Source organism: Acidihalobacter sp. (assembly GCF_037381185.1).
Taxonomy (GTDB): Bacteria; Pseudomonadota; Gammaproteobacteria; order DSM-5130; family Acidihalobacteraceae; genus Acidihalobacter_A.
Map to the genome: position 1 here is coordinate 1 of NZ_JARRQY010000008.1, position 55,611 is coordinate 55,611.

56 protein-coding genes, 1 other RNA gene and 2 pseudogenes (1 of these 59 only partly in view) are annotated in these 55,611 nt (G+C 64.6%); 31 read left to right on the forward strand and 28 right to left on the reverse strand.

Going from position 1 to position 55,611, the window contains the following annotated elements; all coding sequences use genetic code 11:
• The 5 genes from P8014_RS03875 to P8014_RS03895 form a co-directional block, all read right to left on the reverse strand.
• Nucleotides 1–659: ABC transporter ATP-binding protein (locus tag P8014_RS03875; protein WP_337815991.1), on the reverse strand; the 659-nt coding region annotated here is incomplete at its 3' end.
• Nucleotides 656–1,408, reverse strand: a complete 753-nt coding sequence (locus P8014_RS03880) for an ABC transporter ATP-binding protein (protein ID WP_337815992.1) — start codon at nt 1,406–1,408, stop codon at nt 656–658. The genes P8014_RS03875 and P8014_RS03880, both read right to left, overlap by 4 nt.
• Nucleotides 1,405–2,412, reverse strand: a complete 1,008-nt coding sequence (locus P8014_RS03885) for a branched-chain amino acid ABC transporter permease (RefSeq protein ID WP_337815993.1) — start codon at nt 2,410–2,412, stop codon at nt 1,405–1,407. Before P8014_RS03885 ends, P8014_RS03880 begins: the two co-directional genes overlap by 4 nt.
• Nucleotides 2,409–3,275: a branched-chain amino acid ABC transporter permease gene (locus P8014_RS03890; RefSeq protein ID WP_337815994.1), complete on the reverse strand. Its 867-nt coding sequence runs from the start codon at nt 3,273–3,275 to the stop codon at nt 2,409–2,411. The genes P8014_RS03885 and P8014_RS03890 overlap by 4 nt, the downstream gene beginning before the upstream one ends.
• 12 nt (nt 3,276–3,287) lie before the next feature.
• Nucleotides 3,288–4,574 (reverse strand): ABC transporter substrate-binding protein, encoded by a 1,287-nt coding sequence (locus P8014_RS03895; protein ID WP_337815995.1) that lies wholly within the window; start codon nt 4,572–4,574, stop codon nt 3,288–3,290.
• A 512-nt stretch (nt 4,575–5,086) separates the two neighbouring features.
• Here P8014_RS03895 and ffs point away from each other — a divergent pair.
• The 6 genes from ffs (at nt 5,087) to P8014_RS03925 (ending at nt 9,937) form a co-directional block, all read left to right on the forward strand.
• Nucleotides 5,087–5,183, forward strand: an RNA gene (ffs, locus tag P8014_RS03900) — signal recognition particle sRNA small type.
• 51 nt (nt 5,184–5,234) lie between these two features.
• Nucleotides 5,235–6,935 carry a DNA polymerase III subunit gamma/tau gene (dnaX, locus tag P8014_RS03905; protein WP_337815996.1) on the forward strand — a complete coding sequence of 567 codons (1,701 nt, stop codon included), beginning with the start codon at nt 5,235–5,237 and terminating at the stop codon, nt 6,933–6,935.
• A 9-nt stretch (nt 6,936–6,944) separates the two neighbouring features.
• Nucleotides 6,945–7,271, forward strand: coding sequence for a YbaB/EbfC family nucleoid-associated protein (locus P8014_RS03910; protein ID WP_337815997.1), 327 nt, complete (start codon nt 6,945–6,947; stop codon nt 7,269–7,271).
• A gap of 7 nt (nt 7,272–7,278) precedes the next feature.
• Entirely contained in the window at nt 7,279–7,875 is a 597-nt protein-coding gene (gene recR / locus P8014_RS03915) for a recombination mediator RecR (RefSeq protein WP_337815998.1), read from the forward strand.
• A 41-nt stretch (nt 7,876–7,916) separates the two neighbouring features.
• Nucleotides 7,917–8,261, forward strand: coding sequence for a histidine triad nucleotide-binding protein (locus P8014_RS03920; protein ID WP_337815999.1), 345 nt, complete (start codon nt 7,917–7,919; stop codon nt 8,259–8,261).
• Nucleotides 8,262–8,578: 317 nt separating this feature from the next.
• Nucleotides 8,579–9,937 carry a glycosyltransferase gene (locus P8014_RS03925; protein ID WP_337816000.1) on the forward strand — a complete coding sequence of 453 codons (1,359 nt, stop codon included), beginning with the start codon at nt 8,579–8,581 and terminating at the stop codon, nt 9,935–9,937.
• A gap of 4 nt (nt 9,938–9,941) precedes the next feature.
• On the opposite strand, the gene P8014_RS03930 is transcribed toward P8014_RS03925, so the two are convergent.
• The 5 genes from P8014_RS03930 to P8014_RS03950 form a co-directional block, all read right to left on the reverse strand.
• Nucleotides 9,942–10,196, reverse strand: coding sequence for a hypothetical protein (locus P8014_RS03930; protein ID WP_337816001.1), 255 nt, complete (start codon nt 10,194–10,196; stop codon nt 9,942–9,944).
• A gap of 27 nt (nt 10,197–10,223) precedes the next feature.
• Nucleotides 10,224–11,132 carry a ribosome small subunit-dependent GTPase A gene (gene rsgA / locus P8014_RS03935; protein ID WP_337816002.1) on the reverse strand — a complete coding sequence of 303 codons (909 nt, stop codon included), beginning with the start codon at nt 11,130–11,132 and terminating at the stop codon, nt 10,224–10,226.
• The gene (locus P8014_RS03940) at nt 11,129–11,458 is read right to left on the reverse strand and encodes a 4a-hydroxytetrahydrobiopterin dehydratase (protein ID WP_337816003.1); all 330 of its coding nucleotides are present in this window, start codon (nt 11,456–11,458) and stop codon (nt 11,129–11,131) included. Before P8014_RS03940 ends, rsgA begins: the two co-directional genes overlap by 4 nt.
• Before the next feature lie 587 nt (nt 11,459–12,045).
• On the reverse strand, nt 12,046–12,771 hold the full coding sequence (locus P8014_RS03945) for a hypothetical protein (RefSeq protein ID WP_337816004.1): 726 nt from the start codon (nt 12,769–12,771) through the stop codon (nt 12,046–12,048).
• Between the two features lie 345 nt (nt 12,772–13,116).
• Nucleotides 13,117–14,361: a M48 family metallopeptidase gene (locus P8014_RS03950; protein ID WP_337816005.1), complete on the reverse strand. Its 1,245-nt coding sequence runs from the start codon at nt 14,359–14,361 to the stop codon at nt 13,117–13,119.
• A 129-nt stretch (nt 14,362–14,490) separates the two neighbouring features.
• On the opposite strand from P8014_RS03950, the gene orn reads away from it, so the two are divergent.
• On the forward strand, nt 14,491–15,039 hold the full coding sequence (orn, locus tag P8014_RS03955) for an oligoribonuclease (RefSeq protein WP_337816006.1): 549 nt from the start codon (nt 14,491–14,493) through the stop codon (nt 15,037–15,039).
• Here the strand turns inward: orn and P8014_RS03960 are convergent, their stop codons facing one another.
• Together P8014_RS03960 and P8014_RS03965 are read right to left on the reverse strand one after the other, a co-directional pair.
• Nucleotides 15,040–15,336 carry a YciI family protein gene (locus P8014_RS03960; RefSeq protein ID WP_337816007.1) on the reverse strand — a complete coding sequence of 99 codons (297 nt, stop codon included), beginning with the start codon at nt 15,334–15,336 and terminating at the stop codon, nt 15,040–15,042.
• Nucleotides 15,336–15,965, reverse strand: coding sequence for a septation protein A (locus tag P8014_RS03965; RefSeq protein WP_337816008.1), 630 nt, complete (start codon nt 15,963–15,965; stop codon nt 15,336–15,338). The genes P8014_RS03960 and P8014_RS03965 overlap by 1 nt, the downstream gene beginning before the upstream one ends.
• A 122-nt stretch (nt 15,966–16,087) precedes the next feature.
• Here P8014_RS03965 and P8014_RS03970 point away from each other — a divergent pair, with 122 nt between their 5' ends.
• From P8014_RS03970 to P8014_RS03995, 6 genes are all read left to right on the forward strand, one after another.
• Nucleotides 16,088–16,711: an L-threonylcarbamoyladenylate synthase gene (locus tag P8014_RS03970; RefSeq protein WP_337816009.1), complete on the forward strand. Its 624-nt coding sequence runs from the start codon at nt 16,088–16,090 to the stop codon at nt 16,709–16,711.
• Between the two features lie 48 nt (nt 16,712–16,759).
• Nucleotides 16,760–17,425 (forward strand): site-2 protease family protein, encoded by a 666-nt coding sequence (locus P8014_RS03975; RefSeq protein ID WP_337816010.1) that lies wholly within the window; start codon nt 16,760–16,762, stop codon nt 17,423–17,425.
• Between the two features lie 274 nt (nt 17,426–17,699).
• A complete protein-coding gene (locus P8014_RS03980) occupies nt 17,700–18,917 on the forward strand; it encodes a tryptophan--tRNA ligase (protein WP_337816011.1) in 1,218 nt (405 codons plus the stop codon).
• 38 nt (nt 18,918–18,955) lie between these two features.
• Entirely contained in the window at nt 18,956–19,723 is a 768-nt protein-coding gene (locus tag P8014_RS03985) for a ScpA family protein (RefSeq protein ID WP_337816012.1), read from the forward strand.
• 11 nt (nt 19,724–19,734) lie between these two features.
• Complete coding sequence (gene scpB / locus P8014_RS03990) at nt 19,735–20,370, forward strand: SMC-Scp complex subunit ScpB (protein ID WP_337816013.1); 636 nt, start codon at nt 19,735–19,737, stop codon at nt 20,368–20,370.
• Nucleotides 20,363–20,806 (forward strand): GtrA family protein, encoded by a 444-nt coding sequence (locus P8014_RS03995; RefSeq protein WP_337816014.1) that lies wholly within the window; start codon nt 20,363–20,365, stop codon nt 20,804–20,806. The genes scpB and P8014_RS03995 overlap by 8 nt, the downstream gene beginning before the upstream one ends.
• Nucleotides 20,807–21,019: 213 nt before the next feature.
• On the opposite strand, the pseudogene P8014_RS04000 reads toward P8014_RS03995, so the two are convergent.
• Together P8014_RS04000 and moaB are read right to left on the reverse strand one after the other, a co-directional pair.
• Nucleotides 21,020–21,358, reverse strand: a pseudogene (locus P8014_RS04000) (tRNA-binding protein).
• A gap of 15 nt (nt 21,359–21,373) precedes the next feature.
• A complete protein-coding gene (gene moaB / locus P8014_RS04005) occupies nt 21,374–21,895 on the reverse strand; it encodes a molybdenum cofactor biosynthesis protein B (protein ID WP_337816015.1) in 522 nt (173 codons plus the stop codon).
• A gap of 107 nt (nt 21,896–22,002) precedes the next feature.
• Here moaB and rluB point away from each other — a divergent pair, with 107 nt between their 5' ends.
• A complete protein-coding gene (gene rluB, locus P8014_RS04010; RefSeq protein WP_337816016.1) occupies nt 22,003–22,830 on the forward strand; it encodes a 23S rRNA pseudouridine(2605) synthase RluB in 828 nt (275 codons plus the stop codon).
• Between the two features lie 244 nt (nt 22,831–23,074).
• A complete protein-coding gene (locus tag P8014_RS04015; RefSeq protein WP_337816017.1) occupies nt 23,075–24,100 on the forward strand; it encodes a thioredoxin fold domain-containing protein in 1,026 nt (341 codons plus the stop codon).
• A 381-nt stretch (nt 24,101–24,481) separates the two neighbouring features.
• Here P8014_RS04015 and P8014_RS04020 read toward each other — a convergent pair whose 3' ends face one another.
• The 7 genes from P8014_RS04020 to hpnC form a co-directional block, all read right to left on the reverse strand.
• Nucleotides 24,482–25,228, reverse strand: a complete 747-nt coding sequence (locus tag P8014_RS04020; RefSeq protein WP_337816018.1) for an SDR family NAD(P)-dependent oxidoreductase — start codon at nt 25,226–25,228, stop codon at nt 24,482–24,484.
• A 76-nt stretch (nt 25,229–25,304) separates the two neighbouring features.
• Nucleotides 25,305–25,919, reverse strand: a complete 615-nt coding sequence (locus tag P8014_RS04025; protein WP_337816019.1) for a LysE family transporter — start codon at nt 25,917–25,919, stop codon at nt 25,305–25,307.
• A 12-nt stretch (nt 25,920–25,931) separates the two neighbouring features.
• Nucleotides 25,932–26,333: a DUF2000 domain-containing protein gene (locus P8014_RS04030; RefSeq protein WP_337816020.1), complete on the reverse strand. Its 402-nt coding sequence runs from the start codon at nt 26,331–26,333 to the stop codon at nt 25,932–25,934.
• Between the two features lie 97 nt (nt 26,334–26,430).
• Complete coding sequence (locus P8014_RS04035; RefSeq protein ID WP_337816021.1) at nt 26,431–27,267, reverse strand: AraC family transcriptional regulator; 837 nt, start codon at nt 27,265–27,267, stop codon at nt 26,431–26,433.
• A gap of 75 nt (nt 27,268–27,342) precedes the next feature.
• Nucleotides 27,343–28,641, reverse strand: a complete 1,299-nt coding sequence (gene hpnE / locus P8014_RS04040) for a hydroxysqualene dehydroxylase HpnE (RefSeq protein WP_337816022.1) — start codon at nt 28,639–28,641, stop codon at nt 27,343–27,345.
• Nucleotides 28,638–29,507 (reverse strand): presqualene diphosphate synthase HpnD, encoded by an 870-nt coding sequence (gene hpnD, locus P8014_RS04045; protein WP_337816023.1) that lies wholly within the window; start codon nt 29,505–29,507, stop codon nt 28,638–28,640. The genes hpnE and hpnD overlap by 4 nt, the downstream gene beginning before the upstream one ends.
• Nucleotides 29,508–29,572: 65 nt before the next feature.
• Complete coding sequence (hpnC, locus tag P8014_RS04050) at nt 29,573–30,448, reverse strand: squalene synthase HpnC (protein ID WP_337816024.1); 876 nt, start codon at nt 30,446–30,448, stop codon at nt 29,573–29,575.
• A gap of 64 nt (nt 30,449–30,512) precedes the next feature.
• Here hpnC and P8014_RS04055 point away from each other — a divergent pair, with 64 nt between their 5' ends.
• Nucleotides 30,513–30,905 (forward strand): PilZ domain-containing protein, encoded by a 393-nt coding sequence (locus P8014_RS04055; protein ID WP_337816025.1) that lies wholly within the window; start codon nt 30,513–30,515, stop codon nt 30,903–30,905.
• Between the two features lie 23 nt (nt 30,906–30,928).
• Here the strand turns inward: P8014_RS04055 and P8014_RS04060 are convergent, their stop codons facing one another.
• Genes P8014_RS04060 through P8014_RS04070 form a run of 3 tightly spaced genes read right to left on the reverse strand, consistent with a single transcriptional unit; the run spans nt 30,929 to nt 33,849 of the window.
• Nucleotides 30,929–32,230 carry a TRAP transporter large permease subunit gene (locus P8014_RS04060; protein ID WP_337816026.1) on the reverse strand — a complete coding sequence of 434 codons (1,302 nt, stop codon included), beginning with the start codon at nt 32,228–32,230 and terminating at the stop codon, nt 30,929–30,931.
• Entirely contained in the window at nt 32,227–32,766 is a 540-nt protein-coding gene (locus P8014_RS04065; RefSeq protein WP_337816027.1) for a TRAP transporter small permease, read from the reverse strand. Before P8014_RS04065 ends, P8014_RS04060 begins: the two co-directional genes overlap by 4 nt.
• A 3-nt stretch (nt 32,767–32,769) precedes the next feature.
• Entirely contained in the window at nt 32,770–33,849 is a 1,080-nt protein-coding gene (locus P8014_RS04070; protein WP_337816028.1) for a TRAP transporter substrate-binding protein, read from the reverse strand.
• A 252-nt stretch (nt 33,850–34,101) separates the two neighbouring features.
• Between P8014_RS04070 and P8014_RS04075 the strand changes: the two genes are divergently transcribed.
• On the forward strand, nt 34,102–37,722 hold the full coding sequence (locus tag P8014_RS04075; protein ID WP_337816029.1) for a hydantoinase B/oxoprolinase family protein: 3,621 nt from the start codon (nt 34,102–34,104) through the stop codon (nt 37,720–37,722).
• Complete coding sequence (locus P8014_RS04080) at nt 37,719–38,228, forward strand: winged helix DNA-binding protein (RefSeq protein ID WP_337816030.1); 510 nt, start codon at nt 37,719–37,721, stop codon at nt 38,226–38,228. Before P8014_RS04075 ends, P8014_RS04080 begins: the two co-directional genes overlap by 4 nt.
• Nucleotides 38,229–38,244: 16 nt before the next feature.
• On the opposite strand, the gene P8014_RS04085 is transcribed toward P8014_RS04080, so the two are convergent.
• Genes P8014_RS04085 through ubiG form a run of 3 tightly spaced genes read right to left on the reverse strand, consistent with a single transcriptional unit; the run spans nt 38,245 to nt 40,643 of the window.
• Entirely contained in the window at nt 38,245–39,240 is a 996-nt protein-coding gene (locus P8014_RS04085; RefSeq protein ID WP_337816031.1) for a serine/threonine protein kinase, read from the reverse strand.
• A 16-nt stretch (nt 39,241–39,256) separates the two neighbouring features.
• A complete protein-coding gene (gph, locus tag P8014_RS04090; protein ID WP_337816032.1) occupies nt 39,257–39,940 on the reverse strand; it encodes a phosphoglycolate phosphatase in 684 nt (227 codons plus the stop codon).
• Nucleotides 39,933–40,643 (reverse strand): bifunctional 2-polyprenyl-6-hydroxyphenol methylase/3-demethylubiquinol 3-O-methyltransferase UbiG, encoded by a 711-nt coding sequence (gene ubiG, locus P8014_RS04095; RefSeq protein ID WP_337816033.1) that lies wholly within the window; start codon nt 40,641–40,643, stop codon nt 39,933–39,935. Before ubiG ends, gph begins: the two co-directional genes overlap by 8 nt.
• A gap of 164 nt (nt 40,644–40,807) precedes the next feature.
• On the opposite strand from ubiG, the gene P8014_RS04100 reads away from it, so the two are divergent.
• The 5 genes and pseudogenes from P8014_RS04100 (at nt 40,808) to P8014_RS04120 (ending at nt 43,763) form a co-directional block, all read left to right on the forward strand.
• Nucleotides 40,808–41,179, forward strand: coding sequence for a VOC family protein (locus P8014_RS04100; protein ID WP_337816034.1), 372 nt, complete (start codon nt 40,808–40,810; stop codon nt 41,177–41,179).
• 2 nt (nt 41,180–41,181) lie between these two features.
• Entirely contained in the window at nt 41,182–41,430 is a 249-nt protein-coding gene (locus P8014_RS04105; RefSeq protein WP_337816035.1) for a nuclear transport factor 2 family protein, read from the forward strand.
• Nucleotides 41,431–41,661: 231 nt separating this feature from the next.
• Nucleotides 41,662–42,861 carry an amino acid aminotransferase gene (locus tag P8014_RS04110; protein WP_337816036.1) on the forward strand — a complete coding sequence of 400 codons (1,200 nt, stop codon included), beginning with the start codon at nt 41,662–41,664 and terminating at the stop codon, nt 42,859–42,861.
• Nucleotides 42,862–42,979: 118 nt separating this feature from the next.
• A pseudogene (locus P8014_RS04115) lies at nt 42,980–43,132 on the forward strand (quinone oxidoreductase); the annotation flags it as partial.
• A gap of 136 nt (nt 43,133–43,268) precedes the next feature.
• Nucleotides 43,269–43,763, forward strand: coding sequence for a zinc-binding dehydrogenase (locus P8014_RS04120; RefSeq protein ID WP_337816037.1), 495 nt, complete (start codon nt 43,269–43,271; stop codon nt 43,761–43,763).
• Between the two features lie 43 nt (nt 43,764–43,806).
• On the opposite strand, the gene P8014_RS04125 is transcribed toward P8014_RS04120, so the two are convergent.
• Complete coding sequence (locus P8014_RS04125; RefSeq protein WP_337816038.1) at nt 43,807–45,144, reverse strand: TRZ/ATZ family hydrolase; 1,338 nt, start codon at nt 45,142–45,144, stop codon at nt 43,807–43,809.
• 80 nt (nt 45,145–45,224) lie between these two features.
• Between P8014_RS04125 and mtnA the strand changes: the two genes are divergently transcribed.
• The 8 genes from mtnA to rpsA all read left to right on the forward strand — a co-directional run.
• Entirely contained in the window at nt 45,225–46,256 is a 1,032-nt protein-coding gene (gene mtnA, locus P8014_RS04130; RefSeq protein ID WP_337816039.1) for an S-methyl-5-thioribose-1-phosphate isomerase, read from the forward strand.
• Between the two features lie 324 nt (nt 46,257–46,580).
• Nucleotides 46,581–49,148, forward strand: coding sequence for a DNA gyrase subunit A (gyrA, locus tag P8014_RS04135; RefSeq protein WP_337816040.1), 2,568 nt, complete (start codon nt 46,581–46,583; stop codon nt 49,146–49,148).
• Between the two features lie 15 nt (nt 49,149–49,163).
• Complete coding sequence (serC, locus tag P8014_RS04140) at nt 49,164–50,243, forward strand: 3-phosphoserine/phosphohydroxythreonine transaminase (protein WP_337816056.1); 1,080 nt, start codon at nt 49,164–49,166, stop codon at nt 50,241–50,243.
• Nucleotides 50,244–50,416: 173 nt separating this feature from the next.
• Nucleotides 50,417–51,502 (forward strand): prephenate dehydratase, encoded by a 1,086-nt coding sequence (pheA, locus tag P8014_RS04145; RefSeq protein WP_337816041.1) that lies wholly within the window; start codon nt 50,417–50,419, stop codon nt 51,500–51,502.
• Nucleotides 51,503–51,539: 37 nt separating this feature from the next.
• The gene (locus P8014_RS04150) at nt 51,540–52,397 is read left to right on the forward strand and encodes a prephenate dehydrogenase/arogenate dehydrogenase family protein (RefSeq protein WP_337816042.1); all 858 of its coding nucleotides are present in this window, start codon (nt 51,540–51,542) and stop codon (nt 52,395–52,397) included.
• Between the two features lie 57 nt (nt 52,398–52,454).
• Complete coding sequence (aroA, locus tag P8014_RS04155; RefSeq protein WP_337816043.1) at nt 52,455–53,771, forward strand: 3-phosphoshikimate 1-carboxyvinyltransferase; 1,317 nt, start codon at nt 52,455–52,457, stop codon at nt 53,769–53,771.
• A complete protein-coding gene (cmk, locus tag P8014_RS04160) occupies nt 53,768–54,454 on the forward strand; it encodes a (d)CMP kinase (RefSeq protein ID WP_337816044.1) in 687 nt (228 codons plus the stop codon). Before aroA ends, cmk begins: the two co-directional genes overlap by 4 nt.
• Before the next feature lie 109 nt (nt 54,455–54,563).
• Nucleotides 54,564–55,611, forward strand: partial view of a 30S ribosomal protein S1 gene (rpsA, locus tag P8014_RS04165; RefSeq protein ID WP_337816045.1) — the 5' portion only. It continues 626 nt past the right edge of the window; only the first 1,048 of its 1,674 coding nucleotides appear in the window; its start codon is at nt 54,564–54,566; its stop codon lies off the right edge, out of view.

The window sequence follows — 55,611 nt, forward strand, 5'->3', positions numbered from 1 at the left end:
TCCTGTGCAGGCCCCTCGTGCACGATCTTGCCGTTGTCGATGACGTAGGCTCGGTTGGAGACTTCCAGCGCCATGAAGGCGTTCTGCTCGGCGAGCAGGATGGAGCTGCCCTCGCGGGCCATTTCCCCGATCAGCGTGTAGATCTCCTGCACGATCTTGGGCGCGAGTCCCTGCGAGGGTTCGTCCATGATGAACAGATCGGGGTTGGTGATCAGGGCGCGGGCCACGGCGAGCATTTCCTGTTCACCGCCGGAGAGCTGGCCGCCGGCATGACGGCGCCTTTCGTGAAGGCGCGGGAAGAATTTGTAGACTTCCTGCAGGTTCCAGCGCCCGCGGCGCTCGGCCGGCACCGCCAGATTCTCTTCCACGGTCAGGTCCGGGAAGATGCGCCGGCCCTCGGGGACGTAGCCCACGCCAAGGCGGGCGACGCTGTGCGGCGGCAGCTTCTCGGCGCGTCGGCCGGCGATGGTGATGGTGCCCTGCGTGCGGTTGGCCAGGCCCATGATGCCCTTGATGGTGGTGGTCTTGCCGGCGCCGTTGCGCCCCAGCAGACAGACCACCTCGCCCGGATTCACGGTCAGCGAAACGCCGTGCAGGATGTGGCTCTTGCCGTAATTGACGTGCAGTCCGTCGACTTTCAGCAGTGCTTGGTCGTTCATGCGGCGCTGCCCCCCAGATAGGCTGCCTGCACCCGTTCGTCGTCGGCGATTTCCTGCGGCGTGCCTTCGGCAAGCCAGCGGCCATTGTCGAGAATCGTGATGCGCTGCGCGAGATTGAAGACGAGGTGCATGTCGTGTTCCACGAATAGCACCGTGAGGTCGAATTCCTGGTGCAGTTGGCGGATGAGCTGCACCATGTGCTCGGTTTCGTGGTCGCTCATGCCGGCGGTGGGTTCGTCGAGCAGGAGCAGGCGCGGGCTCATGGCCAGCGCCATGGCCACTTCCACCACGCGCTGGTCGCCATGGGCCAGCTCGCCGACTTCGCGATAGGCCTTGCTGGCGAGCTGCGTCGCTTCCAGCAGTTCGTCGACGCGTCGGCGCACGGCCTGTTTCTGCGTGGACCCAAGCCAGGGACGCAGACTGATGCCCATGTCGGATTCGACGGCGATGCGCAGGTTCTCGTAGACGCTCAGTTCCTTGAAAATCTCGGTGATCTGGAAGGTCCGCACGATGCCGGTGCGTACGCGCTGTTCGACACTCTGCTGGGTGATCTCGTCATCGTTGAAATGGATCGAGCCGGTGGTTGGCGCGAACATGCCGCTGATGAGGTTGAACAGCGTGGTCTTGCCGGCGCCGTTGGGGCCGAGCAGGGCGCGGATTTCGCCTTTTTCGACCTTGAGGTGGATGTCGGACAGCGCGGCCAGCTGGCCGAACTTCTTGGATACGTTCTCGACGTTGAGCAGGCTCATGCTTTGACCCTCACGCGAAGGATGCCGAGCACGCCCTTTGGGAAGAACAGCACGATGAGGATGAACATCAGGCCGAGCAGGCTCATCCAGTTGTCGGTGTACGAGCTGAGGAGGTTCTCGGCCACGACGTAGATACCCGCACCCAGCAGCGGCCCCCAGAAACTGCGCATGCCGCCGAGTACGCACATCATCACGAAGTCGCCGGACAGGGTCCAGTGCAGCGCTGCGGGCGAGATGAAATTGTTGAGCTGGGCGTAGAGCGCACCGGCAAGGCCCGCGATGAAGCCGGAGATCGTAAAAGCGATCCACAGCAGCGTCCCCGCCTTGACGCCGAAGAACTGCAGGCGCCGCTCATTCTCGCGTACCGCGATGAAGGCGTGACCCAGCGGCGATCTGAGCAGGGCGGCGACAAGCGCGGCCACCACGGCGAAGCAGAACAGCGTCAGGTAGTAGTAGTTGATGCCGCTCAGCGGCACCGTCATGGTGTCGAAGTGCAACGGTTGACGACTGAAGCCCAGCAGGCCGTCTTCGCCGCCGGTGAAACTGTTCCAGTTGACGACGATGAAATAGAAGGCCTGGCCGAAGGCGATGGTGATCATGGCGAAATAGATGCCGCGCAGGCGCACCGCGATCGGTCCGAGGATGGCGGCGATGACGCCGCCGGTGAGCATGCCGATGAGCAGCGCCAGCGGGGTGCTGGGCGCCAGGTGCATGAGCGTCTCGCCCGCCGCGTAACCGCCCAGACCGAAGAATGCGGCCTGGCCGAAGGACAGGGCGCCGGCGTAGCCGAGCAGCAGGTTGAGCCCCATGGCCGCCATGGCCAGCACCAACACGCGGGTGGCCAGCAGCGTGTAGCCGCCGACCAGCGGCATCCACAGCGGTGCGGTCAGCAGTACCACCCAGACGATGGCGTGCGGCAGATAGGCACGCAGATCGCGTTGCTTGGGGGACGAAGGCAGGGTTAGGTGGGGCGACGGGGTGCTTTCAAACTCTTTGGCCGTCACTCGAAAACTCCTTTCTTGCCAAGTAGCCCGCGCGGGCGAATCGCCAGCACCAGGGCCATGATGAGGTAGATCACCAGCTGGCTGGCCTGGGGGTAGAACGCACTGGTCACGCCCGAGGCGACGCCGATCAGCAAGCCGCCGAGCAGGCTGCCGAGCAGGCTGCCCACGCCGCCGACGATGATGGCGACGAAACTAGGCATGATCAGGGCATCGCCCATCTGTGGGGTCAGGCCCTGCCAGCCGGCGGCGAGAACGCCCGCGATGCCAGCCAGGAAGATGCCGGCGGCGAAGCTGATCGCGCGTAGCTGGTAGATGTTCACCCCGAGTGCGGCGATGGTGTCCAGATCGGAGGCGCCGGCGAGAATGCGCAGACCCACCTTGGTGTAGCGCAGGAACAGCAGCAGTCCGATCGAGAACGCCACCGCGATGGCGAGGATGAGCACGCGGTAGCCGGTGATGAAGAAATAGGTCTGGCTGAGCGCGCTCTGCAGGATCGCAGGGGTCTGCAACGGCAGCCCCTGCGCACCCCACACCGTCCTGATCATGTCCTCCATGATGAGGACGAGCCCGAAGGTCAGCAACAGGCTGAACAACGGGTCCCGCCCATAGAGGCGTCTGATCAGGAAACGCTCGACCAGAACACCGAGAACTGCCGTGAGCAACGGTGCGACGATCAATGCTCCGAAAAAGCCCAGATACGGTAGCAGCGTGTAGGCGAGATACCCGGCCAAGGCCAGGAATCCGCCATGGGCGAAGTTGATGATGCGGTTCAGGCCGAGGATGAGAGACAGTCCCATGGCCATGAGTGCATAAAACACGCCCAGCAGCAGACCGTTGAGCACGTTGAACAACAACAGTTCCATGCGTGAACCCTCTTAGCTCGGCATGCTCATGTGGCAGCCCTTCTGGGCGGCACTCTGAGCGATGGATGCGCCGGGTTCGTAGTTGAGGACGTTGAACAGGTCCGGATAGCTGCCGCCGGACTTGACCTCGCCGGCGAAAATGCCGGCCATGAGCTGATGGTCGTCAGCACGGAACTTGAGCGTAGCCGGCTCCAGACCGACTTCCGGCGGTAGCTCCATGCCGCCCATCACGCGGGCGACCTTCTTCGCATCCAGGCTCTTGGCCTCGGTCGCGCCCTGAGCGATGGAGTGGGTGGCTACGTAGCCGAACCAACTACGCGCGGTCGGGTACTCGCCGTTGTAGCGCTTGCGGTAGCTGTCGACGAAATTCTTGACGTGCGGGGTGTTGGGCTGGTTCCACCACCACTCGAAGCTCCACGCGCCGACGCGCGCGGATTCCGGCAGCGCCTTGAGCACTTCCAGTTCCATCATGCCGCCGGCCACGCCGAACTTGTGCTGCAGGCCGAACTGGTTGACCTGGGTCAGGGCGTGCACGAGGTCGTCGCCCGCCTGCAGGATGATCAGGCAGTCGGGCTTGGCGGCCTGCGCCTGGATCAGGTAGGACGAGAAGTCGGTGGTGCCCAGCGGGGCCAGGGCGGAGCCCAGGACGGTGCCGCCGTTGGCCTTGAGGATGCTCTCGAAGGCAGCCTGCTCGGTTAGTCCGAAGGCGTAGTTGGGGGTCAGGAAGTACCAGCGCTTGCCGTACTTCTTCATCAGGGTGTCGGCGATGCCGGCAGCCAGCATGTAGGTGGTGGTGCAGACGCGGAATGTGCTCCAGTTGCAGTACTTGCCGGTCACGGGAGTGGCGTGGCCGCCGGAGTCCACGAACAGGGTGCCCATGTCCTTGCTGGCCTGTTCGATGGCTTCGGAAACGGCCGAAGACACGGTGCCTTGCAGGAAGTGTACGCCGTGCTGACTGACCAACTGGTGTGCCTTGGAGACGGCGAGGCCGGTCTTGGACGCGGTGTCGGTCACGATCAGTTCCAGTTCACGGCCGAGCACGCCGCCGGAGCCGTTGATTTCGGCGGCCGCCATCTGGGCGCCGCGGGTCTGGTTCTTGCCGAGTTCGGCATAGGTGCCGGTTGAGGGGTTGAGTACGCCGATACGGACCTTGTCGGCGGCCTGGGCGGCGCGCGTACCAAGCCCGAGGGTTCCAGCGGCGGTCAAGGCCGCGCCGGCTTTCAGGAACGTGCGTCTGGAAACCGGCGAAGATTGATCGTCTTGGTGGTTCTGGCCGGATGGATGCTTCTTGTCGGTCATCGTTTCCGTCTCCTCAAATTAAATAGTAGTTATTCCTGACCTTGGCAGCTTTGAGCTGACTTGCGGATTCTAGACAGGCTTTTTCAATTAGCAAGGCATGCCGCCTCGGTCTGATTTCATAATGCGGATTGAACGGGACGGGAGGGCTGTAATTTCATGTTTTTATAACTAAATGATAATAAAAGATAATTTTCTTGTGTGATTATTGTGTTCTTGCCGCTCATGCACGGTTTCGGTGCGTCGGATCTCACGGTTTGCGCATCACGATAACCAAGCCGCGGAGCCTGGCCTGGCATGCCGGCGGGGCGGTAGAGGGCGCGATTGACGTTCCCTCCGGCGACCCAGTAGGATGCAGCGCTCGTTTGACCGCGCTGTGATGCTTTGGTTCGCGCGGCCGGCAAGATGTGCGAGAATTCGCATGCCGGTTCTGGCGCGCCGCCGCGCCGGATACGGAACCGTTCAGGTAAAAGCGTGTCGAGGCGTCTGTTGTGCGCCTGAGTTTATGGTGGCCCGTATCGGTCCCCCGCGACGATAAGCTGTGAACCCCGCCAGGCCCGGAAGGGAGCAACGGTAACAGTGGACTCGGGCGCCGGGGTGCGCTGGTACGGGCCGCCTCCAATTCTGTATAGTCTCGGGCTTCCTTTCTCACCGATCTAAGGCATGACCTACCAAGCCCTGGCGCGCAAGTGGCGACCGCGGAACTTCGATCAGTTGGTCGGACAGGCGCATGTGCGCCGTGCGCTGGTCAATGCGCTGGAAACCGGCCGTATACATCCCGCCTATCTGTTCACCGGCACGCGGGGTGTCGGCAAGACCACGCTCGCCCGTCTACTGGCCAAGTGCCTGAACTGCGAGCAAGGCGTGAGCGCGCAGCCCTGCGGCGAGTGCGAGGCCTGCCGTGAGATCGAAGAGGGTCGATTCATCGACCTGATCGAGGTCGACGCCGCTTCGCGCACCAAGGTCGAGGATACGCGCGAACTGCTGGAGAACGTGCAATACGCTCCGGTGCGCGGGCGCTACAAGGTGTACCTCATCGACGAGGTGCACATGCTCTCCGGGCACAGCTTCAACGCGTTGCTCAAGACGCTGGAGGAGCCGCCGCCGCATGTGCAGTTCCTGCTGGCGACCACCGATCCACAGAAAATCCCGCCGACCATACTGTCGCGCTGCGTACAGTTCGGCCTCAAGCGTATTCCCGAAATCTCCATTGCCGAACATCTCGGGAACGTTCTGGAACGCGAGCAACTGCAGAGCGAACCGCGTGCGCTGCAGTTGCTGGCCGAGGCCGCCGACGGCAGCCTGCGCGATGCGCTGAGTCTGCTCGACCAGGCGGTTGCCTACGGCGGGGGGCAGGTGGGTGAGGCCGAGGTCCGCGAGATGCTCGGCACGATCCCCCGCGATGCCGTCTACCGACTGCTGCGTGCGCTTGCCGCGCAGGATGGTCCTGGATTGCTGGCGGCTGTGGACGGCCTGGCCGAGGCGGCCGCGGATTTCGGCTCGGTGCTGGTCGAGTTGCTGAGCGTGCTGCACCGCCTTGCGGTGCGGCAGGTGGTGCCCGCCGCAGCCGAAGCCGCAGAGCCGGAGCTTGATGAACTGGCCGCCGCGCTCAGCGCGGAAGACGTGCAACTGTACTATCAGATCGCCCTGCTGGGGCGTCGCGATCTGGCGCTCGCCGGTGATCCCCGCAGTGGTTTCGAGATGATCGCGCTGCGCATGCTCGCATTTCGGCCGCAGTCGGCGGGAGCAGGCGGACAGCCCGCGGCAGGCGGAGGAAGCGCTGCTGCGGCTCAGCGACCGTCGTCTGCGGCCGCTGCTCCACAGCCGCGTCCGTCCGAGCCGCCTGCCGCAGCCCCGCCGCCGCGCGCCCCTGAACCGCCTGCCGCATCGCCTCAGCCCGCTCCCGCGAGCCGGGTGGAGGAGGCTGCCGGCGCCCTGCCGGTGGCGGCGATGCCCGCTGCTGCGGTTCCGGACGATTGGGCGGGCAAGGTAGCCGGTATGCGCCTCGGCGGAGTGGCGGGCCAGCTGGCGAGCCATTGCACGCTGGAAGGCATCGATAGCGACCGCTATCGTCTGTGTATCGCGCGCAGCTCCGAGCATCTGCTGATCGACCGGGCGAAACAGCGTTTGAGCGATGCGATAGAAAAGCTCGAGGGCCGTCCCATGCGCCTCGAGATTCGTGTGGTTGATGCGGTGGGTGATACGCCGGCAGTGCAGAAGCAGCGGGCCGATGAGGCCAGGCAGGCGGATGCCGAAGCGGCGATCGAGGCCGATGAGGCGGTGCAGAACATGCGCGCTCAGTTCGACGCGCAGGTCGTGCCCGGTTCGGTGCGGCCGCGTATGGATGTTGACGACAATCAGTAGAGGATTTCAGTGATGAAGGGTGGAATCGGAGGCCTGATGAAGCAGGCCCAGAAGATGCAGGCCGAGATGCAGAAGGCCCAGGAAGAGCTGGCGAACATGGAAGTGACCGGACAGTCCGGCGGCGGACTGGTCAGCTTGGTGATGACCGGCAAGCACGAAGCGCGCCGCGTGACCATCGATCCCAGCCTGCTGGGCGACGACAAGGACATGCTCGAGGACCTGGTCGCGGCGGCGATCAACGACGCCACGCACAAGATCGAGGCCGCGACGCAGGATCGATTCTCGAACATGGCCTCCGGCGTCAATCTGCCGCCGGGTTTCAATCTGCCGTTCTGAAGCGACGATGTCCGCCAGCCCTCTGCTCGATCAGTTGATCGAGGCATTGCGCTGCCTGCCCGGGGTCGGTCCTCGCTCCGCAGGGCGTATCGCCTATCATCTTCTGGAGCGCGATCGCGAGGGGGCGCTGCGCCTGGCCGACGCTTTGCGCGAGGCGGTGGAGAAGGTGGGGCATTGCGAACGCTGCCGCAATTTCAGCGAGACGCCGCTGTGCACGATCTGCAGCGACACGCGGCGCAACGGCGAACTGCTGTGTGTGGTGGAAAATCCCGCTCAGTTGGCGGCCATCGATCAGGCTACGCATTTCCGCGGTGTCTACCATGTACTCATGGGGCGGCTGTCGCCGCTCGATGGCATCGGCCCCGAGGACCTGGGGCTGGACCGGCTGGAGGAGCGCCTGCGCGAAGGCGAGGTGCGCGAGCTGATCCTGGCGGTGAGCCCGACGGTGGAGGGCGAAGTCACCGCCCATTATCTGAGCGAGATGGCGCGTGCGCTGGACATTCGCGTCACCCGCCTGGCGCAGGGCGTGCCGATGGGCGGCGAACTGGAGTCGCTGGACAGCGGTACGCTGACGCAGGCCTTCGAGCTGCGGCGCGATTACTGACGTGCTCTCATGAAAACGAGTTCCCGATGGAGGTTGGTTAGATGAGCGATTGCCTGTTCTGCAAGATCGCCGGCGGCGAGATTCCGGTCGAGTTCGTGTATGAGGACGATGACGTCGTGGCCTTTCGCGACATCAATCCACAGGCTCCGCTGCACGCGCTGGTGGTGCCGCGCCGGCACATCGCGACGCTGAACGACGTGCAGCCCGAGGACGCCGAACTGATCGGGCGCATGTATCTGGCGGCGCAGCGTGTGGCGGCCGATGCAGGCGTGGCGGAGCCCGGCTACCGCACCGTTTTCAATTGCAATGCACAAGCCGGCCAGACCGTGTTCCACCTGCATCTGCACGTGCTCGGCGGGCGTGCCATGCAGTGGCCGCCGGGCTGAGTCCGCCGCGTTCCGGCGTATTTCCCGAGGCCTGTTCAGAAGGCCGTTGCGCAGCTTCGCGCATTGTGATCTATTAGCGCTCAAGGAGCCCCCGTCGGGGGCTTCGAGGCTTTTTTCGAGTATTCCTTTCGCCTCCGAGGTCTGATTCAGCGCGTCGCAAGCGCTGTTTCGCAGTCCGTCAGCCGCGTCCGCGGCATCTGCCCAGGTTCCTTCGTTCTCGTCCGGTTGCGTGCCGTCGTGAACGCGCTCGTGTGCGTGCCAGCCGAATCCGGTTACGGGCCGATTCCCCGAGGCGACCGTTTGCACCTAGGGTCGCTATGTTGAACGAATCCAATCGAAGTCCCGCGCTGCCCGGTGTCATGCCGGTGCTGCGCGTAGCGGAATTCAGTCTGTGGTTGGCGTACGCGGTGTTGCTGGCGGTAGCGCTAGGCCTGCTGTATCGCACGGTGCTGGTGGACATGGCGCACGCTCAGTCCCTCGGGCTGGAGCGCCATGTCTGGCTCAAGCCCGTGTTGCTGGTCGCGCTGTGCTGGTCCGTGCCGGTAACGGTGCTGCTGTTGGTCAAGACTCGGTTGTGGTTGCACTATCGTCCGGTGCCGCCGCTGGAGCCGGCGAATGCCCCGCCGCTGACCGTCGTGATCCCGGCTTACAACGAAGGCGCCATGATCGAGAAGACCATCGATTCGGTTGCCGCGTCCCTGTATCGGCCCGAACGCTTGCAGATCGTGGTCGTCGACGACGGTAGCCGTGACGATACCTGGGAGTATATCGAAAGGGCCGCGCTGCGCTACGGAGACAGAGTGGAGGTGGTGCGCTTCGAGCGTAACCAGGGTAAGCGAGCTGCGCTTATGGAGGGGTTTCGGCGTGCACGCGGCGAGGTCGTGGTGACCATCGATTCGGACAGCGTCATCGGCGCCACGACGCTGTTGGCCATGGCGGCACCGTTCGTCGATTCGCGCGTCGGCGCGGTGGCGGGCAAGGTGTCGGTGCACAATCTGAATGAAGGCCTGATTCCGCGCATGCTGCGCTTCGCCTACGCTTTGTCCTTCGACTTCCAGCGCGCGGCGGAATCGCAGTTCCGCACGGTCTATTGCAGCCCCGGAGCGCTGGCCGCCTACCGCACCGCGGCACTGCGCGAGGTGCAGGATCGCTGGATGGCGCAGACCTTTCTGGGTTCGCCGTGCACCTTCGGCGAGGATCGGGCGCTGACCAACTACCTGCTCGAGAAGGGCTTCGATTCGGTCTATCAGGGCAATGCCGAGGTGCGCACGCTGGTGCCGACCACGTATGCACGGCTGTGCAAGATGTTCCTGCGCTGGAACCGCAGCTTCGTGCGCGAGGAGTTGCGCCTGGCACGCATCGTCTGGCGCAGGCCGCTGCGCTATCGCCTCATGGTGCTGTGGGATAAACTGACCACGAACCTGCGCTATCCGATCCACTACGCGAGTCTGGTCGCGCTGGCCGTACTGCTGGCGGAGGATTCGGCGTTGCTGCCGCTGACGGCGTTGGGCATCGCTTTGAGTGCGTTGCCGTTCATGCTTTTCTATTTGCGCAGCGAGCGTTCATGGGCGGCGCTGTACGGCTTGCCGTACGCGTTCTTCACCATATTGGCGCTGTCGTGGATATTGCCGTATGCGTTGCTGACGCCACGGGCGCGGTCCTGGCTGACGCGCTGAAGGCTTAGCCGTTTTGCTGCAGTGCGGTAGGTGAGGCACCGTGCGCGTTGAAACGCGTGTCGTAGCCGCGCCGGTTGATGTCGCCTGCGCTGAGCATGATCGCCATCAGAGCGTAGCCGACGAGGGCGAGTGTGCCGTTGCGGCGCAGCGCGGCGCGTCGGCTGCGGGCCAGCCCGAGTCTGGGGTCGTAGAGGCCGAGCAGTGTCAGAGCGCTGAAGGCAAGGGCGACGATCAATAGCAGTACGGTCAGCAGGTGCATGTTCATGCCTCATATAGAGGCCATGAATCAGGCCGAGTTCCCTTCCAGTTCCAGGAAACTGCGCAGTCGGCTGGGAGGGATACGGCCGGTTTCGGCGGCGGCCTTGACGGCACAGCCGGGTTCGGCGCGGTGGCGGCAGTCATGGAAGCGGCAATCGTGCGCGCATTCGGCGATTTCCGGGAAGCTGGTGGCGAGATCGTCCGCGGTTGGCTCGTAGGGCGCGAAATCGCGCACGCCGGGCGAGTCGATCAGATCGCCGCCGGAGGACAGTGCATAGAGATGCGCGACGGTGGTGGTGTGGCGCCCTTCGCCACTGATTGCCGATAGTTCGCCGATGCGGATTTCGAGCCCCGGATCCAGCGCACGGGTGAGCGATGATTTGCCGACGCCCGACTGTCCGACCAGCAGGCTGGTGCGCCCGTGCAGGTGTTCGCGCAGGGTTTCGATGCCGTCGCCGTTCTTTACGCTGGTGCGTAGTACCCGATAGCCGAGTCCGGAATAGAGTGCTTCGGTATCCGCGATCAGACCCTCTGCCGGAGACTCCGACAGATCCGACTTGTTGATGACCAGGAGTGGCGTGGCCGACAGTGCGGCGATGGCGGTCAGGTAGCGGTCGATGATTCCCCAGTCCGGAGAGGGCCGGGGGGCGATGACGATCAGTACCTGATCGATGTTGGCGGCGCCGGCGTGCGGTCGGCCACGGTGGTCGGGGCGGACCAGCACGTTTTGGCGCGGTTCCAGGGTGGTGGCCACGGCCTTGTTGTCGCCGTCGTCTGTCTCGTAACTTACGTAATCGCCGCAGACGGACACGCGCAGGTGCGCAGGGCCGTGTTTGACCAGATTGCGGCGCGAGACGGCGCGCAGAAGCTCGCCGCTTTCGGTGCGCAGGATCAGTTCTGCACCGAAGCGGGTAACGACGCGCGCCCGCCCGCTCACAGACCGTCCATCTTGGCGGCGCAGATGAAGTCGTTGTCGGACAGACCGCCGATGGCGTGCGTGCTGTAGCCCACGCGGCAGCGGTTATAGCCGACTTCGAGGTTCGGGTGATGGTCTTCACGGTGTGAGATCCAGGCGCCGGCGTTCACGAAGGCTATGGTCTCGTAGTAGTTGGCGAAGCGGAACTCGCGGACGATTTCCTTGGCATCAGCAGATAGCGACCAATCGGTGTGAAGCTGCGCCAGCAGATCCTGGGCCTGTTCGTGGGTCAGCGGCGCGACGCCGTCTTCGTAGGGAGTGCAATGGCGTTGGGTCAGATCCGACATGGGAGCCTCCTCTGATGCTGTTACGGCGCAGCGTTTCGGGTTGGCACTTTAAGGGGGAAGTGTGGGTGGGGTCCAGCCGTTCGCTGGATTGTGTTCCTCGACAGGGCTGCTTTGACCTCGATTCTAGGTGATGTCGGCAAGGAGAATTATTTGAGGGTAGGAGTTTGTTTCGGGCGGGATTCGATGTTATGGGGCGACTGCCGATACGCAAAGCGCTCGCATTGTCTTGCGTTCTGCGTGCTTTTCGGACGCGAATCAGCGATTCCAGTCTTGAGTTGCTTGGGCGACGCGCCCGAGCCCCGTTGTTCAGCACATCCCTGTGCAGCAGCCCCAGCAGGGTCTGGGGAAATTTAGTTCAGGTGCCAGAACTGTCTGTGTCGAAAGGATCTTAGCCGTTTTCTAGGTGTCACCGATTTCAGCCTTCTGTGAGCCGTGCTTTGAGAGGAACTGTGACCGGGAGGACGCTGCCGTGCATCAAGGGTGCTTTGTATTTACCCAGGACGTAGATTGGGGTAAGTGAAGCGCACCTCGATATTATCTATATACCCACATTCGGGTCCGTTGCACACATCCTCAACCCATGCGACTCATGCTTCGGAAAGCGGTTTGCTGTCGTGAGTGATGCTCAGGATGCCGTTGGCCGTGAAGTTGAGGGCGATTTTGTCGTAGTGACGGTTGGTGGAGAAAAGATACTGATACTTCGCGATAACGGCATCGATCTGGGCTTGAGACGTGGCCGCCGCGTATTCGCGTTGGAAGGGTATGGATTTGTTCATCTCGACCATATGCGACGTTAGTGCATATGTGGTGTGCAGTGTCCGCTCCATCACCGGATTGTTTTCCAGTGCCTGCTTGAATTCCGCAGAGTAGGGGTAATCGGCCGGTAACTGGATTTGCCCCGCGGTGTCGTAGGTGATGTTCGCGGGAGGGGCTGGGATACCGTTGTCGGCCAGGAAACCCGGCATGTGTGCCGATATGTAGTCGGACAGGGCATTGATGTTTTTCTGGCTTGGAAGCAGCAGAGGCACGGAATCCAGCGTCACGTGCTGGTTGGCTTGTGGTGCGAAGTAGGACTCGATGTCGAGTTCCGTCGTGCCTTTTGTAGTGTCGAATTCAGCCTTGGCATCACTCCCGGAGGACGCGCGGGGAAGGCTGGATTGGGTCGAGGCAGCGGCGTAGAGGTCGAGTGCGGCCCGGCAAATACTGACCGTGTCGGCAGCATTTGTCGGCGACGCGGTCGAGTATTGCCGGCCCGATGAAGAACGCGCCGGCGCGGGAGAGAAGAGCAGGGAAGACGTGGGTTGAACGTTCATGGCCTATCTCTGTTTTCTGATGCCATGAATTAGAGCAATGAACATGCCAGCGGCGGTTTTCAAAGTCCTGGTTGGGCTGCTCAACTCTTGAGTTAGACGGAGGCCCGTCAGGGCCTTTCGCTTGGACGAACCGAACCGTTGGTCAGATGTCTGCGCGAAGCCAATCGTAAAACATGGCCACGATGACGCAGGCAACAAGTCATACAACCCAATTGATCCCGTCTTGAACCAATACGACAGCAAAAGGGTTGCCGATAAGAATGTCCATTCTCACCGGCCAAATCGCCCAGTACATGCGGATGTGCGGTAACCTGTCCGGCGACTATTCATTTGTTCAGAGTGTCGCTAACGCCCCAACGCACTCAAATGCTGAATCCGAATCGATGCCGGCGGGTGCGAGTCGTAGAAGGCCGAGTGCACCGGATCGGGCGTGAGCGTGCTGGCGTTGTCGCGATACAGCTTGGTCAGCGCGTGGATCAGCGGCGTGGAGCCGGTCTGCTCGCTGGCGTAGGCGTCGGCCTGGAATTCCTGGCGGCGCGAGCGCCACGAGAACAGCGGGGTGAGCAGGTAGGTGAACTGCGGCAGCGCGATCATGAACAGCAGCAGGGCCATCCAGGTCGAGGGCTGCTGCACGCCGAGTCCGCTGTAGAACCAGCTCTGCTGCATCAGCCAGGCGAGCAGGGCGAGGCCGGCAAGGCTCAGGGCGGTCATCACGACCATGCCCTTGAGCACATGGCGGTGCCGGAAGTGGCCGAGTTCGTGGGCCAGTACGGCCTCGACTTCCTCGGGAGCCAGGGTTTCGAGCAAGGTGTCGAAGAACACGATGCGCTTGTTGCGGCCGAAGCCGGTGAAATAGGCGTTGCCGTGGCCGGAACGGCGTGAGCCGTCCATGACGAAGATGCCGCGCGAACGGAAGCCGGCGCGGTCCAGCAGTCGGGCGACGCGTTCGCGCAGTTCACCGTCGTCGAGTGGCGAGAATTTATTGAACAGTGGCGCAATGATGCGGGGGTAGGCCCAAGCGAGTCCGAGGCTGAAGACCGTCCATACCGCCCAGACCCATAGCCACCAGAGTTCGCCCATGCCCTGCATGAGCCACAACACGAGCAGCGCGAGCGGTATGCCGATGACCAACATCAGCAGGGTCTGCTTGAGCAGGTCGGCGGCGAATACCCCCGGGGTGGTGCGGTTGAAGCCGTGGCGGGTTTCGATGACGAAGGTTCGCCAGACGGAAAATGGCAGGTCGATCAGGCCCATGATCAGGAAGGCGCTGAGCAGCACGCCGGTGCCGGTCAGCAGTGGCGACAGCGATAGTGCGCGCCAAGCCTGATCCAGCGCGGCGAGGCCACCGCCCAGGGTCCAGACCAGGACCACGATCGCTTCGAATACGTATTCCAGGCGGCCGAAGCGGGCGCGGTCGACGGTGTAGTCGGCGGCGCGCTGATGCGAGTCCAGCGGAATGTTGTCGACGAAGGCAGGCGGTACGGCGTCGCGGTGTGTGCGTACGTGGTCGATCTGGCGCGCGCCTAGCCACAGGCGCAATCCCAGGCCGAGTAGAACCGCGAGGATGAACAGGATCGTAAAAGCGTGCATGGTCGGGCGTCAGTGCTTGGAGAACGGTTTGACAGTGTAACGCCCTCGTATCAGATGGAGTACCGGGCGACGCATGCACTACAATCGGTCCGCAATACGTCGACCGCGCAACTCATAATGGAGCTTCCAATGCCGACCAGTCCTGACAATTTGATCTGGATCGATCTCGAGATGACGGGACTGGATCCGAGCAACGACGTGATCATCGAGATCGCGACCATCGTCACGGACAAGGAACTGAACGTGTTGGCGGAAGGGCCGGTGCGGGCGATTCATCAGCCCGAGCCGGCGCTGGCGGCAATGGACGACTGGAACCAGCGCCAGCACGGCGGCTCCGGGCTGCTGGAACGGGTGCGCGGCAGCGATTGCGATACGGCGTGCGCCGAGGCGGAGACGCTGGCCTTCCTGCGCGAATGGGTGCCTGCGCGCACCTCGCCGATGTGCGGCAACAGCATCTGCCAGGACCGTCGTTTCATGGCGCGGCTGATGCCGGAGCTGGAAGCGTTCTTCCACTACCGCAACCTGGACGTGAGCACGCTGAAGGAGCTGGCCAAGCGCTGGTATCCGAAGGTCGCCAGTGGTCACCGCAAGGACTCGCGCCACCTGGCGCTGGACGACATCAAGGATTCGATCGAGGAACTGCGCTACTACCGCGAACAGTTGTTCAAACCGGTTTGATCAGAAAACCTGTTTGAACGGTCGCACGTCGACTTTGGTGTAAACCCCGGCCACCTGATAGGGATCGGCATCGGCCCAGGCGCGGGCAGCCTCGATCGATTCGAATTCGGCCACCACCAGGCTGCCGGTGAAGCCGGCCTCGCCGGGGTCGGGGCTGTCGATGGCGGGCAGCGGACCGGCCAGCACCAGGCAGCCGGCATCGCGCAGCGCCTGCAGGCGGGCCAGATGATCGGGGCGGGCTTGCAGGCGATCCTGCAGGCTGTCGGGGCGGTCGTGGGCGACAATGGCGTACAGCATCACTGTTGTTTCTCTTCGCTGGGTGTTTCCTGCATGAAACGGGCGAGGTAGAAGGCCTGGCCGATGATGAAGACGATGCTCAGGCCGAGCAGACCGAACAGCTTGAAGTCGACCCAGACTTCCTGGCTGAACTGGTAGGCGACCCAGATGTTGAGCGCGCCGGAGATGAAGAAGAAGCCGATCCAGCCGATGTTGAGACGCCGCCAGATGACCGGCGGCACGGTGATGGCGTGCGACATCAGGCGCTCGACCAGCGGCTTGCGGCCGATGAAGTGGCTGCCCAGGAAGGCGGCGGCAAACAGCCAGTTGATGGCCGTCGGCTTCCATTTGATGAAGTTGGGATTGTGGAAGAACAGGGTGGCGCCGCCGAACAGCGTGATGAGCACCAGCGAGACCAGATGCATGGTCTCGAAACGGCGGTGGCGCAGCCAGTACATTCCGACCTGGGCGAACGAGGCGACGATGGCCACGGCGGTGGCTAAAAATATGGCGTCCTGGTGGTCGCCGGGCGTCAGCGTGAGCGGCAGCAGGGGATTGATGCCGTGGATGACGTCTGCCGGGATTGCGCCGTAGAACTTGTAGACGAGGAAGAACAGCAGGACGGGGAAAAAATCGTAAAGCAGTTTCATAGCGCGGAACCGTGGCCCGATACTTGTATCGAAAGAGAGGATACCAGATGCGCTATCCGAAAGAGCGTGGCAAGCCACATGGCGTTATGATGGAATACTTTGCATCCTCGCGACCGTTAGACATGAGTCAGTACTTCGAGATCCATCCCGTCAATCCGCAGGCCCGTCTGGTGCGCCAGGCGGTGGATATTCTGCAGGCGGGGGGAGTGGTGGTCTACCCAACCGATTCCTGCTACGCCATTGGCTGCACCATCGGCAACAAGGCGGCGCAGGAGCGCATCCGACAGATCCGCCATCTGGACGACATGCACCATTTCTCCCTGGTGTGCCGCGATCTCTCCGAAATCGCGACCTATGCCAAGGTCGACGATGCTTCCTATCGCCTGATGAAAGGGCTGACACCGGGCGCCTATACCTTCCTGCTGCCGGCCACGCGCGAGGTTCCGCGGCGGCTGCAGAACCCCAAGCGCAAGTCCATCGGGCTGCGCGTGCCGGACAACCGCATCGCCCAGGCGCTGCTGGAGGAACTGGGCGAGCCGCTGATGAGCAGTACGCTGCTGTTGCCGGGCGAGGATCTTCCGCATACCGACGCGCTGGATATCCGCGAGCGTCTGGAGCATCGGGTCGATCTGATCATCGACGGCGGCAACTGCGGTGTGGAGCCGACCACCATCGTCGATCTGTACGGCAAGGCGCCGGAAATCCTGCGCCACGGTAAGGGCTCGACCGATTGGCTGGAAGACTGAGCGGGCTCCTCGGTCCGACAGGCAACGTTCACGTATAATCTTCGCGCTATGAACCTCAATCAGATCGTCCAAACGATCAGCATCTGGATTCTGCCCGTGCTGTTCGCCGTCACCCTCCACGAGGCGGCCCACGGCTATGCGGCCAAGCGCTTGGGCGATACGACCGCGCAGATGCTGGGTAGGCTGAGTATCAATCCCCTGCGCCATATCGATCCGATCGGCACTGTGCTGGTGCCTGCGACGCTTTTGTTATTGCATACCGGTTTTCTGTTCGGCTGGGCGAAGCCGGTGCCGGTCAACTTCAATAATCTGCGCCATCCGCGGCGCGATATGGCACTGGTGGCCGCGGCCGGACCGGGAGCCAATCTGCTGATGGCTCTGGCCTGGGCGATTGTCATGAAGCTGGGGCTGTGGTTGGCAGCTGGCGGCAGCAGCTTCGCAGTGCCTCTGGCCATGATGGGGCAGGCCGGTATTGCGATCAATCTGATTCTGATGATTCTCAACCTGCTGCCGATTCCTCCGCTGGACGGAGGCCGCGTCTTGTCGGGGCTGGTGCCGCCAACGTGGGCCGACCGCCTCGATCGTGTCGAACCCTATGGCTTGATCATCCTGGTCGTGCTGCTCGTGAGCGGCGCGCTCGGTTGGATTCTCGGTCCGATCTATGGCTGGTTCAGCGCCCTGATTCACAGTGTGTTCGGCCTGCAGGGGTTCTAGAGCCTGTTCACACTATTGAGCGGTGCGCTGTTGCGTCCGGCCGGCCGCCAGTCAAGGCGCGAGGAGAGAGGTTTGGTCATTTCAAATGAACGACGAGCAACGCCGAGTGGCGGCCAATCGGGCGCAACCCATAGGGCCGGGCCGCTTTTCGCGTCCCGCGACGTTGCCGCTAGTCATGTGGCGGGCTACATCACGCTCGCAGCGCTTTGCGCGCCATGAAAAGTGGCTCCGGCAGCGCATCGCGCAATAGTGTGAACAGACCCTGGGAGAGCATGTGAGTTCGGTTACACCCGCCAATAACCGCGTTCTGTCGGGGATGCGCCCGACGGGTCGCTTGCATCTGGGACACTATCACGGCGTACTCAAGAACTGGGTGGAACTGCAGCACACTCACGAGTGCCTGTTCTTCGTCGCCGACCTGCATGCGCTGACCACGCATTACGAGGATCCGCGCGGCATTCCAGAGAATGCCTATGAAATGGTCATCGACTGGCTGGCGGCCGGCCTCAATCCCGGTTCGGCGACGCTGTTCGTGCAGTCCTGGGTGCCGGAGCATGCCGAGCTGCATCTGCTGCTGTCGATGATCTCCCCGCTGGGATGGCTGGAGCGGGTGCCGAGCTTCAAGGATCAGCAGGAACAGCTCAAGGACCGGGATCTGGCGACCTACGGCTTTCTCGGCTATCCGCTGCTGATGAGCGCCGACATCCTGATCTACCGCGCCGGGCAGGTGCCGGTCGGCGAGGATCAGGTGCCGCATCTCGAGGTCACGCGCGAGTTGGCCCGCCGCTTCAACCACCTCTACGGCGGCGAGCCGGACTTCGCGGAGCGAGCCGAGCGGGCGATCGGCAAGATGGGCAAGAAGAACGCCAAGCTCTACCGCGAGCAGCGCCGCCGCTACCAGGAGCAGGGCGAGGTCGAAGCGCTGGACGTGGCGCATGCACTGCTGGAGTCGCAGCAGAACATTTCGCTGGGCGACCGCGAGCGTCTGTTCGGCTATCTAGAAGGCGGCAGCCGCATCATTCTGCCCGAGCCGCAGCCGCTGCTGACCGAGGCGGCGAAGATGCCAGGCCTGGACGGGCGCAAGATGTCCAAGTCCTATGGCAACGCCATTGCGCTGCGCGAGAAGCCGGCCGACGTTGAACAGAGGATTCGCACCATGCCGACCGATCCGGCGCGGATTCGCCGCACCGACCCGGGCGACCCGAAGAAGTGCCCGGTGTGGCCGCTGCACGAGATCTATTCTTCCGGCGAGGTCCGCGACTGGGTGCAGGAGGGCTGCCGCAGCGCGGGCATAGGCTGCGTCGACTGCAAGCAGCCGGTGATCGAGGGCGTGCTCGCCGAGCTGCGTCCCTTCCAGGAGCGCGCGGCGGAATACGAGGCCGATCCGAGCCTGGTGCGCAGCGTGCTCAACGAAGGCACCCAGGCCGCTCGCGACCTGGCCGACGAGACGATGGACGAGGTTCGGCGCGCCATGGGGTTGGTCTACCGTTGACGGAGCGAGAGGCCAGCGGAGGTCACGCGCAGAGCGAGATGCCTTTTGCGCTGGTGCAGGGCGAACCCCTGACCAATCCGCCGCAGGACCTCTATATTCCGCCGGATGCGCTGGAAGTCTTTCTGGAGGCCTTCGAGGGTCCGCTGGACCTGCTGCTCTACCTCATCAAGCGGCAGAATCTGAACGTCCTCGACATCCCCATCGCGGAGGTGACGCGGCAGTACATGGAGTACATCGCGTTGATGCACGAGCTGCGTCTGGAGCTGGCGGCCGAGTATCTGGTGATGGCGGCCATGCTGGCCGAGATCAAATCGCGCATGCTGCTGCCGCGGCCGCCGTCGGAAGACGGCGAAGACGATGACCCGCGCGCCGAACTCATCCGGCGCCTGCAGGAATACGAGCGCATTCGTCAGGCCGCGGAGGATATCGACGAGCTGCCGCGCTTGGAGCGCGACATCGCGCTGGCCTCGGCGCAGGCACCGAACCGCGAGGCGGTGCGGCCGGAGCCGGACGTCGATCTTCGCGAACTGCTGCTGGCCATGCGTGAGGTGATGGAGAGAGCGCAGATGTTTACCCACCATCATATTCAGCGCGAACCGCTGTCGGTGCGCGAGCGCATGTCACGCGTACTGGAGGCGCTGGATGACGAATTCCGCGACTTCACCAGTTTCTTCGACGCCGAAGAGGGGCGACGCGGCGTGGTAGTGACCCTGCTCGCCATGCTGGAGCTGCTCAAGAGCCAGCTCATCGAACTGATGCAGAACGAACCCTTCGCGCCGATCTACGTGCGGCGTGCGGCAGGCTGAGGCCGAAACTCATGGACAACGCCAAACTCAAGCGCATCATCGAGGCGGCTCTGCTGGCCGCCGGCCAGCCGTTGTCGCTGGATCGCATGGAACAGCTGTTCGAGGGTGAGGACGACACTCCCGACCGGCGTGGCCTGCGTGCCGCCCTGGGCGAGCTGGCCGAGGAATGCGCAGAACGCGGCTACGAGCTGAGGGAGGTCGCCAGCGGCTATCGCTATCAGGTGCGCCAGGAGCTGTCGCACTGGATCGGTCGGCTGTGGGAGGAGCGTCCGCCGCGCTATTCACGCGCTGCGCTGGAGACTCTGGCGCTGATCGCCTATCGCCAGCCGGTGACGCGCAGCGAGATCGAGGAAGTGCGCGGCGTAACCGTCAGCAGTCACATCATGAAGAGCCTACTGGAGCGTGATTGGATTCGCGTGGTCGGGCATCGCGAAGTGCCGGGTCGACCCGCGCTGTACGCGACCACGCGTGTGTTTCTCGACTATTTCAATCTCAAGTCGCTGGACGAGCTACCGCCGCTGGCCGAACTCAAGGATCTGGACAAGCTGCATCCGGAACTCGATCTGAACGACCCGGAACGCATCGCCGAGGACGGCGAGACGCAAACGCTTCCCCCTGAGCGGGAACAGGTCTCGCCCGATGCCTGAAGGGCGCCGTATCCACGTCGCGCTGCGTTATGCGTTTTTCGCCGCCATCGCCACGCTGGCCAACCTGCTCGTGCAGAGCGTCAGTCTGCATGCCTATACCGGGCCGTTCGCACTGTACGCGGCAATGGGCGTCGGTACACTTGCCGGCCTTTACGTAAAATACCGCCTTGACAAGCTGTACATATTCGCCTACCACACCGCGGACCTGGCTCACGATGTGCGCACCTTTGCGCTCTACGTCGTGATGGGCGGCATCACGACCATCGTCTTCTGGGGTTCGGAGCTGGGCTTCGAGTTCGCGCTGGGCGGCCCGTTCTGGCGCAATTTCGGCGCCGTGCTCGGCTTGGCGATCGGCTACTGGGTCAAGTACCGCCTGGACAAGCGTTTCGTGTTCACGTCGCAGCGCGTTCCCAGGGCCGGCCGTTCGGCGGTTTGATGATCATCTAGCAGACTATCGAACTTCTATTCATGCGGCGCGATAGCGCGTCAGAATCGAACTCTTGTGGCCATCTGCACCCTGTAAACTGCGCTTTTTGGTAGGCACGTCTTTGTGGCCCGCTGCGTGGCTGATGCGAAAATTCTTTTCAGAAGGACTTGTCGAACGATTTTTCCTTCTCTCGCACTCGCCTGAGTGACAACAGCAGCCTTGCTAGCCCAGCTTGGCGCCGTTTGGCACCTCCTGGTCGGGTATGCACAGCACCACCGCGCCGTCCTCGCGGTAGAAACCCGTCACCAGGCATTCCGACATGAACGGCCCGATCTGCTTCGGCGGGAAGTTGATCACGGCGACCACCTGTTTGCCGAGCAAGGCGTCGGCATCGTAGAGATCGGTGACCTGGGCGCTGGACTTGCGCACGCCGATCTCCTAGCCGAAGTCGACGCGCAGCCGCCAGGCGGGGCGACGGGCCTTGGGGAAATCTTCCACTTCGATGATGGTGTCGACGCGCAGCTCGACGCGGGCGAAATCGTTCCAGGCGATGGTGTCCATGCGACGGTCCGCGCCTCAGCGTTCGAGCAGGCGGGGCATGAGCATCACCAGGTTGCAGGGCTTGGTGCGATAGTCGAGCTGCGCCTCGATCAGCTTGTCCCAGCCGGTGCGGCAGGCGCCGGAGGAGCCGGGCAGACAGAAGATGTAGGTGGCGTTTGCGACGCCGGCAAGCGCGCGCGACTGCAGGCTGGATGTTTTGATTTCTTCGTAAGAAATACTACGAAAAAGCTCTCCGAACCCACTGATTTCCTTGTCCAATAGAACCTCAACGGCTTCCGGTGTGCCGTCGCGCCCGGTGACGCCGGTGCCGCCGGTGGTGAGTACGGCGTGAACGTCGGGCTCGGCGATCCAGCGCGAGATCACGGCGCGGATGCGGTAGATGTCGTCCGGCACGATGGACTTCTCGGCCAGGCGGTGGCCGGCGCTTTGCAGGCGTTCCACGAGCAGTTTGCCGGAGGTGTCGTCGGCTTCCGTACGGCTGTCCGAAATGGTCAGCACGGCAATGTTCAGGGGAATGAAGCTGGCGTCTTCGGCCATGTCGTGTCTCCGCTGTCGGTTCGCGTTTCCGGCGCCGGCTGCGCCTAAGAGCAAAAAGGGGAATTTTGCGCGTTTGTACTTGTCCCCGGCAAGGTACAATGCGCGCCATGACCGATATCTCTCCCCCGGAACGCCTTCAGAAACTCCTGGCGCGCGCCGGCCTCGGCTCGCGGCGCGAGATCGAGACCTGGATCGCCGCCGGTGAGATCACCGTCAACGGACAACCGGCGACGCTGGGTACCCGCGCCAGTCTGAACGACCGCATCAAGCGCAAGGGGCGGCTGCTGCAGCTCAACCGTGCGCACCCGCAGGCACCGCGCGTGTTGATCTACCACAAGCCGGAAGGCGAGGTCAGCACGCGGCGCGACCCCGAGGGGCGCCCGAGCGTGTTCCGTGCGCTGCCCAAGGGGCGCTGGATCGGCGTGGGCAGGCTCGACGTGAACACCCTTGGCCTGCTGCTGTTCACCAACGACGGCGAACTCGCCCATCGCCTGATGCATCCCTCCAGCCAGTTGGAGCGCGAGTACGCGGTGCGCGTGCGCGGCGAGCTGAGCGAGGAACAGCGCGCCGGCCTGCTCAAGGGTGTGATGCTCGACGACGGCGAGGCGCGCTTTGCGCGGGTCGATGCGGTCGCCGGCGGTGAGGGCTCGAATCACTGGTATCACGTCGTGTTGCGCGAGGGACGCAAGCGCGAGGTACGGCGTCTGTGGGAAGCGGTCGGGCTGACCGTGAGCCGCCTGATTCGGGTGCGCTATGGCAACGTCAAGCTGCCGCGCGGACTGCGGGCAGGGCGTTGGCAGGAACTGGGCGAGGCGCAGTTGCGTGGCCTGTACGAATCTGCGGGGCTGGATTTCTCGACTCTGGAAACCGAACGCCCGGCCAGGCCCCGGCGCCCGGCCTCGGGCGGGAAACAGACCCCGCGCCGCCGGAGTTGAGTCGGCCCGGGACCGGTTGTTCGCCACAGGCGACAATTATTGATTCGACAACTATTTAGCTGCCGAATCAATAGTGACACGCCAACACGGTTTTTCGACGATTTGACGGCGGGTTCTATACTCCCGGTGCGGGCCATGCGGGCCATGCGGGCCATGCGGGCCATGCGGGCCATGCGGGGGATGCGCCATGGAAATTCGGGGGCGAAACGGGTTGCCGGCTGACTGTCGCCGGTACTTGAAGCGGATGCTGCTGTTCGCACTGTTGGCGCTCTGCGGGGCGGCGCAGGCGCAGCAGCCCGCACAACGGACTCCGGCACCGGGGCTGGTCAACCCGGGTGCGCACGAGCAGCCGGACTGGTTCAAGCAATCCTTTCTCGACCTGCGCGAAGACGTTGCCGAGGCGAGGGCGGCGCACAAGCGGCTGATGGTGTACTTCTATCAGGACGGCTGCCCGTATTGCGCGCGCCTTCTGCGCGACAACTTCGGTCAGCGGCGTATCGCCGATGCCACGCGGCGTTATTTCGACGTGATCGCCCTCAACATGTGGGGGGATCGCGAAGTCACCGACCTGCAGGGCAGGACGCTCACCGAGAAGGCCTTCGCCAAGGCGCGGAAGGTGATGTTCACCCCGACCCTGCTGTTGTTCGATCAGACTGGGAAGCTTGTGCTGAGGATCGACGGCTACTTTCCGCCGCACCGGTTCCTGGCGGCGGTCGAGTATGTCGGGCAGGGGCGCGATGCCGACGAGAGCTTTCGTGCCTATCTGGCGCGTAGGGCGCCTGTTCCGGCCAGCGGTCGCCTGCATTATGCGCGCGGCTATCTGCAGAAGCCTTACGATCTTAAGGCCGCGCTGCAGCATGACCCCAGGCCGTTGCTGGTGCTGTTCGAGCAGCACCAGTGCCGGGCTTGCGACGAGCTGCACGACGATATCTTCCAACGCCCCGTTACCCGGAAGCTGCTGGCACATTTCCAGATAGTGCTGCTGGATCAGTGGGCGGACACGCCGCTGGTGACGCCGCAGGGCAGGCGCACCACGGCCCGCGCCTGGGCCGGCGCACTCGGCGTCGACTACGCGCCCAGCATGGTGTTCTTCGATCGGTCCGGGCAGCAGGTGTTCGCCACCGGCGGATATCTGCGTGCTTTTCACGTGCAGTCGGTGCTGGACTACGTGGCTTCCGGGGCCTATCGCGTACAGCCCGAATTCCAGCGCTATATCGAGACCCGTGTCGATGAACTGCGGGCTCGCGGCCAAAAGATAAATCTATGGTGATAAGAAGGGAACTTATGGTCTATAATGCGGTCCCAACGTATGAATGGGGCGCAAGCCCGCAACGAAATTTGGCGTACGGGACGTGCGCGTTCGCCGCGAGGGACTACCGGAATGGCCTCGAGCGGTGGAACCGATAATCATTCGAAAGGAAGTATCTCGCCGGGCCGCAGGGAAGCGGTCGGGCAGATGCGGTGCAGGGATGCATCGCGGCCGCTGCTGCGACAGGATGTCGCCGACCGGCCGTCAGCCGCAGGAACCGCGGCGCACGCTATGCCGCAAGAGGCCGTTCCGGCCTTTTGCGGTATTCTTCCGGACACACCGCGTCCTTAGCTGATTCCACTCTGTAGCCGGGCTTCCTGGCGGCGACTTTCGGATTATCTCCTACAAGCGCAGATTGAGTCCGCTCAGACGCCCGGCGTCAGGCCCGAGCAGATAGAGATACGGGCCGATCACCGTTTCCGGTATGGTCTGTGCTCCGTCCGATCGTGCGAGCGAGTACTCCTGGGTGGTGACTGCATTGCTGTCGACGCCGTTAACGCGTATCGGATGCTCGCAGCCTGCGTCATGTTCCGAGGCCAGGATGCTGAGCATCGCCTCCTGCCCGGCCTTGGCGACGCCGTAGGCGCCGTCCCCCGCATCGCGTATGTCGTGAGTCGAGAACACGATGGCCGGGTCGGCTGCCCGCTCGAGCAGCGGCAGACAGGCGCGGGTCATCAGGAAAGGCGCGTTCAGGTTGACCATCAGCACGCGCGGCCATAGCTCGATGTCGTAGTCCTTGATCGGATCGCGGGCGCCGATCCAGCCCACGTTGTTCACCAGGCCGTCGAGACGACCGAATTCACGGCCAAGATTCTCGGCCAGGTCGGCATGGTCCTTGGCGGTCGCACCTTCCAGGTTCATCGGGTAGATCGCCGGCTGTGCTCCGCCCGCGGCCTCGATCTCGTCGTAGACCGCCTCCAACGGTTTGACGGCCTTGTCGAGCAGGACCACGGTTGCGCCATGCGCGGCGCAGGCCAGCGAAAGCGCGCGCCCGATGCCTTCACCCGCACCCGTGATGAGGATGACCCGCTCGGCGAGCAGATTGGAGGATGGCTCGTAGTGTTTGATGGCGTCGAGGTCGAGGGACATGTCGAACTACCAGGCGAAGGATTTGCAGGTCTAAGTCTAACCGAGGTTGCTGCGAAGTGATTGTGCGGCGTTAGCCTTATGAGCGAATTCCGAAATCGACCGCAAGATAGACGATCGATACGACGATCAGCAACGCCATCAGTTTATTGAACAGTCCGATGCTGCCGGTCAATCTGGAGGCGAAGCGTCCCAGACATGCCCATATGGCAACGGAGAAAAAGCATACGACGAAGTATGTCGCGCAGAACAGCGCGAGCACCGAGGCATAGTTCGAATGCGGAGCGACGAAAAGCGATATGGCGGAGAGTGAAACGATCCAGGCCTTGGGGTTGAGCCATTGGCCGACCGCGCCGGCCAAAATGCCGGGTGCTTGCGACAGGCGTTCGCTGCTCAGGTCTGCTGGCGCCAGCGCGATACGACCGGCAAGGTAGAGCATGTACGCGCCGCCCAGCATCGTCATACTCCGCGTCAGCAGAGGGTAGTCTGCGACTGCTCCTCCGAAGCCGATGCCGGTCAGCAGCAGCAATGCCGTGAATCCCGCCGCGGCGCCTAGCGCATATCCCACGCCCACGGCAATGCCGTAACGGGCGCCGGCCATAGCAGCAATCGCATTTACCGGTCCGGGCGACGCGGAGGTGGCCAGGGCAAAGCCTAGCAGCGGCAGGAAGGTGCCGATCAGTGTATGCGTCATCGACATCGACTGTTACAGAAGCCGGAAGCCACCCGACAGCCTGTTGATCGTCCTGCGTTCTCCGAACAGCAGCACGGCGTGCACAGGCAGGTTTTCGATACGCGCGTTCGCGAGTGCCGCGGAATAGGCCGCATAGGTTTTACTTTTCAGGGCCGCGGCCGTATAGACCGCGCTCCAGTGTAGGCCGGGTTCGCGATGTGTGCCGAGGCGACGCAGTTCGGTCTCATCGGTGCGTAGGACCGGCAGCGGCAGGGTGACGATGCCCGGCAGCAGTTGGCCGTCGGCATCGCGAGTGTCGGCGCCGACCAGTTCGGGCCTGGCTCTGCCCAGGCTGAGCGCCAGCACGGCAGCCATGTTGGCCTGCAGTCCGGTGGGCAGACCATGGTCCACGACGATTACGGTTTTGAGTTCCACAGGTGTTCCTCGCTGTCCCGGATAGGTTCGGGGAGTACGCTAAGCGAGGAATGGAGGCCGCGTATTGTAAGAAATTAAGGACGTGTCCGGCCGTGGCTCAGGCCCGGTGAACGAGGAAAGCGCCGGGCGTGGCTCCGGTGATGCGGCGGAAACTGCGCAAAAAATGCGCTTGGTCGTGAAAGCCGAGGCGATAGGCGACATCGACGGCTGTTTCGCCGGCCAGAAGCAGGGCTTTCGCACGCTCGATACGCCGATACTGCCAGTAGGCGTAGGGTGGTATACCGACTTGCCGGGCGAAGGTCTGCAGCAGGTAGTTCGGGTGCAATTGCACGCGTTCGGCCAGACTGCATAGGGAGGTGTCTGCCGAGTTCCCGTCTCGAGGCGTCTCGGCGAGCGCGTCGAGATACTCGCGCACGGTGCGTACGGCCGCACTTTCCTGCCCCGGCGGACGATGCGTCAGGCCAGCATGGCGCGTGAGAGTGTGGCGCAGGAGTTCGCTCAGCGCCGTTTCGACCCGCAGTTTCCAGCCGGCGTCGTGCGGCGCGTCGAGGCAGGTGCGAATTTCCGTCAGGCGGTGAGCGATGCCGCCGCCGCGATCGTCGGCGGTGAGTTCGCGGAAGCCGCGCGGGTGTGCTTCGTCCAGCAGAGTCGCCACGCTCTCTTCCGTGGCGTACAGCATGCGGTAGCGCAACCGTGGGCTGAGTGCGTAGCCGGTGTGCATCTCGCCGGGGTTCATGAGCGACAGTGTTCTGCGAGGCAGGGAGTGACGGCTGCCGCGGCACAGATAGCCGCCGATGCCGGCTGCGATGGCCCCAATGGCGAAGGCGTCGTGGCAGTGGCGGCCGAAGGGCTGTCCACCGAAGTCGGCCTCGAAAAATTCGATGCCGGGCAGCCAGTCCAAGGCATGCAGACGATTGGTCGAGGCGCTGCTCATCGGTGGCATCAAAAGTCGTTTGCGGACATGGCGAAAAGCTTAGCGCGCCTCACCGGGTGCGGGCAATTGAGTGGTTCAGCCGGCTGCGGCGAGTCGCTGCGCACAATCCAGCCCGCTGCGTACCGCTCCTTCGAGCGTGGCGGGCAGCCCGGTGTCGAGATGGTCGCCGGCAAGCCACAAACCGTGTACCGGCGTTTGCGATGCCGGGCGCAGAGCTTCGGCGACCGGCGTGGCGGCGAAGGTGGCACGTCTCTCGCGCACGACCCAGGCGCTGCGGGCATGTCCGAGCGAGGGGAAGTGCTGGCCGAGCTGGTGCTGCGCGGTGGCGGCCAGGGTTTCGTTGTCGAGCGCCATGTGGGGACCCGAGCCGCTGATCACGCCTGCGAAGAGCCCGGGTTCGCCACCGAGCCCGCGGTCGAAGATCCACTGCAGCGGGCCGCCGAGCAGGCCCTGCATCGCGGTTTCCAGATAGACCTCGGGACCGTAGTCGAGATAGATCGTCGCGATGGGCAGCATTTCGAGTCCGGTCAGGCGCTCGGCGATCTCGGAGGTTTCGGCATGCGCGGCGAGCAGGCGGGCGCTGTCGTGAGGGCCGCAGGCGAGCACGACGGTGTCGGCCTCGAGCGTTTCGCCGTTGCGTAGTTCCAGGCCCGAGATACGTCCGTCCCGGACCGAAAGGTGTCTGACGCGAGTGCCGTAGCGCGTATTCGCGCCGTGCACTCGCAGAAAGGCCGCTGCGGGGTCCGGCAGCACGCGGCCCAGCGCGCGGGAGGGGAGGTATAGCGCGGATTGTTCGGGGCCGGCGAATGCGTCCTCGAGTACGCGGTGGAACACCGCGGCCGAGGCGATTCCCGCCGGGGTATTGAGCGCGGCCAGGCACAGCGGTTCCCAGAGCTGGCGGCGCATGCGTGGAGGCTGTCCGGCGGCATCGAGCCAGGCGGAGACGGTCAGTTCGGGTGCCGGCGCACGACGTAGCCGGTGGGCCGCGCGCAGCCAGCGCCAGCGTTCGCGGAGCGTCAGTCCGCTGGCGCCGAGCAGGGCCTGGGCAAGGTGCAGACGGCCGGGCAGGCTGCCGGCACGCAAATGCAGATCACCTTCCGCTGCGTCGCGCATGCGCAGCTCCAGCGGAGTGCGTGCGAACACATCGGCCTCGCGTACACCGATGCGCGCCAGCAGGGCGCGGGTGTCGCGATAGGCGCCGAGCAGCAGATGCTGGCCGTTGTCGAAGGTACGCCCGTCGTGGCGAACGCTGCGGGCTCTTCCGCCGGCCGTCGGCGCGGCTTCGATCAGCGTGACCGGCAGGCCGCGCGCGCTCAGTTCCACGGCGGCGGCCAGTCCGGCCCAGCCGGCGCCGATTATGACGACGGGTTTCACACGGCAGGAGTCGGCTGGCGGCGGCGCAGGCGCTCCTCACGCCGTGCGGTGCGCCAGGCGAGCCACAGTTTGCGCAAGGGCGTCAGGCGGATGCGGTGTTCGAGCACGCGATAGCCGTCGCGTTCGATTTCGTCCAGCAGCCGCTGGTAGATCTCGGCCATGATCAGGCCGCTGCGCTGGGCATGGCGGTCGCCGTCCGGCAGATGTTCGAAGGCGCGGCGGTAATAGTCGCGCGCCCGGGCTGCCTGAAAGGCGAACAGTTCGCGCAGCGCATCGTCGGTTGCAGGTTTGCGTAGATCGTCGGCAGTCACGCTGAAGCGCTGGAGTTCGTCCAGCGGCAGATAGACACGGCCACGTGCGACGTCTTCTCGAACATCGCGCAGGATGTTGGTGAGCTGGAAGGCGAGGCCGAGGTCATTGGCATAGCGTTCGGTCGCCGGGTCCTGGTAGCCGAAGATGCGGGCGGCGAGCAGCCCGACTACGCCGGCCACGCGGTAGCAGTACAGGGAAAGCTCGGTGAAGCTGGGATAGGCGTCGTAGTCGAGATCCATCTGCATGCCGTCGATGATCTCGAGGAAATACTCCTGCGCCAGCCCGAAATCCGCGATGGCCGGAGTCAGAGCCCGGCTGACGGGGTGCTGCGGAGTCCCGTCGAACAGACGCCCGATCTCTTCGCGCCACCAGGCGAGTTTGGTGCGTGCGACGCCGACGTCCACGCACTCGTCGACCACGTCGTCCACTTCGCGGCAGAAGGCGTACAGCGCGGTGATGGCGCGCCGGCGCTCCTCGGGCAGGAACAGGAAGCTGTAGTAGAAGCTCGAACCGCTGCGCGCCGTTTTCTGCTGGCAGTACTCTTCGGGGGTCATGCCTTGGTCTATGGTGATGCGGCTGGTCAGTGTAACGCCTGAAAACGATTCATGGCAGGCGGGCTTCAAGCGCCGCCGGCGCGGCCGAATGCTCCTCGCAGGATCGCCATGCGGTCGGCCAGGTTCAAGCGGGGGCGGGTGAACACGTCGTCGGATTGCCGGCGCAGACGATACAGAATGCGCGCTCCGCCGACGATGATCGCGCGCACTTCCAGGCCCATGCGCCCGGGCAGACGGCTGCCGAGCGGGGCGCCCGAGCGCAGCAGGCGGTCGGCGCGGGCGTACTGATGTTGCATCAGCCGATAGAGCCCGGGGGAGTTGCGCCGCGCGCCGATGTCATCGGGGGCGACGCCGAAGCGCTGCAGTTCGTCCAGCGGCAGGTACAGGCGTCCGCGCTGCGCGTAGTCCTCGTGCAGATCCTGGTAGAAGTTGATCAGTTGCAACGCGCTGCATACGGCGTCCGAACGGGCCAGGTTCTCCGGCGTGGCCTGTCCGCCAAGCTGCAGCAGCAGACGTCCGACGGGATTGGCCGAACGGCGGCAGTAGTTCATCACTTCGCCGAAGTCGGCGTAGCGCCGCTTGTGCACGTCCTGCAGGAAGGCATCGAGCAGGGCGTCGAGCTGTTCGGACGGAAGCGCGTGGCGGGCGATCGCGTCGGCCAGGGCGATAAACACCGGATCGTCGGCTTGTGGGCGGCCTTCGGCGGCCAGCTGCAAGCGGTGTCGATAGGCTTGCAGCGCCGTGGTGCGCTCGTCCTGGTCGAGTTGGCCCTCGTCGGCCAGGTCGTCCGCGTGGCGGGCGAAGGCATAGATGGCGGCGACCGGTTCGCGCAACTTGCGCGGCAGCAGCCGGGAGGCGACCGGGAAATTCTCGTAGTGCGAGCGGGCCAGCGCGGTGCAGTGGCGGTAGGCGTCCGCGACGGCGGCTGGATCGGAAATCATATGTCGCGTCTCTGCAGGTCAGGCGTTACTCTACGCGATGAGGATGCCACTTGGGAGATAAGGCATGTCGGGAGAAGAGGAACATCGCTCGGTACATCGGGTGCCGTTCGTGCAGGGGGCGACGCTGCACGTGCATGGGAATGCCGTGTATGTGCGCCTGTTGGACATCTCGTTGATGGGCGCCCTGGTCGCTTCGGATGCTTCAGCGGCGGACATCGAAATCGGTGGTCCATGCGATATGCGGTTGACGCTGGGGCCGGACGTGGTGTTGGAGCTGGAAGGGGAAGTGGTGCGGGCGGCCGGTGACGGAAGCCGGCTTGGAATCCGCTGGGACAGCATGGACGTCGACAGCGCCAGCCATTTGCGCAGACTCCTCGAGTTGAACCTCGGCGACCACGATTTGATCGAGCAGGACATCGAGGCCATGTACGCCGCGCATGTGGACACCACCGACTGAGAGAGAGCCGCGCTTGCGCGCCCTCAGTGCGTCATTTGCGCGGGCAGCCAGGTCGCGATCTGCGGAAATGCGACCAGCAGCCCGACGGCCACGATCATCACCACAAAGAATGCCAAGGCGTCGCGCGCGATCTTCAGTCCGTCGCGTCCCGACAGGCCCTGCAGCACGAACAGATTGAAGCCGACCGGTGGTGTGATCTGCGCCATCTCGACCACGATGACGACGAAGACCCCGAACCATAGCAGGTCGATGTGGGCGGCTTCGACCATCGGCAGTAGAATCGCCGCCGTCAGCACGATCATGGAAATGCCGTCCAGGAACATGCCCATGAGAATGAAGAAGACCAACAATACGGCGAGCAGCGCGTAGGGCGGCAAATGCAGTGCCGAGATCGCCGCGGCGATCGCGCTTGGAATGCCGGTATAGGCCATCGTCTTGGTCAGCAGGGTGGAGCCGGCGAGAATGAAGCCGATCATCGCCGTGGTGCGCGCAGCGCCTGCAAGCGAATCTAGAAAGTTCTTCCAACTCAATGATTTTGAAAGAATCGCTATCAGCATGGCGCCGACCACGCCCAGCGCGGCGGATTCCGTCGGCGTGGCGATGCCAGCGTAGATCGAGCCGATGACGCCGACGATGAGCGCGAGCAGGGGCAGCAGGCGGGCCGAGGCACGCAGACGCTCGCCGAGTGCGGTCCGCTGCGCCGCTTGCGGCAGGCTGTGCGGGTGCAGCAGCGCCCATACGATCAGATAGCCCATGAACAGGGCTACCAGCATCAGGCCCGGCAGCAGGCCGGCGATGAACAGCCGGGCGATGGATACCTGGGCGGAGACGCCGTAGATGATCATCATGATCGACGGCGGGATGAGCAGTCCGAGAGTGCCCGAGCCGGCCAGCGAACCGAAGATGAGGCGGTCGGGGTAGCCGCGCCGGCGCAGCTCGGGGATGCTCATGCGGCCGAGCGTCGCGGCGGTGGCGGCGGACGAGCCGGAAACGCCGGCGAACAGTGCGCTGCCGACGACGTTTACATGCAGCAGCCGCCCCGGCACGCGTTCCAGCCAGGGTGCCAGCCCGCTGAATATCTGTTCGGACAGGCTGGTGCGGAACAGTATCTCGCCCATCCAGATGAACAGCGGCAGCGGCGCGAGGCTCCAGCCGGACACGGCGCTCCAGTAGGTCTGGCTCATGACCGGACCGAGTGGCGCCGAGGTGAAGAACACGATGCCGAGGCTGGCTACCGCGGTCAGCGCGAGACCCACCCACAGGCCGCCGGCAAGGAACAGGAGCAGCAGGCCGAGCAGGATGAGGCCGGTGAGTTCCAGGCTCATGCGACCTCCTTCGGTTCGGCTCCGGCGAACAGGCCGACCAGGCGGTCGAGCAGGGCGATGCTGAGTGTCGCGCTGCCGGCGAGCAGCGTCGCCTGCGGTATCCAGAGCGGGACCGGCAGCAGACCGCTGGAAACCAGGTTGTAGCGCCACGACATCCCGACCATGGCGGCGGCGTAACGGCTGAGCAGCAACATGGTAATAAGACCGATGACGATGACTGCGGCTTCGAGCAGGCGGCGCAGCGCCGGGGGGGCGCGGTCGACGAACAGGGTTACGCGGATGTGCGCGTCCGCGCGCATGGCTGCAGGAAGCCCGAGGAAGATGCTGGCCGCCACGCAGTAGCCGGCCAGCTGATCGGAGGATGGCAGGACCATGCCGAACCAGCGTGCCACCATGCCGGCCAGGACCAAGCCGGCGATCGCCAGCAGGCTGGCGGCCGAGGCGGCGAGGCTGAGCGTATACAGGCCGTCGAGAACGGCGCGGAACGCACGCCCCAGCCGCTGTCCTGCCGAGTGGGAGTGCGTTCCGTGCGTCATCCCTCAGTTGTCCGACAGGCTGGCCTGATAGTGTTCGATGACCGCTTTGCCGGCGCTTCCGGCCTTTTGCTCCCAGGCGGAGAGCATTTTCTTGCCGATGCCGTCGAGCGCAGATTTCAGTTGCGGCGTGGGCGGCGCGATGTGCATGCCGTGCGACTTCAGGACGCCCATCTTGTCGGCGTAGACCTTATGGCTGGCCGCCCAGCCGCGCTTCTCGGCCGCCTTCGCGGCGGCGAGCACGGCCTCGCGCTGATCCTTGGGCAGCGCGTCGAACATGCTCTTGTTGACGATGACCATGTCCTTGGGAATCCAGGCCTTCACGTCGTAGAAGTAGCTGACGTAGTCCCAGGCCTGCGAATTCGCGCCGGTTGCCGGTGAAGTGATCATCGCCTGCACCATGCCGGTGGAAAACGCCTGCGGGATCTGCGGCACGCTGATTTCCGTGGGAATACCGCCGCTAAGCTTGATCAACTCGGCCAGCGTGGCGTTGTAGCTGCGGATGCGCTGTCCCTTGAGGTCGGCGATGTTCTGCACCGGCTTCTTGGTGTAGAGCCCCTGCGGCGGCCACGGCACGGCGTACAGCAGCATCAGGCCCTGTTGGGCCAGCAGTTTCTCGACCGCGGGCTTTTGCGCCTGCCAGAGCTTTTCGGCCTGCGGGTAGCTGGTGGCGAGGAAGGGCATGGCGTCGAGCGCGTAGATGGGGTTCTGGTTGCTGAGATAGGACATCAGCATGTCGCCCATCGGTACGGCGCCCGAGGCGACGGAGGGGATCATCGACGCGTTGTTGGCGAGCGTACCGTCGCTGTTGACGACGATCTTGAGCTTGCCCTGCGTCATCTGCTCGACGTCCTTGGCGAACGCGCGGTCGTTCTGGCTCAGGAAGTTCTGGCTGGGGTAGGGGACCGCCAGGTTCCAGGTGGTTGCCGCCTGTGCGGATGCGATGCCTCCGAGGCTGGCGAACATGCCGAACAGAACCGTCGCGAGGGCGCGCCCCCGCCTGTTGGAACGCCGATGGAGGGCGGTTGGGGCATCTGCGCCGAGGCGCGTTGTATCGGAATCCTGCGGTACAGCAACGTTATCCATGGAACTGTCCTCAATTGCGGGTAGCGGATTGAAACGCCAAATCTGCCGACTCTCCATTTTCGCGGAGCGGTCCCGGATCGATGTCCTGGCCGCCACGTCTTGTGTTGTTGTCGCGGTTCGAGATTCCATTAACGTTGATAATTTGTCAATGTTTTGTCATCAATGTGTATTATCGACTTGCCGCCAGAAATAGCGATATACCGGCAAGTCTGGCCTGGATGGAGTTCGCCGCTTTTTGAGAGGGTCGTTTTGATGGAGAGCCAAGAGGCACGCTGGCAGTTCTGGATTGACCGCGGCGGCACGTTCACCGACATCGTCGCGCATGCGCCGGACGGGCGTCTGCTGAGCCACAAGCTGCTCTCCGAGAATCCGGAGGCCTATGCCGATGCGGCGGTGCAGGGCGTCCGCGAGCTGCTCGGCATCGCGGCCGGCGAGGCGATTCCCGGCGAGCGCATCGACGCAGTGAAGATGGGTACGACCGTGGCGACCAACGCGCTGCTCGAGCGCAAGGGCGAGCCCACGCTGCTGCTCATCACGCAGGGCTTTGCCGACGCGCTGCGCATCGGCTACCAGGCGCGTCCGCGCCTGTTCGAGCGGCATATCGTGCTGCCCGAACTGCTCTATGCGCGCGTCGAGGAGATGCACGAGCGCGTCGATGCGGCCGGCAGCGTCTTGCGGCCGCTGGACGAGGATGACGTGCGCGCGAAGCTAGAACATGCCTTCGCCGACGGGCTGCGCGCCGTGGCCGTGATCGGCCTGCATGGCTATCGCCATCCGCAGCACGAGCGGCGTGCGGCGCAGATTGCCCGCGAGATCGGCTTTACGCAGGTCTCGGCCAGCCACGAGGTCAGTCCGCTGATCAAGCTCGTCGGGCGTGGCGACACTGCCGTGGTGGACGCCTATCTGTCGCCGATTCTGCGCCGCTACGTCGAACGGGTGGCGGGCGAGCTGAATGGCGTACGCCTGCAGTTCATGCAGTCGCACGGGGGGCTGACCGACGCGGCGTTGTTCCAGGGTAAGGACGCGATTCTTTCCGGGCCCGCGGGCGGCATCGTCGGTGCCGCGCTGACCGCGCGCCAGGCCGGCTTCGCCAGGCTGGTGACCTTCGACATGGGCGGCACCTCGACCGACGTGGCGCATTACGACGGCGAGTACGAGCGCGCCTTCGACACGCTGGTCGCCGGGGTGCGCATGCGTGCGCCGATGATGCAGATCCACACCGTAGCGGCCGGCGGCGGTTCGCTGTGCCGCTTCGACGGCAGCCGTTACCGCGTCGGCCCGGAAAGCGCCGGCGCCGATCCGGGGCCGGCCTGCTACCGGCGCGGCGGCCCGCTGACCGTGACCGACTGCAACGTCATGCTCGGCAAGCTGCAGCCGGCTTTCTTCCCCGGCATTTTCGGCCCCGGCCGTGACCAGCCGCTGGACGACGCGGCGGTGCGCGTCGCCTTTGCCGAACTGGCCGACGAAATCCACGCCCGGACCGGCGACACGCGCGCTCCGGAAGAGGTCGCGGAGGGGTTCCTGCGCATCGCGGTGGAGAACATGGCCAACGCGATCAAGAAAATTTCCGTGCAACGCGGCTACGACGTGACCGAGTATGCGCTGGTCGCCTTTGGCGGCGCCGGCGGGCAGCACGCCTGCCTGGTCGCGGACGCGTTGGGCGTGCGTACCGTACTGCTGCACCCCATGGCCGGCGTGTTGTCGGCCTACGGCATGGGGCTGGCCGACGTGCGCGCGCTGCGCGAGCGTTCCATCGAGGCGCCGCTGACGGCACAGTCGCTGCCGCAGATCGCCGCCGCGCTGGATGTCATGGCGGAGGAGGCCGCGGCCGAATTGCGCGAACAGGATATTCCTGACGCGCAGATCGCGGTGCAGCGACGTGTGCACCTGCGCTACGAGGGTTCGGACAGCGCGTTGGAAGTGGCGTTCGACGCCGCGCCGGAACGGATGCAGGCGGATTTCGAAGCCGCCTACCGCAAGCGTTTCGGCTTTCTGATGTCCGGCAAGACTCTGGTGGCGGCTGCGGCTCTGGTGGAAGCTTCCGGGCGGCACTACGAACTGCCGGCCGCCGCGCTCGCCGCGCAGGCGGGAACGGCGGAACCGCTGGCGCGGGTGCAGACCTACATGGCCGGCGCCTGGCGCGAAACGCCGGTCTACGACCGCGAACACATCGCCGCGGGGCAACGCCTCGACGGTCCGGCAATCCTGCGCGAGGCGACGGGCACTACCGTGGTCGAACCGGGCTGGCAGGCGGAGATGAGCGCCATCGGTAACCTCGTGCTGTGCCGCGTCGAGGCGCCCACGCGGCGCGAGGCCATCGGTACGCACTGCGACCCGGTGATGCTGGAGGTGTTCAACAATCTGTTCATGTCCATCGCCGAGCAGATGGGGTTTGCGCTGCAGAACACCGCGTACTCGGTGAACATCAAGGAGCGTCTGGACTTCTCCTGTGCGATCTTCGACGCCGAGGGCCAGCTCATCGCCAATGCGCCGCATATGCCGGTGCATCTGGGCTCGATGGGCGAGAGCGTGCGTGCCGTCATGGCTGGCAATCCGGCGATGCGTCCGGGCGACGTGTACGCGCTCAACGACCCTTACCACGGCGGCACCCACCTGCCGGACATCACCGTGGTCACGCCAGTGTTCGACACGGCGGGCGAGCGGGTGCTGTTCTACGTGGGTTCGCGCGGGCACCACGCCGACGTCGGCGGGCGCACGCCGGGCTCCATGCCGGCCGATTCGCATACGCTGGCCGAGGAGGGCGTGCTGCTCGACAACTTCAAGCTGGTCGACGGCGGCGTGCTGCGCGAGGCTGAACTGCGCCGGATTCTGACCCGCGGACCCTGGCCGGCGCGCAATCCGGAGCAGAATCTGGCCGACCTGCGCGCGCAGGTCGCGGCCAACGAGAAGGGTGTGCAGGTGCTGCGGCAGATGGTCGCGCACTTCGGCCTGGAGACCGTGCAGGCCTATATGCACCACGTGCAGGACAACGCCGAGGAGTCGGTGCGCCGCGCCATCGACGTGCTGCACGATGGCGCCTTCGAATACGAGCTGGACGACGGCGCCAGGATCGCCGTCGCCGTGCGCATCGACCGTGCCGCGCGTGCGGCGACCATCGACTTCAGCGGCACCACTGCCCAGCGCGACAACAACTTCAACGCGCCGCTGGCGGTGTGCCGCGCGGCGGTGCTCTACGTCTTCCGTACCCTGGTCGACGACGACATCCCGATGAACGAGGGCTGTCTCAAGCCGCTGCGGCTCGTCGTGCCGGAAGGCTGCATGCTCAATCCGCGCCCGCCGGCAGCGGTGGTGGCGGGCAACGTCGAGACCAGCCAGGCGATTACCGATGCGCTGTACGGCGCGCTCGGCGTGATGGCAGCGGCGCAGGGCACCATGAACAACACGACCTTCGGCAACGCCGAGCATCAGTACTACGAAACCGTGGCCGGTGGCACCGGCGCGGGGCCGGACTTCGACGGCACGGATGCGGTGCAGTCGCATATGACCAACTCGCGGTTGACCGATCCGGAGGTGCTGGAGCTGCGCTATCCGGTGCTGGTCGAGGAGTTCGCCATCCGGCGTGGTTCGGGCGGGTGCGGGCGGCATCATGGTGGCGACGGCGTGCGCCGGCGGCTGCGCTTTCGCGAGGACATGGAACTGGTGATCCTCGCCAACCGGCGCCGCGTGCCGCCGTTCGGCCTGGCCGGCGGCGAGTCCGGCCGGCCGGCACGCAACTGGATCGAGCGGGCGGACGGCAGTGTCGAGCCGATGGGCGCCTGCGACCGCCGCATGGTCGGTGCGGGCGACCAGTGGGTGCTCGAAACGCCCGGCGGCGGCGGCTATGGCGAAGCGGACGAGGAGGGGACGGCATGACGCGCGAGCGCATCGTATCTTCGGAGCATCTGGTATCCGAGCAGGCGGCGGAGCTGAGCGAGTATGAGTACGGCCTGATCGTCGCCGGCAACGCCTTCAACCGCTGGATGGTGCGCTGCATGGCGGTGGCGGGCTATCCGGATTTCAATTCCACCGACGTACTGGTGCTGCACACCGTCAATCACCGTGGCCGAGACAAGCGCCTGACCGACATCGGCTTCACGCTCAACATCGACGATGCGCACATCGTCAATTACGCGCTGAAGAAACTGCTCAAGGCGGGCCTGGTTGAAGCGGAAAAGCGCGGCAAGGAGCGTTTCTATCGCACCACCGAGCGCGGCAGCGAGGTGTGTCAGCGCTATCGCGAGGTACGCGACGCCTGTCTGGTCGACGCCTTCTCGGCGATGGGGCCGGTGGAGAAGGGCGCGGTGTCCGATGCGGCACAGCGTCTGCGCGCGCTGTCCGGGCTCTACGATCAGGCGGCGCGGGCGGCCACCAGCTACTGAGCCGTCCGCGCAGTCCTCATGACGCCTGCAGGACGGGTTCGAGCAGGCGCAGCCGTTGTTCGCGCAGGGTCAGGATCTGTTCCTCCCAGTAGCTCAGGGTGTTGAACCAGGGAAACGCCTTCGGGAACGCGGGGTCGCTCCAGCGCCGCGCCAGCCAGGCGGCGTAGTGCAGCAGACGCAGGGTACGCAGCGGTTCGATGAGCGCCAGTTCGCGGCGGTCGAATTCGTGGAATTCCTCGTAGCCGGCCAGAATCTCGCCGAGCTGGCGCTGCATGTCGGCGCGCTCGCCGCTGAGCAGCAGCCAGATGTCCTGTACGGCAGGACCTGAGCGGCTGTCGTCCATGTCGACCAGGTGTGCGCCGGCGTCCGTCCACAGCACGTTGCCGGCGTGGAGATCGCCGTGCAGCCGCAGCGCGCGGTACGGCGTGGCGGCGAAGCGGGCCTCCACCTCCTCCATCAGCTCCGTTGCGAGGTCGCGGTACTGCCCGACGTATTCGGCCGGCACCGCATCGTGCTTCAGCAGGTATTCGATGCTGTCGCGGCCGAAGCCCTGCGGCGTCAGCGTCGGTCGCTCGTGAAATGCCCGTGCCGCGCCGACCGCATGGAGGCGGCCGAGGAACTGGCCGAGCCGGTATTGCGTGTCCGGGTCTCCCAGTTCGGGGGCATGCCCGCCGCGCCGTGGGAACAGTGCGAAACGAAAGCCCGCGTGACTCAGCAGAGTGTTGCCGTCTGCGTTCGCGAGCGGTGCCACGACCGGAATCTCCAGTTCCGCCAGTTCCAGCGAGAAGGTGTGTTCCTCGAGGATCTGCGCATCGCTCCAGCGCCCGGGGCGATAGAACTTGGCAATCATGTGTCCGGTCGTTTCCTCCCCGACCATGTAGACGCGGTTCTCGTAACTGTTCAGCGCCAGCTGCGTGCCGGTAGGGCGGTAGCCTGCGGCCTCGATGGCGTCCAGCACGACGTCGGGAGTCAGCGAGTCGTAAGGGTGCGGGGACGAGAGAGACGAAGTCACAAAGGATTTTGCCGGATCAATAACATGCTCTTGCGTCGGGAGTGAAGCAGGCGAGCATGTCGAGCGGTCGTTCGAGCGCGATGTCGGCGCCCCAGGCTTCGGGGCGGTCCGCGGCGTCGATATAGCCCCAGTTGGCGATCGCGGTGCGCATGCCCGCGGCCTGGCCGGCCATGATGTCCCGTTCCGCGTCGCCGATGTACAGACAATCGGTGGCGGCCAGCCCGCATAGCCGGGCGGCGTGCAGCAGCGGCGCCGGATGCGGCTTGCGCTGGGACAGCGTATCGCCGCTGACGATGCAGCGGCTGCGCTGATGAAGACCCAGGGCCTGCAGCAGGGGATCGGTGAGAAATCCGGGCTTGTTGGTCACGATGCCCCAGACGATGCCGTTGGCGTCGAGGGAGTCGAGCACTTCGCCCATGCCGGGGAACAGGCCGGTGCCTTCGCTCAGGCGGGTTTCGTAGATATCGAGAAAGCGCTGGCGCAGGGTGTCGATACGCGGCTGCGGCAGGTCGGCCCCGAATCCTATGAGGATAAGCCCGAGGCTGCCGTGCGAAACGTGGCCGCGCGCTCTGTCATACGGAACGGCAGGCAGCCCTTCCTCGTCGAGCAGGGCGTTCAGCGCGCCGATCATGTCCGGCGCGGTGTCGAGCAGCGTTCCGTCGAGATCGAACAGAACGCCGCGCAGTGCCGTATCAGGCACGGGCAGCGTGCACGAGGTAGTTGACCGAAACGTCGTCGCCCAGACGGTAATCATGCGTCAGCGGGTTGTAGCTCATGCCGCTGAGATGGGCGGTCTCCAGGCCCGCGCTGCGGATCGCCGTGTCGAGTTCGGAGGGGCGGATGAACCTCTGGTACTCGTGGGTTCCGCGCGGCAGCAGGCGCAGGAGGTATTCCGCGCCGACGATGGCGAACAGGAAGGATTTGGGATTGCGGTTCAGGGTCGAGAAGAAGATGTGTCCGTCCGGCTTGGCCAACGCGGCACAGGCGCGCACCACCGACTCGGGGTCCGGTACGTGTTCGAGCATTTCCATACAGGTGACCACGTCGTAGCTGGCGGGTTCGTGTTCGGCCAGTGCCTCGACGGTGATCTGCTGGTAGTCGACGTGCACGCCGCTTTCCAGGCCGTGCAGCTTGGCGACAGACAACGGCGCTTCGCCCATATCGATGCCGGTCACTTTGGCGCCGCGCGCCGCCATGGATTCGGACAGAATGCCGCCGCCGCAGCCGACGTCGAGCACGCGCTTGCCCTTGATGCCGTCCGAGTGGGTTTCGACGAACTCCAGGCGCAGCGGATTGATTTCGTGCAGGGGACGGAATTCGCCGTCGGTATCCCACCAGCGATGGGCGAGTTCCTCGAATTTGCCGATCTCGCGGGGATCGACATTGGCTTGGGCTTCGGTCATGTGTGCATCGTGCGTCGGTATGTGGCGAGAAGTTTAACACCGCCGCCTATGTGTGGCGTGTCGTCTGCGATGACGGTTCGATGCGTTCATGAAGCCGCGATGAGCTTGCCCTAGAATCAATCGCAGCACACGTTCATTCGGATTTCATGGAAGGGGCAGAGCACATGATCATCGATCACATTGGATTTACGGTTGCGAACCATGAAAAGAGCAAGGCCTTCTACACGCAGGCCCTGGCGCCTTTGGGCATCACCCTGGTGATGGAAGTTCCGGGCTGGACAGGATTCGGCAGGAACGGCAAACCCGAGTTCTGGTTCGGTGAAGGAGGTGCGAAACAGCGGCCGATGCATATCGCCTTCACAGCGGAGAATCGCGCGCAGGTGCGCGCCTTCTACGATGCCGCGCTGGCGGCCGGAGGACGGGACAACGGCGCGCCGGGCATTCGCGAAATCTATCATCCCGACTATTACGGAGCCTTCGTGTTTGACCCCGATGGTTACAACATCGAAGCCGTCTGTCATATGCCGGAACCCTGAAGATGGCGCCGATGGGAGAGGCCGACGCCTCCGGCGAGGCGCTGGAGCGCGCTACGCTCGGGCGCGAACTGGAGGAGGTCCTGCTCGATCCGGTATCGCGCAAGAGCGGTCGGGCGGAGGCGCTGTTGGCGGACGATTTCGTCGAGTTCGGCGGCTCCGGCCGGGGCTTCGACAAGGCGCGGATACTGGCGTCGTTGGGCAACGAACAACCCCCACAAGGCGGCTGTCCGAGTTCAGGCTGCGCCTGCTGACGGCGACGGTGGCGCTGGTGACTTGCCGAGCGCATCGCAGTTCGGATGGTGCGTTCTCTCTGCGCAGTTCGGTCTGGCGCCGGGATGAACGCGGCTGGCGGATGGTTTTTCACTAAGGTACGCCGTGCGCAGGGGAAGCGGGCGGAAAATGACGGCCGTATCTGCAGCAAAGGCGGCCCGAAAAGGATTATCCTTTGTCATCCATTCATCATCCGCGCTGCGAGTTCCGTCATGTCCCTGCTTTCTTCCGTCGAATTGGCCCCCCGCGACCCGATCCTGGGTCTCAACGAAGCGTTTGCCGCCGATAACCGCACCGGCAAGGTGAATCTTGGCGTAGGCGTGTACTACGACGCCCAGGGCCGCATTCCGCTGCTGCGGGCCGTGCGCGAGGCCGAACGCATGCGCATCGAGGCGGCGCAGCCGCGCGGCTACCTGCCGATCGACGGTCTGGGCACTTACGATCAGGCCGTGCAGAAACTGCTGTTCGGCGCCGATTCGGCAGAGGTTGCCGCAGGACGCGTGGTCACTGCGCAGTCGCTGGGCGGCACTGGTGCGCTGAAGGTCGGCGCGGATTTTCTCAAGCGCCTGCTGCCCGAAGCCAAGGTCGCCATCAGCGATCCGAGCTGGGCGAATCACCGGGCGATCTTCGAGGGCGCCGGTTTCGAGGTCGTGTCCTATCCCTATTACGACGCCGCCACCCATGGCGTGAACGTCTCCGGCATGCTGGACGGCCTGCGGGCGCTGGAGCGGGGCAGCATCGTGATCCTGCATGCCTGCTGCCACAATCCGACCGGTGTGGATCTGAGCCTCGAACAGTGGGCGCAGGTGATCGAGGTGCTGCGCGAGCGCGAGCTGGTGCCGTTCATGGATATCGCCTATCAGGGTTTCGGCGACGGCAACGACGAGGACGCCGCCGCCGTGCGCCTGTGCGCCGAGAGCGGGTTGTCGATGTTCGTTGCCAATTCGTTCTCGAAGTCGTTCTCGCTGTACGGCGAGCGTGTCGGCGCGCTGTCTGTGGTGACCGGCGATGCCGACGAAGCCAAGCGCGTGCAGTCGCAGCTCAAGCGCATCATCCGCGCCAACTATTCCAATCCGCCGACGCACGGCGCGACGCTGGTTGCGACCGTGCTCAACACGCCCGAGCTGCATGCGCAATGGGTGGAGGAGCTGGGCGGAATGCGTGAGCGCATCCGCGCCATGCGCAGTGGCCTGGTCGAGCGCATCGCTGCGAACGGTGTCCAGGGCGACTTCAGCTTCATCGAACGCCAGCGCGGGATGTTCTCGTACTCCGGCCTGACGCGCGAACAGGTCGAGCGCCTGCGCGAGGAATTCGGCATCTACGCCGTCGGCTCCGGGCGCATCTGCGTGGCGGCGCTGAACGAGGCCAATCTGGATGGCGTCGCGGCGGCCGTCGCTGCGGTCAGCGCCTGACGCCGCAATTCTGCCGTTTATCAGCCACTCCGGCCGATCGGCCGGGGTGGCTCGTTCCAGGGAGGGATGGGCCATGCCCAAAGCTATACGCATCCACGAAAACGGCGGCCCCGAAGTCATGCGCTTCGAGGAAGTCGAGATCGGCAGGCCGGGTCCGGGCGAGGTGCTGCTCAGCCAGGCGGCGGTCGGACTGAACTACATCGATGTCTATCACCGCAACGGCCTTTATCCCGTCGAATTGCCGTCGGCGCTGGGGATGGAAGGCGCCGGCCGCATCGAGGAGGTTGGCGAAGGCGTGACCGAACTCGCTCCGGGCGATCGAGTGGCCTACGCCTCGGGACCGCTGGGGGCCTACGCCGAGCAGCGCGTGATGTCGGCTGCGCGGCTGGTGAAACTCCCCGACGGCATTGACGACGGGTGTCACGGTGATCGGCACGGCCGGCTCCGACGAGAAAGCCGCGCTGGCCCAGGCGCACGGCTGCACGCATGTGATCAACTACCGGCGCGAGAACTTCGTCGAGCGCGTGCGCGAGCTGACCGACGACGCCGGCGTGCCGGTGGTCTACGACTCGGTCGGCAAGGACACCTGGGAGGGGTCGCTGGACTGCCTGCAGCCGCGCGGGCTGATGGTGTCGTTCGGCAATGCCTCTGGCCCGGTGCCGCCGGTCAACCTGGTGCAGCTCTCGCAGAAGGGTTCGCTGTACGTGACCCGTCCGACGCTGGCGCACTACACGGCGACGCGCGAGGATCTGCTCGCCTGCGCCGGCGAGCTGTTCGAGCAGGTGCTGTCGGGGGCGGTGAAGATCGAGGTGAACCACACCTATCCGCTGGCCGACGCGGCCGAGGCGCATCGTGATCTGGAAGCGCGCAAGACCACAGGGTCGACGGTGTTGCTGCCTTAGCCAGAGTTTGAGCGATCCACCCTAGCTAATCGAGGTGGATCGCTCAGGTGTTCTGGATGTCAGCAGCCCCGATCCGTGTTCCCCATTCGACCGCGTTCGCCCTGATCTCGTCGATATCGAGCTGGGTCAGCTCGCCGTCGACCAGTTGCGGTTGGCCGGCGACCCAGACATGGGTCACGGCTTCGCGGCCGGCGGCGTAGACGAGTTGGGAAACCGGGTCGTAGACGGGCTGCGTTTCGATGCGGTCGAGATCGATCGCGACCAGGTCGGCGGCCTTGCCGCATTCGATGGAGCCGATTTCGTCGCCGAGCCCCAGCGCCCGCGCGCCGCTCAGCGTGGCCATGTGCAGCGCGTCGTGCGCGGGCAGGGCATCGGCGCGGCCGGCCACGCCCTTGGCGAGCAGGGCGGCGGTGCGCATTTCGTCCCACATATCGAGGTCGTTGTTGCTGGCCGCACCGTCCGTGCCCAGCGCGACGTTGACGCCGGCCGCACGCAGCTTGGCGACCTCGCAGAAACCGCTGGCGAGCTTGAGATTGGACTGCGGGCAGTGCACCACGCTGGCGCCGCGTTCGGCGAGCAGGGCGATTTCGTCGTCCTCGAGCTGGGTCATGTGGACCGCGATGAGGTTGGGGCCGACCAGACCCAGCCGGTCGAGCCGATCCAGCGGGCGGCAGTCGTGACGCTCCAGGTGTTCGGCGACTTCGGCGGCGGTTTCATGCACGTGGATGTGCACCGGGCGTTCCAGTTCGTCGGCCAGCGTGCGGATGCGCGACAGCGGCGCGTCCGAGACCGTGTAGGGCGCATGCGGCGCGAAACAGGTGCTGATCAGCCCTTCGCCCTTGTGCGCGTCCATGACTTCGCTCAGGCCCTTGGCGATGTACTCGTCGGCTTCGCTGGCCCAGGCGGTGGGGAAGTCGGTGACGATCATGCCGATGCTGGCGCGCATGCCCAGGCCGGCGGCGATGCGGGCGGTCACCTCGGGGAAGAAATACATGTCGTTGAAGCAGGTGGTGCCGCAGCGCAGCATTTCGGCGATGGCCAGGCGTGAACCGTCGCGCACGAAGTCGGCGCCGACCCAGCGTGCCTCGGCGGGCCAGATGTGGCCGCGCAGCCATTGCTCCAGCGGCAGGTCGTCGGCCAGCCCGCGCAGCAGGCTCATGGGGGCGTGGGTGTGCGCATTGACCAGGCCGGGGATCAGTGCATGGCCGGGCAGTTCGTGGTGTACGGCATCGGCGTATTTCTGGTGCGCTTCCGCGGCCGGTAGAATGTCGACGATGCGCCGGCCGCGGATCGCCACGGCATGGTTGGTGAGTACCTGGCCGGCCGGAGCGACCGGAACGATCCAGCGCGCGCTGATAAGGGTGTCTGCGTTGTTGTCCATGCGCGCGACAATACTGAGCCTCCGCGATTGCGGCAAGCGTTGCCGCTCCGTCCATCCGCTGTTCCAAGGAGTGTTGTCACATGTCCACCGGATACGATCAGGTCCGTCCCCTGCGTTGGGAGAACGATGCGCTGTTGATGCTCGATCAGCGCCTGCTGCCGGCCGAGGAGCGCTGGCTGGAGCTGCGCGATGCCGCCGGCGTGGCCGAGGGGATTCGTTCCATGGCGGTGCGCGGCGCGCCGGCCATCGGCATTGCCGCGGCCTACGGCGCGGTGCTGGCGGCGCGCGAGGCCGGCGGCGAGTGGGCGCGTCTGACGTCCGCGCTGGAAATGCTGGGGGCGGCGCGGCCGACGGCGGTCAATCTGGAGTGGGCGCTGCAGCATATGCGGACGCTCGCCGAAGGTGTCCCGCCAGGCGAGTGGGGGCAGACACTACTGGCAGAAGCCCACGCTCTGCACGAGGCCGACGTGGCGGCCAACCGCAGCATGGGGCAGTTCGGCGGCGCCCTGATCGAGGGTGGTGCGGTGCTGACGCACTGCAACACCGGCTCGCTGGCGACCGGGGGCTACGGTACGGCGCTGGGGGTGATTCGCAGCGCCTGGGGCGATGGACGTATTACGAAAGTGTATGCCGACGAGACGCGGCCCTGGCTGCAGGGCTCGCGGCTAACTGCCTGGGAACTGGTGCGCGACGGCATTCCGGTTTCGCTGTTGTGCGAAGGCGCGGCGGCCAGTCTGCTGGCCGGCGGAGAAGTGAGCTGGGTGGTGGTGGGGGCGGACCGCATCGCCGCCAACGGCGACGTGGCGAACAAGATCGGTACCTATGGCCTCGCGGTGCTGGCGCGGCACCACGGCGTGCGTTTCATGGTGGTGGCGCCCACTTCGACGATCGATATGCAGACCACATCGGGGGCGGATATCCCGATCGAGGTGCGTGCAGAGGATGAGTTGCTGAGCTTCGCCGGTAAGCCGGTTGCGGCCGAAGGGGCCGGGGCCTGGAATCCGGTGTTCGACGTCACGCCTGCGGGTTTGATCGATGCCATCGTGACCGAGGCGGGTATTGTCGAGCAGCCGGATCCGGCGGGAATGCATCAGCTGTTTGGTTCTCGTTGAATCTGGTGGATCGCTATTCTGGCGAGAAGCGTGGACCGGTGGTTTGGAGTACGGTGCTTCCAGAGCCGCCTACGCTCCGACGCGTTGGGATGCGCTGCGCGTACCCCGGTCTATTTTTCGATAGCCGAACGTGCGGCTCGGTCGTTTGAGATGCGTCCGGTTTCGATGCCCCGGTTCTCGCGGCGCTTCCCCGGCGCTTTCGCCCCTGCCGATCCCGAATCGCTTCCTGATTCGGCTACCTGGTATTTCCTTATGCGAACGAGCTTGATTATGTCGATTGTGCTACGATGGCGGCTTGTTTTTTTAGCCAGGATTTTTGCCTGAATGGCTGAGTTCGCCAAAGAGCTTCTGTCGGTAAATCTCGAAGACGAAATGCGCCAGTCCTATCTCGATTACGCCATGAGCGTGATCATCGGACGAGCGCTGCCGGATGTCCGCGACGGTCTCAAGCCGGTGCACCGGCGCGTGCTGTTCGCGATGAGCGAGTTGGGTAACGACTGGAACAAACCGTACAAGAAATCGGCGCGCGTGGTCGGTGACGTGATCGGTAAATACCATCCGCACGGCGATACCGCGGTCTACGACACCATTGTGCGCATGGCGCAGCCGTTTTCGATGCGCTACATGCTGGTCGACGGCCAGGGTAACTTCGGTTCGGTGGACGGCGACGCTCCTGCGGCGATGCGTTACACCGAAGTGCGCATGGCGCGCATCGCGCACGAGCTGCTGGCCGACCTAGACAAGGAAACCGTCGACTTCATTCCCAACTACGACGGCTCCGAGCACGAGCCGAGCGTCCTGCCGGCGAAGGTTCCGAACCTGCTGGTCAATGGTTCTGCGGGCATCGCCGTGGGTATGGCGACGAATATCCCGCCGCACAACCTCGGCGAGGTCATCGATGCCTGCGTGGCGTTGATCGACACGCCGGAAATCGACATCGACGGGCTGATGCAGCATCTGCCCGGGCCTGATTTCCCCACGGCGGCCGTCATCAATGGTTCGCGCGGCATCGTCGAGGCCTACAAGACCGGCCGCGGCCGCATCTACCTCCGCGCCCGCTCGCACGTCGAGACCGATGCGCATTCCGGGCGCGAGGCGATTATCGTCACCGAGCTGCCGTATCAGGTGAACAAGGCGCGGCTGCTGGAGAAGATCGCCGAGCTGGTCAAGGACAAGAAGCTCGAAGGCATTGCCGAACTGCGCGACGAGTCCGACAAGGACGGCATGCGCATGGTCATCGAACTCAAGCGCGGCGAAATGCCCGAGGTGGTGCTGAACAACCTGTATCAGCACACCCAGATGCAGAACGTGTTCGGCATCAATATGGTGGCACTGGCCGACGGCCAGCCGCGCCTGCTCGATCTGAAGACGATGCTCGACGCGTTCCTGCGCCACCGCCGCGAAGTGGTTACACGGCGCACGATCTACGATTTGCGCAAGGCGCGCGAGCGGGCGCACATCTTGGAAGGCCAGGCCGTCGCGCTGGCGAACATCGACGAGGTCATCGAGCTGATCAAGGCTTCGCCGAGCCCGGCGGAGGCGAAGATCGCGCTGGTCGAGCGCGTCTGGGCTCCCGGGGCGGTCATGGACATGCTCGATCGTGCGGGCGCCGATGCGTCGCGTCCCGACGACCTCGACGACGCTTTCGGACTCAAGGACGACGGCTATCACCTCTCCGAAGTCCAGGCCCAGGCGATCCTCGACCTGCGCCTGCATCGCCTCACCGGTCTCGAGCAGGGCAAGATCGTCGACGAGTTCAAGGCGCTGCTGGAGAAGATCGCGGATCTGCTGGACATACTGTCCAATCCGGGACGCCTGATGCAGGTTATCCGTGACGAACTGACCGCGATTCGCGAGCAGTTCAACGACAAGCGCCGCAGCGAAATCGTCGCGCGCCAGATCGATCTGTCGCTTGAGGATCTGATCTCCGAGCAGGAAGTGGTGGTCACGCTGTCGCACACGGGCTATGCCAAGGCACAGCCGCTGGACAGCTATCGCGCCCAGCGCCGTGGCGGACGTGGCAAGGCGGCCACCAGCATGCGCGAGGAGGATTTCGTCGAAACCCTGTTCGTGGCCAATACGCACGATACGCTGCTGTGTTTTTCCAGCCGTGGCCGGGTGTACTGGCTCAAGGTCTACGAGCTGCCGCAGGCCGGGCGCGGCGCGCGCGGCAAACCGATCGTGAACCTGTTGCCGCTGGAAGGGGACGAGCGCATCAACGCCGTGCTGCCGACGCGCGAGTTCGAGGCCGATCGTTACGTGTTCATGGCCACCGCCAAGGGCACGGTCAAGAAAACCCCGCTGATGGACTTCTCGCGCCCGCGCAGTACCGGCATCATCGCCGTCGACTTGCGCGATGACGATCGTCTGATCGGCGTGGCGGTGACCGACGGGCAGCAGGACATTATGCTGTTCACCAGCGCCGGCAAGGCGATCCGCTTCTCCGAAGCGGACGTCCGTGCCATGGGCCGCACCGCCTGCGGCGTGCGCGGCGTACGCCTGGGAGAGGAACAGAGCGTCATTTCGTTGATCGTCGCCGATGCCGAGGCCAAGGTGCTGGTGGCGACCACGAACGGTTATGGCAAGCGTACGGCAGTGGCCGATTTCCCGCACCGCGGACGCGGTGGGCAGGGTGTCATCGCCATCCAGACCTCGGAGCGCAACGGCGCCGTGATCGGAGCGATCCAGGTGAGCGACGAGGACGAGGCCATGCTGATCACCGACGGGGGCACGCTGGTGCGCACGCCGATGGGCGACGTCTCGGTCATCGGACGCAATACGCAGGGCGTGACGCTGATCCGGCTGAGCGAAGGCGAGCGCCTCGTGCAGCTGGCGCGCGTCGAGCCTCTGGGTGAGGATGAAGCGGAAGGCGACGCCGAGGGCGATGACTGAGCGGGGTTGGCGATGATGCGGCGGGTCTACAACTTCAGCTCCGGCCCGGCGATTCTGCCGCAGCCTGTGCTCGAGCAGATACAGGCCGAGCTGCTTGACTGGAACGGCACCGGCATGTCCGTGATGGAAATGTCCCACCGCGGCGAGGCCTTCGTTTCCATCGCCGAGCGTGCCGAGGCGACGCTGCGTCGTCTGCTCGGGCTGCCGTCCAACTACAAGGTGCTGTTTTTGCAGGGTGGAGCCACCGCGCAGTTTTCAATGGTGCCGATGAACCTGCTGCGCGGCGCCTCGGCGGATTTCATCGATACCGGCATCTGGTCCAAGAAGGCGATCGCCGAAGCGGGGCGGTACGGCAGCGCACGGGTGGCCGCCAGCGCCGAGTCCGACGGTTTCAATCACGTACCCGAGCAGACCTCTCTAGAGCTTGACGGGCAGGCCGCCTATCTTCACTACACGCCCAACGAAACCATCGGCGGTGTGGAGTTCGGCTACGTGCCGGACAGCGGGACGGTGCCGCTGGTGGCGGATATGTCGTCGACGATGCTTTCGCGCCCGCTGGATATCTCGCGCTTCGGTCTGATCTATGCCGGCGCCCAGAAGAACCTTGGGCCGGCCGGTCTCACGCTGGTCATCGTGCGCGAGGATTTGTTTCACGAGCCGATGGCAGGTACGCCGAAGGTGTTTGACTATCGCGTGTACGCCGACAATGGTTCGATGTACAACACGCCTCCCACCTTTGCCTGGTATGCCGCGGGCCTGGTTTTCGAGTGGATCGAGGCCGAGGGTGGCTTGCAGGCAATGGGAGAGCGCAACCGGCGCAAGGCGCAGAAGGTCTACGATGTGCTGGACGCCTCCTCGCTGTACCGTGCGAAGGTCCGGGCGGACAGCCGCTCGTGGATGAATGTCACATTCACGCTGGCCGACGAGACGCTGGAGGCGAGTTTCCTGGCCGGGGCCGAGGCGGCGGGGATGAGCGATCTCAGGGGACATCGTTCGGTTGGCGGTATACGCGCAAGCCTTTACAACGCCATGCCGGAGTCCGGTGTGGACATGCTATGCGAATACATGCGTGAGTTCGAACGATCGCAGGCTTAGCGAACGGTTACGTTGACGCGCGTAACCGGGCTACACTTTGTGCTCGGTGTCTGGCGGGCTGAGGGACACGGCTCCGGCGGTATGCCCAGCAACATGAACAGACTCTGGAATTCCTACACGCCATCCCGCGCGTCGCGGGGGGAACCAAAAACACCAAGGTGACGGTAGACATCATGTCTGAACAGGAGCGTTTGCAAGATATCCGCGAGCGTATCGATGCGCTGGACGGCGAGTTGTTGAAACTCATCAGTGAGCGTGCGCGCTGCGCGGAAGAGGTGGCCAAGGTCAAACGCGGTGGCGGTGGCGACGGTGATTTCTACCGACCCGAGCGCGAGGCGCAGGTGTTGCGTCGCGTGCAGGCGGAGAATCCCGGCCCGCTGTCCGATGAGGCCATCGCGCGTCTGTTCCGCGAGATCATGTCAGCCTGTTTGGCGCTGGAGGCTCGCCTGCGCGTCGCTTTCCTCGGTCCGGAAGGCACTTATACGCACGGTGCGGTGCTCAAGCACTTCGGCCACGATGCCGCGCTGGCGCCGATGAATTCTCTGGCGGACGTGTTCCGCGAAGTCGAGGCCGGCTCCTGCCAGTACGGTGTCGTGCCGATCGAGAATTCCACCGAGGGCGTGGTGAGTCACACGCTCGATCTGTTCGTGCAGTCGCCGCTCAAGGTCTGCGGTGAAGTACTGGTGCGTATCCATCATCATCTGTTGAGCAAGCACGAGGATCTCGGGGAGGTCAAGCGCGTCTATGCGCATCAGCAGGCGCTGGCGCAGTGTCGCCGATGGCTTGACGTCAACCTGCCCAAAGCCGATCGCATCGCGCTAACGAGCAATGCAGAAGCGGCCCGTCGTGCCGCCGAGGAGGAAGGCGCCGCCGCGATCGCAGGAGATACGGCCGCCGAGTTGTACGGCCTGCAGACTGTGCGGCGCAATATCGAAGATCATCCGGACAACACCACCCGTTTCCTGGTCATCGGCAACCAGGTGGTATCACCGAGCGGCGAGGACAAGACCTCGGTGCTGGTGTCCACGCCTAATCGCCCCGGCGCGCTGCATCGTTTGCTGACGCCGCTGGCGCTCAACAGTGTGAGCATGACGCGCATCGAGTCGCGTCCGTCGCGCTGCGTCAATTGGGAATATGTGTATTTCTTCGATATCGAGGGACACGCCGAGGAAGCCAAGGTCAAGGCTGCGCTGGCCGGGCTGCGGCAGGAGGCGGATCTATTCCGGGTTCTGGGGGCTTATCCTCGCGCCGTTCTGTGAGCGACGTGATTCGCGCTAGTCGGGAGTCGGCCCGGTGATGATCGAGCGTCTGGCGCTGATCGGCGTCGGGATGATCGGCGGTTCTCTGGCCTTGGCTCTGCGCCAGGGCGGAGGGTGTCGCGAAATCATCGGCTACGACCGTGACCGCGCCAGTCTGGAACGCGCGGTCGAGCTGGGTATTGTCGATCGATACGAAACTAGCGCCTGTGCCGCCGTGCATAGTGCGGATGCCATCGTGCTGGCGACACCGGTCGGCGCGGTCGAGGGCGTGTGTCGGGCCCTGCGCGGGTGCCTGGACGAGAACGCGCTGTTGACCGACGTCGGCAGCGTGAAGGGCGGAGTGGTGCGGTCTGTGGAGACTGGCCTGGGGCGTCTGCCGCCGAATTTCGTGCCGGGACATCCGATCGCCGGCAAGGAACGCTCCGGCGTCGAGGCGGCCAGTGCGGACCTGTTTATCGGCCGGCGGATCATACTTACGCCCCTGCCTGGTACTACGTCCGAGGCGCGTGCCCGCGTGCGTCAGCTTTGGGAGCGTGCTGGTGGCGTCGTGGAGGAAATGGGGGTCGAGCATCACGACGAGGTGCTTGCCGCGACCAGCCATCTTCCCCATCTGCTTGCATTCGCTTTGGTTGGTAGCCTGTCCGGGTTGGGCGAGCGGGACGAAATCTTTCGCTACGCTGCGGGAGGGTTTCGCGATTTTACGCGGATCGCCTCGAGCGACCCGGTGATGTGGCGGGACGTGTGCCTGAGCAACCGCGATGCGATTCTTGACGTGCTCGGGCATTTCGAACGCGATCTGCATGCGCTGAGCGAGTCCATTGCCGCTGGCGACGGCGAGCGGCTACAGGAACTGTTCCAGCGCGCCAAACAGTCTCGGGACCGGTTCAACCACTGAACCGCGGCGGTCGTTCGCAAGACAACGGTTTCAAACAAATACCAACAGGGCCTTTCGATGCATGGCTTGAATCAGCGCTATACCGTTCGCCCCGGAGGGCGCCTTGCCGGGCGCTTGCGCGTGCCGGGCGACAAATCCATTTCGCACCGTGCGATCATGTTCGGCGGTCTTGCCGAGGGAGTGACCGAGGTCGACGGTTTCCTGGAGGGAGCCGATTGTCTGGCGACGCTGGCCGCATTCCAGGCCATGGGCGTGCAGGTGGAAACGCTGGGGGCAGGGCATGTGCGCGTGCACGGGGTCGGATTGCACGGCCTACAGGAACCTGCCGGTCCGCTGGATCTGGGTAATTCCGGAACCGCTATGCGGCTGATGGCCGGGGTGCTCGCCGGCCAGGTGTTCGACAGCACGATGGTCGGCGACGCTTCGCTGTCGCGCCGACCCATGCGGCGGATCACCGAGCCGCTGGCGCTGATGGGGGCACGGATCGAAACCGCCCAGAATGGAACACCGCCGCTGCGGGTGCGCGGTGGCCAGCGCTTGAACGGGCTGGACTACGCGATGCCGGTGGCCAGCGCCCAAGTCAAGTCGGCCTTGTTGCTGGCTGGCCTGTATGCCGAGGGCGAGACCTGCGTGACCGAACCGGCGCCGACTCGCGACCATACGGAGCGTATGTTGACGGGCTTCGGCTATGAGGTGAAGCGCGACGGTGCGAGGATCTGTCTGCAGGGCGGAGGGATCTTGAGCGGTGGCAGGGTGGAGGTGCCGGCGGACATTTCCTCGGCAGCGTTCTTTCTGGTCGGGGCGAGCGTCGCGCCGGGTTCCGATCTGCTGTTGGAACACGTCGGTATCAATCCGACGCGTACCGGGGTGATCGACATCCTGCGCCTGATGGGCGCCGATATCGAAGTGCTTGAAGAGCGTGAAGTGGGCGGCGAGCCGGTCGCTAATCTGCGCGTGCGCCACGCGCCGTTGCACGGCATCGAGATTCCGGAAACGCTGGTGCCCTTGGCGATCGACGAGTTCCCCGCCTTGTTTGTCGCTGCCGCCTGTGCCGAGGGTGAAACCCGTCTGAGCGGGGCGGCGGAACTGCGCGTGAAGGAGAGCGATCGCATTCAGGTGATGGCCGATGGCCTTGTGGCGCTGGGCGTGGATGCCGAACCGCAGGCCGACGGCATCGTGATACGGGGCGGCGAGCTTGGCGGCGGGACGGTGGATAGTCACGGTGATCATCGTATCGCCATGGCCTTCGCGATGGCCGGTCTGAGGGCTGCGTGGGAGATTGTGGTGAACGATTGCGCCAACGTGGAGACCTCCTTCCCGGGGTTCGTCGCCACGGCGTGTGCCGCAGGGCTCGAAGTGGCGGTGGAAGCATGAGCGTTTCTTCTCCCGCTCCGGTGCTCACCATCGATGGCCCTAGCGGTTCGGGCAAGGGCACCATCAGCCGTTTGCTGGCGGAAGAGCTCGGCTGGCATCTGCTCGACAGCGGCGCGCTGTACCGCTTGGTGGCGCTTGCGGCCGAGCGCAGGTCGGTTGCCTTAGACGACGTCGAGGGCTTGCGGAAGGTGGCTGTCGAGTTGAGGGTGGAGTTTCCGCTGGTCGAGGGCGGCAGCCGTGTTCATCTGGAAGGCGATGACGTGACCTTGGCCATCCGCGCCGAGGAATGTGGCGTGGCGGCCTCCAAGGTGGCGGCGCTGCCTGCCGTGCGCGATGCCCTGCTTGAACGCCAGCGCGTCTTTCGACAGGCACCCGGGCTGGTAGCGGACGGGCGTGACATGGGAACTGTGGTGTTTCCTGACGCGCCGCTCAAGATATTTCTTACCGCCAGCGTGGCTTCACGAGCCGATCGGCGCTGGAAACAGTTGAGAGAACAGGGGGTTGATGCTAACCTTGACGCCCTTTACCAAGATCTGGCGGAACGTGACGCACGTGATGCGCAACGTTCCATATCGCCGTTGAAGGCGGCGCAGGACGCGGTGACGGTCGATTCGACCGCGATGGACATACCGGCCGTGATGGCCCGGATCCTGTCCCTGATCGCGGATCGAGGCGTGCAGTAGAAGTACCAACCTGGAATGGCGGAAGCCGTGGAGCGCGGTTCCGCTTGTGTTCAACACAACCCGGTACGCAAGCAATTGCGTGGCGGTTATTGCGAGTCAAATCAACATTATGAGCGAGAGTTTTGCGCAGCTTCTAGAAGAGAGCATGGCCTACACGGAGATGAAGCCGGGTGCCATTCTCAACGCCACCGTGCTGGAGATTACCCCGGACGTGGTGATGGTCAACGCCGGCCTGAAATCCGAAGGCGTGATCCCGACCGAGCAGTTCTACAACGACCGCGGTGAACTCGAAGTGGCGGTCGGCGATGTGGTCGAGGTTGCCCTCGATGCCGTCGAAGACGGTTTCGGCGAAACGCGACTCTCGCGTGAAAAAGCCAAGCGCGCCAAGGCTTGGAAGGTCCTGGAAGAGGCTTTCGAGAACGAAGAGGTCGTCACCGGCAAGATCACCGGCAAGGTCAAGGGTGGTTTTACCGTCGACATCAACGACATCCGCGCGTTCCTGCCGGGTTCGCTGGTCGACGTGCGTCCCGTGCGCGATACGGCCTACCTCGAAGGCAAGGATCTGGAATTCAAGGTCATCAAGCTGGATCGCCGCCGCAACAACGTCGTGGTGTCCCGCCGTGCCGTGGTCGAGTCCGAGTACAGCGCCGAGCGCGAAGCGCTGCTCGAAAGCCTGCACGAAGGCCAGGTGCTCAAGGGTGTGGTCAAGAACCTCACCGATTATGGTGCGTTCCTGGACCTCGGCGGCATCGACGGTTTGCTGCACATCACCGACATGGCGTGGAAGCGCGTCAAGCATCCTTCCGAAGTCGTCAACATCGGCGACGAGATCGAGGTCAAGGTGCTCAAGTTCGACCGCGAGCGCAACCGCGTGTCCCTCGGCCTCAAGCAGCTGGGCGAGGATCCGTGGGTCGATATCAGCCGCCGCTACCCGGTCAACACCCGTCTGTTCGGCAAGGTGACCAACATCACCGATTACGGCTGTTTCGTCGAGATCGAGGACGGCGTCGAAGGTCTGGTGCACGTATCCGAGATCGATTGGACCAACAAGAACGTGAACCCGGCCAAGGTCGTTGCTATCAGCGACGAGGTGGAGGTCATGATCCTCGACATCGACGAGGAGCGCCGCCGCATCTCGCTGGGCATGAAGCAGTGCC

What these genes read in the sequence shown, in the direction of transcription:
- moaB (WP_337816015.1), bottom strand. Translation starts at nt 21,895, where the DNA reads ATGGCCGAAGACGCCAGCTTCATTCCCCTGAACATTGCCGTGCTGACC.
- P8014_RS04035 (WP_337816021.1), bottom strand. Translation starts at nt 27,267, where the DNA reads ATGAGCAGCGCCTCGACCAATCGTCTGCATGCCTTGGACTGGCTGCCC.
- mtnA (WP_337816039.1), top strand. Translation starts at nt 45,225, where the DNA reads ATGTCCACCGGATACGATCAGGTCCGTCCCCTGCGTTGGGAGAACGAT.
- ubiG (WP_337816033.1), bottom strand. Translation starts at nt 40,643, where the DNA reads ATGACCGAAGCCCAAGCCAATGTCGATCCCCGCGAGATCGGCAAATTC.
- P8014_RS03895 (WP_337815995.1), bottom strand. Translation starts at nt 4,574, where the DNA reads ATGACCGACAAGAAGCATCCATCCGGCCAGAACCACCAAGACGATCAA.
- P8014_RS04110 (WP_337816036.1), top strand. Translation starts at nt 41,662, where the DNA reads ATGTCCCTGCTTTCTTCCGTCGAATTGGCCCCCCGCGACCCGATCCTG.
- P8014_RS03940 (WP_337816003.1), bottom strand. Translation starts at nt 11,458, where the DNA reads ATGTCGGATCTGACCCAACGCCATTGCACTCCCTACGAAGACGGCGTC.
- P8014_RS03890 (WP_337815994.1), bottom strand. Translation starts at nt 3,275, where the DNA reads ATGGAACTGTTGTTGTTCAACGTGCTCAACGGTCTGCTGCTGGGCGTG.
- aroA (WP_337816043.1), top strand. Translation starts at nt 52,455, where the DNA reads ATGCATGGCTTGAATCAGCGCTATACCGTTCGCCCCGGAGGGCGCCTT.
- P8014_RS04055 (WP_337816025.1), top strand. Translation starts at nt 30,513, where the DNA reads ATGTCGGGAGAAGAGGAACATCGCTCGGTACATCGGGTGCCGTTCGTG.
- P8014_RS04065 (WP_337816027.1), bottom strand. Translation starts at nt 32,766, where the DNA reads ATGACGCACGGAACGCACTCCCACTCGGCAGGACAGCGGCTGGGGCGT.
- P8014_RS04015 (WP_337816017.1), top strand. Translation starts at nt 23,075, where the DNA reads ATGCTGCTGTTCGCACTGTTGGCGCTCTGCGGGGCGGCGCAGGCGCAG.
- P8014_RS03970 (WP_337816009.1), top strand. Translation starts at nt 16,088, where the DNA reads ATGAGTCAGTACTTCGAGATCCATCCCGTCAATCCGCAGGCCCGTCTG.
- P8014_RS03960 (WP_337816007.1), bottom strand. Translation starts at nt 15,336, where the DNA reads ATGCTGTACGCCATTGTCGCCCACGACCGCCCCGACAGCCTGCAGGAT.
- dnaX (WP_337815996.1), top strand. Translation starts at nt 5,235, where the DNA reads ATGACCTACCAAGCCCTGGCGCGCAAGTGGCGACCGCGGAACTTCGAT.
- P8014_RS04025 (WP_337816019.1), bottom strand. Translation starts at nt 25,919, where the DNA reads ATGACGCATACACTGATCGGCACCTTCCTGCCGCTGCTAGGCTTTGCC.
- rluB (WP_337816016.1), top strand. Translation starts at nt 22,003, where the DNA reads ATGACCGATATCTCTCCCCCGGAACGCCTTCAGAAACTCCTGGCGCGC.
- P8014_RS04125 (WP_337816038.1), bottom strand. Translation starts at nt 45,144, where the DNA reads ATGGACAACAACGCAGACACCCTTATCAGCGCGCGCTGGATCGTTCCG.
- gyrA (WP_337816040.1), top strand. Translation starts at nt 46,581, where the DNA reads ATGGCTGAGTTCGCCAAAGAGCTTCTGTCGGTAAATCTCGAAGACGAA.
- P8014_RS04100 (WP_337816034.1), top strand. Translation starts at nt 40,808, where the DNA reads ATGATCATCGATCACATTGGATTTACGGTTGCGAACCATGAAAAGAGC.
- P8014_RS04020 (WP_337816018.1), bottom strand. Translation starts at nt 25,228, where the DNA reads ATGTCCCTCGACCTCGACGCCATCAAACACTACGAGCCATCCTCCAAT.
- P8014_RS03975 (WP_337816010.1), top strand. Translation starts at nt 16,760, where the DNA reads ATGAACCTCAATCAGATCGTCCAAACGATCAGCATCTGGATTCTGCCC.
- P8014_RS04060 (WP_337816026.1), bottom strand. Translation starts at nt 32,230, where the DNA reads ATGAGCCTGGAACTCACCGGCCTCATCCTGCTCGGCCTGCTGCTCCTG.
- P8014_RS03930 (WP_337816001.1), bottom strand. Translation starts at nt 10,196, where the DNA reads ATGCACCTGCTGACCGTACTGCTATTGATCGTCGCCCTTGCCTTCAGC.
- P8014_RS04070 (WP_337816028.1), bottom strand. Translation starts at nt 33,849, where the DNA reads ATGGATAACGTTGCTGTACCGCAGGATTCCGATACAACGCGCCTCGGC.
- P8014_RS03880 (WP_337815992.1), bottom strand. Translation starts at nt 1,408, where the DNA reads ATGAGCCTGCTCAACGTCGAGAACGTATCCAAGAAGTTCGGCCAGCTG.
- P8014_RS04075 (WP_337816029.1), top strand. Translation starts at nt 34,102, where the DNA reads ATGGAGAGCCAAGAGGCACGCTGGCAGTTCTGGATTGACCGCGGCGGC.
- P8014_RS03995 (WP_337816014.1), top strand. Translation starts at nt 20,363, where the DNA reads ATGCCTGAAGGGCGCCGTATCCACGTCGCGCTGCGTTATGCGTTTTTC.
- P8014_RS03950 (WP_337816005.1), bottom strand. Translation starts at nt 14,361, where the DNA reads ATGCACGCTTTTACGATCCTGTTCATCCTCGCGGTTCTACTCGGCCTG.
- P8014_RS04105 (WP_337816035.1), top strand. Translation starts at nt 41,182, where the DNA reads ATGGCGCCGATGGGAGAGGCCGACGCCTCCGGCGAGGCGCTGGAGCGC.
- P8014_RS03925 (WP_337816000.1), top strand. Translation starts at nt 8,579, where the DNA reads ATGTTGAACGAATCCAATCGAAGTCCCGCGCTGCCCGGTGTCATGCCG.
- serC (WP_337816056.1), top strand. Translation starts at nt 49,164, where the DNA reads ATGCGGCGGGTCTACAACTTCAGCTCCGGCCCGGCGATTCTGCCGCAG.
- scpB (WP_337816013.1), top strand. Translation starts at nt 19,735, where the DNA reads ATGGACAACGCCAAACTCAAGCGCATCATCGAGGCGGCTCTGCTGGCC.
- hpnC (WP_337816024.1), bottom strand. Translation starts at nt 30,448, where the DNA reads ATGATTTCCGATCCAGCCGCCGTCGCGGACGCCTACCGCCACTGCACC.
- cmk (WP_337816044.1), top strand. Translation starts at nt 53,768, where the DNA reads ATGAGCGTTTCTTCTCCCGCTCCGGTGCTCACCATCGATGGCCCTAGC.
- P8014_RS03920 (WP_337815999.1), top strand. Translation starts at nt 7,917, where the DNA reads ATGAGCGATTGCCTGTTCTGCAAGATCGCCGGCGGCGAGATTCCGGTC.
- P8014_RS03965 (WP_337816008.1), bottom strand. Translation starts at nt 15,965, where the DNA reads ATGAAACTGCTTTACGATTTTTTCCCCGTCCTGCTGTTCTTCCTCGTC.
- P8014_RS03945 (WP_337816004.1), bottom strand. Translation starts at nt 12,771, where the DNA reads ATGAACGTTCAACCCACGTCTTCCCTGCTCTTCTCTCCCGCGCCGGCG.
- pheA (WP_337816041.1), top strand. Translation starts at nt 50,417, where the DNA reads ATGTCTGAACAGGAGCGTTTGCAAGATATCCGCGAGCGTATCGATGCG.
- P8014_RS03985 (WP_337816012.1), top strand. Translation starts at nt 18,956, where the DNA reads ATGCCTTTTGCGCTGGTGCAGGGCGAACCCCTGACCAATCCGCCGCAG.
- recR (WP_337815998.1), top strand. Translation starts at nt 7,279, where the DNA reads ATGTCCGCCAGCCCTCTGCTCGATCAGTTGATCGAGGCATTGCGCTGC.
- P8014_RS04080 (WP_337816030.1), top strand. Translation starts at nt 37,719, where the DNA reads ATGACGCGCGAGCGCATCGTATCTTCGGAGCATCTGGTATCCGAGCAG.
- orn (WP_337816006.1), top strand. Translation starts at nt 14,491, where the DNA reads ATGCCGACCAGTCCTGACAATTTGATCTGGATCGATCTCGAGATGACG.
- hpnD (WP_337816023.1), bottom strand. Translation starts at nt 29,507, where the DNA reads ATGACCCCCGAAGAGTACTGCCAGCAGAAAACGGCGCGCAGCGGTTCG.
- P8014_RS04150 (WP_337816042.1), top strand. Translation starts at nt 51,540, where the DNA reads ATGATCGAGCGTCTGGCGCTGATCGGCGTCGGGATGATCGGCGGTTCT.